We start from the raw sequence: 54321 nt of genomic DNA, 5'->3' as shown, positions 1-54321 counted from the left end.
AGAACCGCTACGGCGACGCCGCGCAGCAGTTCGCCGCGGCACTGGCCGTGCCCAGCTATGCCGACCGTGCCAAGACGCTCATGACCCAGGGGGTCTGCGAGCTCAAGGCCGGCCAGCGGCCGCAGGCCGAGCGCAGCCTCCTGCAGGCCTACGAGCTCGACGCCGGCAATCCGGTGGTCGGCTTCAACCTGGCCTCGGTGCTGGCGCAGCGCGAAGAATGGTCGCGCGCGCAGTTCTACGTCCGCCGTGTCAACAACAGCCCCTCGGCCAATGCCGAGACGCTCTGGCTCGGCATCAAGATCGAACGGAAGCTCAACAACCGCGAGGCTGTCGCGCAGCTGGGCGGTCAATTGCAACGACGTTTCCCTCAATCGCGGGAGGCAATGGCGTACGAGCGCGGGAATTTCAATGACTGAACGGGTTTCGGAGTTCGGGACGTCCGCGGCGCTGCCGCTGGCAGAAGGCGACGTCGCGCACAAGACGGCCGGCGACATGCTGCGCGAGGCGCGCGAAGCGCATGGCCTGCACATCGAGATGGTGGCCGCGGCGCTCAAGGTGCCGCCGCAAAAGCTGATTGCGCTCGAGGCCGACGACATCGCCTCACTGCCCGACCCGGTGTTCGCCCGGGCCCTGGCCAGCAGCGTGTGCCGCGCACTGCGCATCGATCCGGCACCCGTGCTTGCCAAGCTGCCGGGCGCGCAACGTGCACCGCTGGCCGAAACCAATCGCACGTTGAATGCCCGCGTCGTGTCCGACACGCCGCGCTGGAACGGTGGGCGCTCCGGCGGCCTGCCGTCGCGCGCGCTGCTGACGGTCGTGGTGCTGCTCTTGATCGGCGCCGGCGTGCTGTTCTGGATGCCGCAGTCGGCGTTCGACCAGATCGGTGCCTCCGTCGCGCGGCTGACCGCAAAGAACGAGGGCGAGACCATGCCGCCGCCCGCCGATCCGGCCGATGTCTCGGAGCCCGTGCCGACGCAGGCCGTGGCGCCGACCGGCCCCGTGGGCGCCGCACCGGCCGCCGGCGTGGCGGCTGCCGCGCCAGCCGCGCCGGCCTCAGCGCCCCTCGCGGCCGTCGCCAACACCAGCACCGCCAGCAGCCAGCAGCTCGTCTTCGTGGCGCGCGAGGAATGCTGGATCACCGTCACCGAAGCTGGCGGCAAACAGTTGCTGCGCCGCAGCCTGCAGGTCGGCGAGACCGTCGGGCTGTCCGGCACGCTGCCGCTGTCCGTGGTGGTGGGGCGCGCATCGGCCGTTGATGTGCAGGTGAACGGAAAGCCCTACGATCTGAAGCCTGTCACCCGCGGCGGCGGCGTGGCGCGTTTCGAGGTGAAATCGTGACAACCGACTGCACTCCCCAACCCATCGAATCGGCGGCGCCCAAGGCGCGCCGCTCGCGCCAGGCCAGCGTGGTCTGGGGCCCGCGCATCGTCACGGTGGGGGGCGACGCGCCCACGCGCGTGCAGTCGATGACCAACACCGACACGGTCGATGCCATCGGCACCGCGATCCAGGTCAAGGAACTCGCCATTGCGGGCTCCGAGATGGTCCGCATCACCGTCAACACGCCCGAAGCCGCCGCTCAGGTGCCCTACATCCGCGAGCAGCTCGATCGCATGGGCATCGACGTGCCGCTGATCGGCGACTTCCACTACAACGGCCACCGCCTGCTCACCGACTATCCGGCCTGTGCCGAGGCGCTGAGCAAGTACCGCATCAACCCCGGCAACGTGGGCAAGGGCGACAAGAAGGACAAGCAGTTCGGCCAGATGATCGACGCGGCCATGCGCTGGAACAAGCCGGTGCGCATCGGCGTGAACTGGGGCAGCCTCGACCAGGAGCTGCTTGCCAGCCTGATGGACACCAACAGCCAGCGCGCCGAGCCCTGGGATGCCAAGCAGGTGATGTACGAGGCGCTAATCACCTCGGCCATCGAATCCGCCAAGCTGGCCGAATCGATGGGCATGGCCGGCAACCAGGTCATCCTGTCGTGCAAGGTGAGCGGCGTGCAGGACCTGATCTCGGTCTACCGCGAACTCGCGAAGCGCTGCGACAACCCGCTGCACCTCGGCCTGACCGAAGCCGGCATGGGCACCAAGGGCACGGTGGCCTCGGCCACGGCGCTGTCGATCCTTCTGCAAGAGGGCATCGGCGACACGATCCGCGTGTCGCTCACGCCGCAGCCGGGCGAGTCGCGCACGCAGGAAGTGCTGATCGCCAATGAAATCCTCCAGGCCCTGGGCCTGCGCGTGTTCGTGCCGAGCGTCACGGCCTGCCCGGGCTGCGGCCGCACCACGAGCACCACCTTCCAGGAACTGGCCAAGCAGATCGACGACTACCTGCGCCTGCAGATGCCGGTCTGGCGCAAGAAGTACCCCGGTGTCGAGACGCTGAAGGTGGCCGTCATGGGCTGCATCGTCAACGGCCCCGGCGAGAGCAAGCACGCCGACATCGGCATCAGCCTGCCCGGCACGGGCGAAGCACCGGCTGCGCCGGTCTTCATCGACGGCGAAAAGGCCCTCACGCTGCGCGGCGACAATATCGCCAACGAGTTCCACCAGCTCGTCGAAACCTACATCGAAAAGCGCTTCGGCAGCGAACACGCTGTCCTGGCCTGACACCTCCGCAGACTCATGGCTGAAAAACTGAATGCCGTCAAAGGCATGAACGACATATTGCCGCCCGAATCGGCGCGCTGGGAGTGGCTCGAAGCCACCGTGCGCGACCTGATGGGGCGCTATGCGTACCGCAACGTCCGCACCCCGATCCTGGAGCACACGGCGCTGTTCGTGCGCGGCATCGGCGAGGTGACGGACATCGTCGAGAAGGAGATGTACGCCTTCGAAGACCGTTCGGACAAGCATGGGCAGTCGGAGCACCTGGCGATGCGCCCGGAGAACACGGCCGGCCTCGTGCGCGCCGTGATCGAGCACAACATGCTCTACGAAGGCCCCAAGCGCCTCTGGTACACGGGCCCGATGTTCCGCCGCGAAAAGCCGCAGCGCGGGCGCTTCCGCCAGTTCCACCAGATCGGCGCCGAGGCGCTCGGCTTCGCCGGACCCGATGTCGACGCCGAACTGATCCTGCTGGCCACCGCGCTGTGGAAGGCCATCGGCCTGACCGACGTGCGCCTGGAACTCAACAGCCTGGGCCAGCCGGCCGAGCGCGCGCTGCACCGTGCCCAGCTCATCGCCCACTTCGAGCAGCACGCCGACAAGCTCGACGAGGACGGCAAGCGCCGCCTGCACAGCAACCCGCTGCGCATCCTCGACACGAAGAATCCGGCGATGAAAGAGGTGGTCGAGTCGGCGCCGAAGCTGATCGACTTTCTCGGTGCCGAATCGCTGGCGCACTTCGAGGGGCTGCAGGCCATCCTCAAGGCCAACGACATCGCCTTCACGATCAATCCACGCCTCGTGCGCGGGCTCGACTACTACAACCTCACGGTGTTCGAGTTCGTGACCGACCGCCTCGGCGCGCAGGGCACGGTGTGCGCCGGCGGCCGCTACGACGATCTCATCGCGCAGATCGGCGGCAAGCCGGCGCCCGCCGTGGGTTGGGCCATCGGCGTCGAGCGCGTGCTCGACCTGCTGAAAGAGCAGGGCGCCGAAGTGCCGGCACCGGTGCCCGATGTCTATGCCATCGTGCCCGACGCCGCTTCGATGCCCGTCGTGCTGCGCGCCTTGCAGCAGCTGCGCGAAACCGGCGTGCGCGTGCAGATGCACGCCAGCACCGCCGAGGGCCTTGCGAGCTTCAAGGCGCAGATGCGCAAGGCGGACGCCAGCGGTGCCACCTACGCGCTGATCTTCGGCGCCGATGAACTTGCACGCGGTGAAGTGACTCTCAAGGCCTTGCGCGACGCCAGCGTTGCGCAGTCCGCCCGTTCACTTGCTGAAGTGACCACCTGGGCCGCCACCCTACAATCGCCGGCTCCCAACCTCTGACAGCGCATGGCCACCCATCTCGACCTCGAAGAACAGGAACAGCTCGACCAGCTCAAGCATTTCTGGAACACCTACGGCACCCTGATCACCTGGGTCGTGCTGCTCGTCGCCGGCGCCTTCGTGGCCTGGAACGGCTGGCAGTATTTCCAGCGCACCAAGGCTGCCCAGGCCGCGGCCCTTTATGACGAGGTCGAACGCAGCACGCAGTCCGGCGACGTCGAGCGCATCCAGCGCGTGATGACAGACATGAAGGAGCGCTTCGCAGGCACCGCCTACGCACAGCAAGCCGGCCTGCTGGTCGCCAAGACGCTGTTCGACAAGGGCAATGCCGACGGCTCGCGCGCAGCGCTGGGCTGGGTCGCGCAGAACGCCGTCGACCCGGGCTACCAGGCCATCGCCAAGCTGCGGCTCGCGGCCGAACTGCTCGATGCCAAGTCCTACGACGACGCGCTCAAGCAACTCGACGGCAAGGTGCCGACCGAATTCGAACCGCTGGTGGCCGACCGCAAGGGCGACATCTTCATGGCACAGGGCAAGCGCGACGAGGCGCAGGCCGAGTACCGCAAGGCCTGGACCGGCCTGGGCGCTGGCTCGGACTACCGCCGGCTGGTCGAGATCAAGCTCAACGCGGTCGGTGTCGACCCGAAGACCCTAGCGCCGACCGTCACCGTGACGCCCGCCGTCCCCAAGAACTCCTGATCGCACACCCTCATGAATTTCAAGCGTTTCAAGCCTGAATCGACCGCCCTGCGCGCGGGTTCTGCTCTTGTTCTGGTAGCGCTCCTGGCCGCCTGCTCGGGCTCCGGCAAGCCCAAGCCCGCCGAGCTGCCGGCCAATCCGTCCCTGATGGGTGTGCGCCAGGCCTGGAATGTGCGGATTCCGGGCGTCGAATTCCCGCTCACCGCCGATGTCAGCGGTGACATCGTGACCGTGGCCGGCAGCGACGGCACGGTCGTCGCCATCGATGCCCGCGCCGGTCGCGAGACCTGGCGCGCCAGCGCCGGTGCGCCGCTGGCGGCCGGCGTCGGCAGCGACGGTTCGCTGACGGCCGTGGTCACCACCAACAACGAAGTGGTCGCCATCGAGAACGGCAAGGTGCTGTGGAAGCAGCGCCTGTCGGCCCAGGCCTTCACCGCGCCCCTGGTGGCCGGCCGCCGCGTCTTCGTGCAGACCGCCGACCGCAGCGTCAGCGCCTGGGACGGCCAGAGCGGCCGTCGCCTGTGGCAGCAGCAGCGCCCGGGCGAAAACCTCGTGCTGCGCAAGTCTGGCGTGCTGATCGCGGTCGGCGACACGCTGGTCGCCGGTCTGGGCGGCCGACTCGTCGGCATGAACCCCGGCAACGGCAGCTCGCGCTGGGAAGCGCCCATCGCCGCGCCGCGCGGCACGAACGACGTGGAACGCCTGGTCGACCTGACCGGCAGCGTGAGCCGCTACGGCGACACGGTCTGCGCACGCGCCTACTACGCCAGCGTCGGCTGCGTCGACACGCTGCGTGGCCAGCTGCTCTGGAGCAAACCGGCCTCGGGCGCCGACGGCGTGAGCGGCGACGAGCGCTTTCTCTATGGCACCGAATCGGATGGCAGCGTCACCGCCTGGCGTCGCGCCGACGGCGAGCGCGCCTGGCAGATGAGCCGCCTGAAGAACCGCGAACTGACCGCGCCGCTGGCCGTGGGCCGCTCGCTGATCATCGGCGAGAGCACCGGCACGCTGCACTTCGTGTCGCGCGAGGACGGTGCACTGCTCAACCGCGTCACGCCCGACGGCTCGGCCATCACCGTGACGCCGGTCCTGGCCGGCAACACGGTGGTCGTCGTGACCGCCAAGGGTGGCGTGTTCGGCTACCGTCCTGAATAATCATTTTTTGTCTTTCTCTTACTTCCAAGGCCCGACCATGAAAACCGCGCCATCGAAAGGCCGGCCATGAAGCCGGTCGTGGCCCTGGTCGGCCGTCCCAACGTCGGCAAGTCGACGCTCTTCAACCGCCTGACCCAGACGCGCGACGCCATCGTCGCCGACTTCGCCGGCCTCACGCGCGACCGCCACTACGGCAACGGCCGCCTGGGCAAGCACGAGTTCATCGTGATCGACACCGGCGGCTTCGAGCCCGATGCCGGTAGCGGCATCTACAAGGAAATGGCCAAGCAGACGCGGCAGGCCGTGGCCGAGGCCGACGTCGTGATCTTCGTGGTCGATGCCCGCGAAGGCCTCTCGGCGCAAGACCACGACATCGCCAACGAGCTGCGCCGGCTGGGCAAGCCCTGCGTGCTGGCGGCCAACAAGGCCGAAGGCATGCACGACGGCACCAAGCTGGTCGACTTCTATGAGCTGGGCTTCGGCGACGTGCACGGCGTGTCCGCGGCGCACGGGCAGGGCATGCGCGACCTGGTCGAGCTGGCGCTCGCGCCGCTGAACCTGGCCGACCCGGACGACGAAGAAGACGAAGACGACGTCAACAAGCCGATCAAGCTGGCCGTGGCCGGCCGGCCCAACGTCGGCAAGTCGACGCTGATCAACACCTGGCTGGGCGAAGAGCGCCTGGTGGCCTTCGACATGCCCGGCACGACGCGCGACGCCATCTCGGTGCCGTTCGAGCGCAACGGCCAGCGTTTCGAGCTGATCGACACCGCCGGCCTGCGCCGCAAGGGCCGGGTGTTCGAGGCGATCGAGAAGTTCTCGGTGGTCAAGACGCTGCAGGCCATCGAGTCGGCCAACGTCGTGCTGCTGCTGCTCGACGCCACACAGGGCGTGACCGACCAGGACGCGCACATCGCCGGCTACATCCTCGAAAGCGGACGTGCCGTGGTGATCGCCATCAACAAGTGGGATGCGGTCGACAGCTACCAGCGCGAGCAGATCCAGCGGCAGATCGAAACCCGCCTGCCGTTCCTGAAGTTCGCGTCATTGCATTTCATCTCGGCCATCAAGCGCCAGGGCCTGGGCCCGGTGTGGCAGGCCATTGCACAGGCCCACAAGTCGGCCACGCGCAAGATGTCGACGCCGGTGCTGACGCGCCTGCTGCTGGAGGCGGTGCAATTCCAGGCGCCCCAGCGCGGTGGCATGTTCCGGCCCAAGCTGCGCTATGCGCACCAGGGCGGCATGAATCCGCCCGTGATCATCATTCACGGCAATTCGCTGGAGCATGTGACCGACGCCTACAAGCGTTTCCTGGAAGGGCGTTTCCGCAAGGAATTCGACCTCGTGGGCACGCCCTTGCGGATCCAGTTCAAAAGCTCGCAGAATCCGTTCGTGGACAAAGACAACTGAGGGCGCTTGGCTGCCGATGGCAGCCGTTGAGCCGCAGCAGGAGCGGAAGTTCCGTCTTTTGAGAACCGTTATTTTCTCAAGGCTTTTGACCCCGATTGCTGCGGCGCAGAAACCCTGTGTTAAGGTCATCTCTCCAACAACTACTCTTGAACACGGAGAATATCGTGAGCAATAAAGGGCAACTTCTGCAAGACCCGTTTCTGAACACCTTGCGTCGCGAGCATGTGCCGGTTTCCATTTATTTGGTGAACGGCATCAAGCTGCAAGGCCAGATCGAGTCCTTCGATCAATACGTCGTGTTGCTTCGCAATACAGTGACGCAAATGGTCTACAAGCACGCCATTTCCACCATCGTGCCGGGTCGTGCCGTCAACTTCTCGGCCAACGAGAACGACGACGCCGCCGCCTGATCGCGCGGAGCGCGGCGGCAACCCCGCCGCGCTTTTTCCATATCTGATTCCGCTTGTCTGATTCGATCCCCCGCCAGGAAGGCGCCGCCGTTCTCGTCGGTGTCGATTTCGGGCTGCCCCATTTCGACAGCGAGCTCGAAGAACTCGGCCTGCTCGCACAAACCGCGGGCCTGACGCCCGTTGCCCGCCTGGCCTGCAAGCGCAGGGCGCCCGATGCGGCGCTGTTCGTCGGCAGCGGCAAGGCCGAAGAGATCAAGGAGCTCGCCGCCATGCACCGGGCGAGCGAGGTCATCTTCGACCAGTCCTTGAGCCCTGCGCAGCAGCGCAACCTCGAACGCCAGCTCGATGTCGCGGTCTATGACCGCACCTTCCTCATCCTCGAGATCTTTGCCCAGCGCGCCCGTTCGCACGAAGGCAAGCTGCAGGTCGAGCTGGCTCGGCTGCAGTACCTGAGCACGCGGCTGGTCCGTCGTTGGTCCCACCTGGAGCGCCAGACCGGCGGTGCAGGTGTGCGCGGCGGCCCGGGTGAGAAGCAGATCGAGCTCGACCGCCGCATGATCAACGAGTCGATCAAGCGCACGCGCGAGCGCCTGGCCAAGGTGCAGAAGCAGCGCAGCACGCAGCGCCGCCAGCGCGAGCGCCGCGAGACCTTCAACATCTCGCTCGTCGGCTACACCAACGCGGGCAAGTCGTCGATCTTCAATGCGATGGTCAAGGCGCGCGCCTATGCGGCCGACCAGCTGTTCGCCACGCTCGACACCACCACGCGTAACCTCTACCTGGGCGATGCGCGCCGGCAGGTGTCGATCTCCGACACGGTGGGCTTCATCCGCGACCTGCCGCACGGCCTGGTCGATGCGTTCAAGGCCACCTTGCAGGAAGCGGTCGATGCCGACCTGCTGCTGCATGTGATCGACGCCTCCAACCCGCACTATCCGGAGCAGATGGCCGAGGTCCAGTCGGTGCTGCAGGACATCGGCGCAGGCGACGTGCCGCAGCTGCTGGTGTTCAACAAGCTCGACGCTCTTGAAAGCGCGCAGCATCCGCTGCATCTGCAGGACGAGATGGAAATCGACGGCGTGCAGGTTCCCCGGATCTTCCTCAGCGCCAGGACCGGTGAAGGCCTGCCGCTGCTGCGGGCCGAGCTGGCCCGGCAGTCGGGTTCCGTCGCCGATACGATGACCCCTGAGGCGGACGCTGAATTGCACGATGCGGCCCCTTGATTGGGCACAATCCCGCCACTGACACGAGAACGAAGCGAATGAATGCAAAGCCAGCGCGGAGAGGGTTTCTGGGCATGTTCAACCTGAACGATGGCCGATGGGGTCGCGGCGACGAGCCGTCCTCCAACGGCGACCGCCCGGCCGGCAACCGGCCGCCCGATGCCGATCCCCCCGGCGCCCCGATCCCGCCGCCTTCGAGCGGCAACCAGAACAACAACGGCAACGGCAATCGCCCGCGTGGCCAGGGCCCGAACCAGGGTCCGCCCGACCTCGACGAACTCTGGCGCGACCTCAATCGCAAGCTCGGTGGTTTCTTCGGCGGCGGCAAGGGTGGCGGCAACCGCCCCAACGGCACCGGCGGCGGTGGCGGCAACGGCTACAAGCCCGACATGAAGAACGCCGGCTTCGGCATCGGCCTCGTGGCCGCCGTGGCGGTCCTGATCTGGCTCGGCACCGGCTTCTTCATCGTGAACGAAGGCCAGCAGGCCGTGGTGACGCAATTCGGTCGCTACAAGTCGACGGTGAACGCCGGCTTCAACTGGCGCCTGCCGTACCCCATTCAACGCCACGAAGTGGTGGTGACCACGCAGATCCGCTCCACCGACGTGGGCCGCGACGCCATCGTGCGTTCCACCGGCCTGCGCGAATCGGCCATGCTGACCGAAGACGAGAACATCGTCGAAATCAAGTTCGCCGTGCAGTACCGCCTGAGCGACGCGCGCGCCTGGCTCTACGAGAGCAAGTCGCCCGCTGAAACCATCGTGCAGGTGGCTGAAAGCTCCGTGCGCGAAGTGGTCGGCAAGATGAAGATGGACGCGGCGCTCGCCGAAGAGCGCGACCAGATCGCCCCCCGCGTGCGCGCACTGATGCAGACCATCCTCGACCGCTACAAGGTCGGTGTCGAAGTCGTCGGCATCAACCTGCAGCAGGGCGGCGTGCGTCCGCCCGAGCAGGTGCAGGCCGCCTTCGACGATGTGCTCAAGGCCGGCCAGGAACGCGAACGCGCCAAGAACGACGCCGAGGCCTATGCCAACAACGTCGTGCCACTGGCCACCGGTACCTCGTCGCGCCTGAAGGAAGAGTCCGAGGCCTACAAGGCCCGCATCGTGGCGCAGGCACAGGGTGACGCAGGTCGCTTCAGCTCGGTGCTGACCGAGTACCAGAAGGCGCCGCAGGTGACGCGCGACCGCATGTACACCGACGCCATGCAGCAGATCTACGCCAGCACGACCAAGGTGCTGGTCGACAGCAAGCAGGGCTCCAACCTGCTGTACCTGCCGCTCGACAAGCTGATGCAGCAAGGCGGCGGCAACACAGCCACGCCCGTGGACGCCGCCAGCCCCAGCGTGGCCGGCACCGCACCGACCCAGTCGTCGGTGATCCCGGTGGCGCCCGCCACCACCGACGTGCGCGCCCGTGACGGCCGCTCGCGTGACCGCGACGTGCGCTGAGAAAGGCCCGGAACAACATGAACAGAATCGGTTTCATCGCCACCTCGGTCCTCGTCCTGCTCGTGCTGCTGAGCTCGACCCTCTTCGTGGTCGACCAGCGCCAGTTCGGCGTGGTCTATGCCCTCGGCCAGATCAAGCAGGTCATCACCGAGCCCGGTCTCAACTTCAAGTTGCCGCCGCCATTCCAGAACGTGTCGTACATCGACAAGCGCCTGCTGACGCTCTCGAGCCTCGACACTGAACCGATGCTCACCGCTGAAAAGCAGCGCGTGGTGATCGACTGGTACGTGCGCTGGCGCATCTCCGACCCGCAGGCCTACATCCGCAACGTCGGCCTCGACGAGAACGCGGGCGCCATGCAGCTGAACCGCGTGGTGCGCAACGCCTTCCAGGAAAACATCAACAAGCGCACCGTGCGCGACCTGATCTCGGTGCGCCGCGAGGCCCTGATGGCCGACGTGCAGCGCGAAGTGCTGGCCGTGGTGAAGGGTGCCAAGCCCTGGGGCGTCGACGTGGTCGACGTGCGCATCACCCGCGTGGACTACGTGGAAGCCATCACCGAATCGGTCTACCGCCGCATGGAAGCCGAGCGCAAGCGCGTGGCCAACGAGCTGCGCTCCACCGGCACGGCCGAAGGCGAGAAGATCCGCGCCGACGCGGACCGCCAGCGCGAAGTGATCGTGGCCAACGCCTACCGCGACGCCCAGAAGATCAAGGGCGAGGGCGATGCCCAGGCTGCAGCGACCTACAGCGAGGCCTTCGGCCGCGATCCGCAGTTCGCCCAGTTCTATCGCAGCCTCGAGGCCTACAAGCAGAGCTTCAACAAGAAGAGCGACGTGATGGTGCTCGACCCGTCCTCGGACTTCTTCCGCGCCATGCAGAGCTCCGGCTCGGCGCGCAAGTAACAACAGGCCGTCCGTTTCCGCTGTCCTGCCTGGAGCCGTGAGCGCCGACACCTTCTGGAGCGCGTTGGCGCTGGTCCTGGTGATCGAAGGCATCCTGCCTTTCGTCTCGCCGGGCGGGTGGCGGCGCGGCTTCAGCCAACTGCTGCAGCTGCGCGACGGCCAGCTGCGTTTCTTCGGTCTTTGCAGCATCCTGCTGGGTTTGGTACTGCTCTGGGTTCTGGGGTAGCTCGGGCCCGGTAGAATCCCGGTTTAACCACGCCCCCGATCCCCATGTCCGCCTGGGTCCTCCCGGATCACATTGCCGATGTGCTGCCCTCCGAGGCGCGCCACATCGAAGAACTTCGACGCCAGCTGCTCGATACCGCCCGTGGCTATGGCTACGAGCTGGTGATGCCGCCGCTGCTCGAGCACCTGGAGTCGCTGCTTTCGGGCACCGGCGAGGCGCTCGACCTCCAAACCTTCAAGCTCGTCGACCAGCTCTCCGGTCGCAGCATGGGCCTGCGCGCCGACACCACCCCCCAGGTGGCGCGCATCGATGCCCATCTGCTGAACCGCGACGGCGTGGCGCGCCTGTGCTACTGCGGCCCGGTGGTCCACACCCGGCCCGACCGCCCGCACGCCACCCGCGAGCCGCTGCAGTTCGGCGCCGAGATCTACGGCCACGCCGGCCTGGAAGCCGACACCGAAACCCTGCTGCTGGCGCTCGACTGCCTCGACGCCGCCGGCCTGCGCGACGGTGTGATCGTCGACCTGGCCGACGCCCGCATCGTGCGCGCGCTGTTCGCCGGCGTGCCGGTCGATGCTGCCGCGATCGCCCGCGTGCATGCCGCACTGGCCGCCAAGGACGCGAGCGAGCTGCAGGCGCTCACCAAGGATTTCCCCGCTGCGTCACGCGACGGCCTGCGCGCCCTCGTGGGCCTGTATGGCGATGTGGCCGTGCTCGACGAGGCCGCCAAGGCCCTGAAGGGCACGCCCGCCGTGGCAGCGGCGCTGGCCGACCTGAAGCAACTTGCGGCCGGCCTGAACGGCACGGCAGGGCGCCAGATCAGCTTCGACCTGGCCGATCTGCGCGGCTATGCCTACTACAGCGGCATGCGTTTCGGCATCTACGTGCCCGGCGCGGCCGATTCGCTGGTGCGCGGTGGCCGTTACGACGAGGTGGGCGCCGTGTTCGGCCGCAACCGTCCGGCCGTCGGCTTCAGCCTCGATGTGCGCGAACTCGTCGGCGTGCTGCCGGCGCGTCCGCTGCGCGCCGCCATCCGTGCGCCCTGGAGCGACGCGGTCGGCCTGCGCGAGGCCATCGCCCAACTGCGCAAGGCCGGCGAAACGGTTGTCTGCGTGCTGCCCGGACATGGCAGCGAAATCGATGAATTCCATTGCGACCGCGAGCTCGTCGAGCAGGCCGGCCAATGGAGTGTCCGAGCGATCTGAATTTTTAAGCAATGGAACGAGCATGAGCGTAACCACCGGAAGAAACGTGGTCGTCGTCGGGACCCAGTGGGGCGACGAAGGCAAGGGCAAGCTGGTTGACTGGCTGACGGAAAGCGCCCAGGGCGTGGTCCGTTTCCAGGGCGGCCACAACGCGGGCCACACGCTGGTCATCAACGGCGTGAAGACCGCGCTGCACCTGATCCCGAGCGGCATCATGCGGCCCGGCGTCAAGTGCTACATCGGCAACGGCGTGGTGCTGTCGGCGGCCAAGCTCTTCGAGGAAATCGAAGGCCTGGAGAAAGCCGGCGTCGAAGTGCGTTCGCGCCTGCGCATCAGCGAGGCCTGCCCGCTGATCCTGCCGTTCCACGCCGCGCTGGACATCGCGCGCGAGGCCTACCGTGAAAAGGGTGGCATCGAGAAGATCGGTACCACCGGCCGCGGCATCGGCCCGGCCTACGAAGACAAGATCGCCCGCCGCGCGCTGCGCGTGCAAGATTTGAAGCACCCCGAGCGCTTCGCGGCCAAGCTGCGCGTGCTGCTCGAGCTGCACAACCACGTGCTGACCCAGGTGCTGGGCGCGCCCGCCATCGACTACGACACCGTGTTCGACGAGGCCATGCGCCACGCCGCGCTGCTCAAGCCCATGATGGCCGACGTGTCGCGCGAGCTGAACGACGCCCACAAGGCTGGTGCCAACCTGCTGTTCGAAGGCGCGCAGGGCACGCTGCTCGACGTCGACCACGGCACCTACCCGTACGTCACCTCGAGCAACTGCGTGGCCGGCAACGCCGCCGCCGGTTCGGGCGTGGGCCCGGGCATGCTGCACTACGTGCTGGGCATCACCAAGGCCTACTGCACCCGCGTGGGCGGCGGTCCGTTCCCCACCGAGCTCGACTGGGCCACGCCGGGCACCCCCGGCTACCACATGAGCACCGTGGGCGCAGAAAAGGGCGTGACCACCGGCCGCAGCCGCCGTTGCGGCTGGTTCGATGCCGCGCTGCTCAAGCGCTCGGCGCAGGTCAACGGCCTGTCGGGCCTGTGCATCACCAAGCTGGACGTGCTCGACGGCCTCGAGAAGCTCGAGCTGTGCACCGGCTACGAACTCGACGGCGAAACCACCGACATCCTGCCGATGGGCGCGGACGAGATCGAGCGCTGCACGCCGATCTACGAAACGCTCGAAGGCTGGACCGAAAGCACCGTGGGCGTCACGCAGTACGACAAGCTGCCGGTCAATGCGCGGCTGTACCTGCAGCGCATCGAGCAGGTCACCGGCGTGCCGATCCACATGGTGTCCACGAGCCCTGATCGCGACCACACGATCATGATGCGCCACCCCTACCTCGCAGACTGAACAGGAACGAACCAGACCATGTTGACCGAAGACGGCAAACATCTCTACGTCAGCTACGACGAGTACCACAACCTGATCGAGAAGCTCGCGATCAAGGTGCACCAGTCGGGCTGGGAGTTCGACACCATCCTGTGCCTGGCGCGTGGCGGCATGCGCCCGGGCGATGTGCTCTCGCGCATCTTCGACAAGCCGCTGGCGATCATGTCGACCAGCTCCTACCGCGCCGACGCCGGCACGATCCAGGGCCATCTCGACATCGCCCGCTACATCACGACCCCCAAGGGCGAGATCGCCGGCAAGGTGCTGCTGGTGGACGACCTGGCCGATTCGGGCCACACGCTGCACGCCGTGATGGACATGCTGCGCAACAACTACCAGCCGATCACCGAGCTGCGCAGCGCGGTCATCTGGACCAAGGCACTGTCGACCTTCACGCCCGACTACTCGGTCGAGTTCCTGGCCACCAACCCGTGGATCCACCAGCCCTTCGAGGGCTACGACTCGCTCGGCGCCGAGAAGCTGATCGAGAAGTGGTCGGTCTGACGACCGGCCCTGGCACCACCGGCCGGCGCGCTCAGCTGCAGCTGCCGCCGCCGGGGGTGTCGAACATCGCGGTGTAGCGCCGCTGCATTTCCTCCGGCGTCACCTTCTCGATGCTGTGACCCACGTTCCACCGGTGACCGAAGGGGTCGCGGAAGACGCCGGAACGCTCCCCATAGAACTGATCCTGCGGTGCCATGTCCAGCGTGGCGCCGGCGGCGACCGCGCGCGCGACCAGCGCATCTGCGTCGTCCACGTGCAAGTGCAGCGAGACCGCGCTGCCGCCGAGCGCCTTGGGCGAGCGGATGTTGAACTCGGCGAACTCGTCCGAGATCATCAGGATCGCGCCGTTGTGAAAGTCCAGCTCGACGTGCCCGATGCGGCCGCTGGGCTCGGTCAGTCGAAAGATTTCCTTCACCTCGAACACGTGGCAATAGAAGTCGACGGCGGCGGCGGCGTTGTCGACGCAGAGGTACGGAAACAGCTCGTGGATGGCCATGGCGGGACCTGCCTTTCTTTCTTGAATAGCGTGTTGAAACGGGGACCGTGGCGCCGATTCTGCGCAGCCCCGGCGCTAGCGTCTTGAAGGAATTTGACCTGCCGCGCCGACAGCCGGCACATGACGCGGCGACGCTGCCCCCGTCTGCCGCCAGGCCTGTGGCGACAGGCCGGCCAGCACCGAGAACTCGCGGCTCAGGTGCGCCTGGTCGCTGTAGCCCGCGGCGAGCGCGATGTCGGCCCAGGCGCGCGCAGGATCGTCGGCGGCCAGCGCCAGCACGCGGTCGAAGCGCATCACGCGGGCGTATTCCTTGGGCGCGAGCCCGACCGCCGCGCGGAACAGCGCGATGAAGCGGCGGTGGCTGTAGCCGCTGTGCGCCACCAACGTGGCGATCGAGGCGGGCGTGTCGCGCGTCATCTGCCCCAGCGAGGCGGCCACGGCCGGGTGCAGGCCGCGCGGGCTGGTGCGGGGCAGGGCGGCGGCGGTCAGGCGTCGGGTCAGCAGGGCCTCGAACACGTCCAGTTGCCGGGCCGGGCCGTCGGACGATGCATGCAGCTGTTCGAGCGCGTCGGCGGTCTGGCGCTCGCCCCACAGCGCGTCGAGCGGCGTGTGGCGCCCGCCCAAGGCGTCTTCAGGTGCGCCGAGCAGCAGCCGGGCGGCACCGGGGTGCAATTGCGCGCCGACCGAGCGTGTCGCCACCGACACGTCGCGCAGATAGAACGCGGCGCGCGCACCGCCGACGATGGCATGGCCGACCGTGTGGCCGCGCAGGTCGCGTGTGTCGTCGAAGAGTCGCAGCGGCGGCCCCGAAAGCCGGAACACCAGGTGCATGCCGCCCGTGGGCAGCACGTGCTCGCGGGCGCCGGTGCGTGTGTCGGGTGTGCCCTCGGGCGCCGAGGCCCACAGCAGCCGCAGGAAGGGCCGCAGATGAGGGGACGGGGGCCGCGTCAGCTGCATGGCGCGACGGGCCCCGGCAAGGGCGGGCGGGTGAGCATCGGCGCATTGTGCGCCGAGGAACCGCCCGGGCCCAGGCTGCTTACTTGCTCGTTGCGAGGCGCTTCTGGATGTTGGCCGCGCGGTCGCCGGAAGCGGGGTGCGAGCTGAGCATCGAGCTCTTGCCGCCGTCGAGCTTGGCCAGCTTCTGGAACGCGGTGACGAGGCCTTCGCGCTTGAGCTTCTGCGCGGTCAGCAGGTCGAAGGCGTAGTTGTCCGAGTCGGTTTCCTGCGATTGCGAGAACTGCGCGTTGACCAGCTTCTCGGCGAAGTCGCCGATCTGCGAGGACGACAGCTGCGTGATCGCCGCATTGCCGGTGGCGCCGGCGAGGCCGCGCGCGGCCGACACGGCGTAGGCGGTCTGCATGGCCTTCTTGCTGTGGCCCAGGGCGACGTGGCCGATCTCGTGGCCGATGATGCCGCGCAGCTCGTCGTCGTTCATGAGGTCCATGAGGCCGCTGTAGACGCGGATGCAGCCGTTGCCCATGGCCCAGGCGTTCACGTCCTTCGTGAGGTAGACCTTGTAGCTGGCGGGCTGGCCGCCGATGGTGGTGGGCAGGCCCTGTCGCACACGCTCCAGGCGCTTGCTGTAGGCATCGGCGGGGCCCGCGACCTTGGAGCTCTTGTCGAGCTCGGCGCAGGACTGGTTGGCCAGGGCCTGCACGTCGCCGTCGGTGAGTGACATGGCCTTGAAGGCGCTGCCGCCGGCGCCCGCGAGCGCGTTGGAGTCCAGGTTCTTCATGCCGCCGCAGGCGGACAGGGCCGCAGCGGCCGTGATGGTGATGAGCAGATGACGCATCGAGAAAATCCTCCCTTTATTTTCGGAGGGGCAACTCTATCCGCAATGCGCGTGCGATCCGGCCAAGGCCGTCGACATCGCACGGAGAATGTCACGGCCGTCGAGGGTTCCTCGCGGGGCGCTAGCATCGGCACATGAGCAAGCCTTCCACGACCCTGATCCACCATCCCTACACGCCGCCGGCCACCTTCGCTGCGCCGCAGCCCGGCGTGTTCAAGGCCTCGACCGTGTTCTTCGCCGACGTTGCCGCCATGCGCGCGCGCGACTGGAAGACCAAGGCCGGCTACACCTACGGCCTGCACGGCACGCCCACCACCTTCACGCTCGAGGAGCGCCTGGCCACGCTCGAAGGCGGCACCGAGTGCCTGCTGGTGCCCAGCGGGCTGGCCGCGATCTCGCTGGTCTCGTTCGCGTTCCTCAAGACCGGCGACGAGGTGCTGATTCCCGACAACGCCTACGGCCCCACCAAGGCGCTGGCCACCGGCGAGCTCGCCAACTTCGGCATCACGCACCGCCTGTACGACGCCATGAATCCGTCCGACCTGGAAGCCAAGCTCTCGCACCGCACGCGGCTGGTGTGGCTCGAAGCGGCCGGCTCGGTGACGATGGAATTCCCCAACCTGCCGGCGCTGGCCGAGGTCTGCCGCGAACGCGGCGTGATGACCGCGCTGGACAACACCTGGGGCGCGGGCCTGGCCTTCGCGCCCTTCGATTTCAACGGCACGGGGCAGGGCGTCGACGTGTCGGTGCACGCGCTCACCAAGTACCCCAGCGGCGGCGGCGACGTGCTCATGGGCAGCGTGGTCACGCGCGACGAGCGCTTGCATCGCGCGCTCAAGCTCACCCACATGCGCACCGGCTTCGGCATCGGCGTGGGCGACGTCGAAACCCTGCTGCGCTCGCTGCCGAGCATGGCGCTGCGCTACGCCGCGCACGACCGCGCGGCGCGCGAACTGGCCGGCTGGCTCAACGGCTGCGAAGAGATCGCGCAGGTGCTGCATCCCGCGCTCGAGGATTCGCCGGGCCACGCCAACTGGCGCGCGCTGTGCGGCGCCACCGACCTGGCCGCGGGCCTGTTCTCGGTGGTGTTCGACGAGCGCTTCAGCACCGAGCAGGTCGATCGCTTCTGCGACAGCCTGAAGCTCTTCCGCCTCGGCTATTCGTGGGGCGGCCCGATCAGCCTGGTCGTGCCCTACGACATCGGCCTGATGCGCGACGCCAGCGTGGCCCGCTGGCCCTACAAGGGCACGCTAGTGCGTTTCTCGGTCGGCCTGGAGGACGTGGACGACCTGCGTGCCGACCTGCAGCAGGCCTTGCTGCAGATGTAGGCGCTGTTGCGCGCAGTGGGCAGGAAACATCGCAAGAGCCAGCGCGTCGCGCCGCTGGCGGCGCGCGATGCGGTGCCACCCGCGTCACGGGCCGTCGCGTCGCGGGTGCTGGCTGTGCCCGCGCAGGTGCTGGAGGCGCTCGCGCAGTCCGGCCCGCTGGAAGGCGTGCCCGACCTGCGCGGCACGCGGCTCTTCATCGGTGGCTTGGTGGCGTTTTTCGCGTTGATCGCGGCAGGGCTCGTCGCCGCCGTCATGTTGGAGGAGGACTGGTCCAACGCGCGCGGCAATGAAGCGATCCTCCTGCTGCTCGGACTGTTGCTCTTCGGGGTGCTGGGCGGCGGTATCTGGTACTTGCTGCGCCAGTTTCCGCGCGTGGGCGAGGGGATGCTGCGGATCGACGCGAACGGCATGTGCTGGGGCGATCCAGCATCGTCCCAGGTGGTGCATTGGCGCGAGGTGTGCCGTGCGCGCGCGGGTTTCCATGACGTGAAGACCGAGTTCGTATCGAGCGAAGCCATCGTCAAGCGGCTGGTGTTCCAGCAGGTGGCGCGGGGTGGCGAACCCAGGGAGATCCGGCTGCCTCTGGCGCTGACCGTCGACACCGGCCGTGTCCTTCGCTTTCGCAACCGGGCCGTGCTGCTGCGTGCGTTGCTGCTGCACCTGGCCACCCAGCCGAGCCCACGCCTGCGCTTCGACGCCGAGGTGTTCATCGATGCCGGCATCGACCCCCAAACCTGGGCGCCCATGCCCGCCCCGAGGCGCTGGATGTGGCTGTCATCGCTCGCCGGGCTGTTGCCGGTGCTGGCCGTGATCGTTCTCTGGCCGATGGGCGAACACATCGGATGGATGGTGGCCACGACGGTCCTGGCCCTGGTGGCCGGCGCGGGGGCCATGGGCTGGTTCATGCACCAGCGTTACCCGGGTTTGCAAGGTGTGTTCGAGTTCGAAACGGCCGCCGGCGCCGCGTCTTGAGACTGCACCGTTATCGCTTACAGTAGGCTGAAGCGCAGTCACCCTGACTGCCTCGCCTGAAGGAGAAGCAGTGGCAACACCCAATTACGGCTACGAGAAGCGCCAGAAAGAGCTGGCCAAGAAGAAAAAGAAGGAAGAAAAGCTCCGGGAGAAGGCGAACCGCAAGCTCAATCCGAGCAGCGACGGGCTGGCCCCCGGAGACCCGGAGACCGACGTGGCATCGCTCGAACGCGATCCCCCCACGGCGCCCGAGTTGCCGACCAAGAACGGATGACCCCTCGTTCCTGGCACCCCTGAAAATAGAAAAGCCGCTGCAGGCGCAGGTCTGCGGCGGCTTTTTCGTTGGGGCGCGCGCAAGGGGCAGAGGCTACTTGGGCAGCAGCTTGCGCAACTCCGGCCAGACGTTGTCCAGGATCTGCGGCTGCGCCGCGGCGGTCGGGTGGATGCGGTCGGACTGGAACAGCGTCATGGCGTCGGGCGCATCGGCCACGCCCTTGAGCAGGAACGGCACCAGCGCCGACTTGGTCGTGCCCGCCACCTTCGCAAACACCGCCTCGAAGCGCCGCGTGTAGTCGCCGCCGTAGTTGGGCGGCACCTGGATGCCGACGATCAGCACCCGCGCGCCCGCGGCCTGCGCGGCCTTGGTGATCTGCAGCAGGTTGTCTTCGGTGTTGGACAGAGGCAGGCCGCGCAGGGCGTCGTTGGCGCCCAGCTCCAGCACCACGTGGCTGGGCTTGTGCTGCGCCAGCAGGGCGGGGAAGCGGGCGCGACCGCCGGAGCTGGTGTCGCCGCTGATGCTGGCGTTGACCACCGAGGCTGCGATCTTCTGCTGCGCAAGCCTTTTTTCCAGCAAGGGTACCCAGCCTTCGCCGCGCTTGAGGCCGTACTCTGCGCTCAGCGAATCACCGAGCACCAGGATCACCGGCTTGCCGGCCGGGGCTGCTTGGGCCTGGGCCGCCGCAGCCGTCCATGCCCCCGCGCTGCCGAGCGCGGCGGTGGTCAAGATAAAGTCACGTCGATTCAAAACGAAAAGCCTTTCATGTCCCAACCCCCGTCTGATGCCATTGTCGCCGTCGAGCATGTCTTCAAGTCCGTCACCGACTCGGCCGGCACGCTGGACATTCTGCAGGACATCCATTTCACCCTGGGCGCGCGGGAAACCGCCGCCATCGTCGGCGCCTCGGGCTCCGGCAAGAGCACCTTGCTGTCGATCATTGCCGGGCTGGACACGCCCACGCGCGGCACTGTGAAGCTGGCGGGCGACGACATCTTCGCCATCGACGAGGACGAGCGCGCCGCGCTGCGCGCCCAGCGCGTGGGCTTCGTGTTCCAGAGCTTCCAGCTGCTGGGCAACCTGAGCGCGCTCGAGAACGTGATGCTGCCGCTGGAGCTGGCCAACCGCAAGGACGCGCGCAAGGCCGCCACCGAGATGCTGGGCCGTGTCGGCCTGGGTCAGCGCCTGGGCCACTACCCCAAGGTGCTGTCGGGCGGCGAGCAGCAGCGCGTGGCGCTGGCGCGGGCCTTCGTGGTGCAGCCGGCCCTGCTGCTGGCCGACGAGCCCACCGGCAGCCTCGACTTCGCCACCGGTGAGCAGGTCATGAAACTCATGTTCGACCTGAACCGCGAGCTGGGAACCACGCTGGTGCTGGTCACGCACGACCGCGGCATCGCCTCGCAGTGCGAGCGGCGCATCACCATCGAGGCCGGGCGTGTGGCGCTCAACGAAAAAACGCCAGAATCGACCGTCGCCCAGGCCGCCTGAGCCAGTAAAAAGACAGCGCCCGGCTCCCGCGGCGCTCCCCTGAACACAGAGGAGAGTTCATGACCCAGCTTCCCCCCGAGGCCATCGCCGCCCTCGAGCGCGGCAACCTGATCGAGGCCATCAAGATCGTGCGCGAGCGCACTGGCATGGACCTCAAGTCGTCCAAGGAGGCCGTCGAGCGCTATGCCAACAGCGGCGCGGTCGCTTCGGGCGCGCCGGCTGACTGGCAGGAAGGCGACTGGGGCCGGGGCGACGCCGGGGCCGAGACGGGCGGCATGCAGGGCAACGGCCCCGCCGCGGTGCCGGCCGCCGCACTCGCGGCGCTGGCGCGGGGCCAGAAGGTCGAGGCCGTGCGCCTCACGCGCGAGGCCACCGGCCTGGGCCTGGCCGAGGCCAAGCAGCTGGTCGAGGCGCACCAGAACCCGGCCGCCGGCGACTTCGGGCACCTGCCGTCGAGCGCGGCGGTGAATCCGATGGCCGAGCCAGGCCGGGTGTCGGGCGGCGGCTTCAAGTGGCTGCCCGTGATCGTCGTGCTGCTGATCGCGGCCGCGGCGTGGTCGTATTTCAAAGGCGCCTGAGGCCGTGATCGTTCCCCAGTTCTGGGCCGAAGGCCGCATCCAGGAGCGGGTGGCCGGCCGGCAGGTCACGGTGCGCCGTTTCGGCTGGTCCGACGACAGCCCGCTGGCCGCGCAGGCCCATGCCGACCAGCGCACGCGCGAGGCCTATGACCGCATCGTGGTCGACGGCGAAAAGCTGGAGCGCCGCGAACGCAAGCTGGCCTACAACGGCGCCAATGGCGTGCCGATCCGCGAGGAGATCGTCGAACGCCAGGGCGACAGCGTCGTCACCCGCAACGGCTACGGCGCGCGCTGCCTCAACACGCCCGACGTGCTGTTCGTCGATGTCGACTTCGAGGTCCAGGACTTGCGCGACAGTGCGCGCGGATTGACGGTGATCGGCATGGCGTTCATTGGGGCGCTGGTTGCGGGTTACGGCACGCGCTCGGCGATGGCGGGCGTGGCTGCCTTCATGCTGGTGGCAGCCTTCGGCTTCTGGCGCGCCCGTTACGAGGGGCTGCGCCTCACCGAGGACAAGAGCGATCCGCTGGAGGGCGCACGGGCGCGTGTCGAGCGCTTCATTCACCAGCATCCCGACTGGCACCTGCGGCTGTACCGCACGCCGGCCGGGCTGCGCGTGCTGGCCATGCACGATGTCTTCGCGCCGTCCGACGCCGCCGTGACCGACGTGTTCCAGACGCTGGGCGCCGACAAGGTCTACGCGCGCATGTGCCGCAACCAGAACTGCTTTCGCGCCCGCCTGAGCGCCAAGCCCTGGCGCGTGGGCATCGCCGAACACCTGCGCCCGCGCCCGGGCGTCTGGCCCGTGTCGCCCGACCGGCTGCCCGCGCGCGACGCCTGGGTGGCGCGCTACGAAAAGGCGGCCGAGGGGTACGCCGCCTGCCAGTACCTGGGGAGCGTGGGCAACACGCTGAAGGTGCACATGAACGCCCTGGTGGTGCAGGAACTGCACGACGAACGCACCCGCGCGAACAGCGGCTTGCCCTTGGCCTGACTGACGAGGGATTTATTCGAGAAACACCGCGGAACCGGCTTTGCCGGGCCGCTGGTGTTGCCCCCTTCCAGGGGGGAGGAGGCCACACGAAGTGGGCAAGCCTGGGGGTAGGGATAATCAGGGCATGTCTTCCCCCAAAGTGATCTTCGGCTTCCATGCCGTGGGCGTGCGCATCAAGACCGCGCCGAAATCGGTGCTCGAAGTGATGTTCGACGCCAGCCGGCGCGATGCGCGCATGAAACAGTTCATTGCGCGAGCGCAAGAAGCCGGCGTGCGGCTGGTCGAGGCCGACGGCCTGCGGCTGTCCAAGCTCAGCGGCAGCCACGGCCACCAGGGCGTGGTCGCGCGGGTCGAACCCGTGGCCCAGGTCCGCTCGCTCGACGAGCTGCTCGAGGGCCTCGAGGAGGCCGGCACCGTGCCGCTGCTGCTGGTGCTCGACGGCGTGACCGACCCGCACAACCTCGGCGCCTGCCTGCGCGTGGCCGACGGCGCCGGCGCCCATGCGGTGATCGCGCCCAAGGACCATGCGGCCGGCATCAACGCCACCGTCGCCAAGGTGGCGAGCGGCGCGGCCGAGACGGTGCCGTACTTCATGGTGACCAACCTCGCGCGCACGCTCAACGAGCTCAAGGAGCGCAGCATCTGGTGCGTGGGCACCAGCGACGACGCACCGGGCACCATCTACCAGAGCGACTTCAAGCGCCCGCTGGCGCTGGTGCTGGGCGCCGAGGGCGAGGGCATGCGCCAGCTCACGCGCAAGACCTGCGACGAGCTGGTGAGCATCCCCATGGCCGGCGCGGTCGAGAGCCTGAACGTGTCGGTGGCCAGCGGCGTGTGCCTCTACGAGGCCATGCGCCAGCGCGGCGGTTGACTTCAGGCTAGCGGGCCACCGGCCCGCTGCCCTTGCGGTGGAAGTACACCAGTTCCGCCGCACGCCGCATCGGCGCCGTGCCGAGCAGGCGGTTGAACATCCAGTCGCTCTGGAAGTGGTCGAAGGCCCAGCGCAGCGTGCGCTTCATCAGAAAGCGCGGGTAGCCGCGCACGAACCACGTCGCGGGGTCGTCCGCCTCGCCGCGCACGAAGCGCGCCACGGCCTCGCCGGCGCGCTCGCCGTGCTGCAGCGCCGTGTGGATGCCGCCGGCCGTCACGGGCGACACCATGCCCGCCGCATCGCCCACCAGCAGCGCCCGTTCGCGGGCCACCACCGGCAGCACGCCGCCGCAGGGGATCATCCCGGCGCGCACGGCGACCGGCGGCGCCTCGCCGGGCGACACCACGGCGGCGATCTTGCGCAAGAGCGGATCGAGGCGCAGCGCGCCCGTGTCGTGGCGGCCCATGCGGCGCGCCAGGCCGATCTGGCTCACGCCGACGCCGTCGAGCGCCCAGCCGATGTAGCCCGGCGCGAGTTGGCGGTCGATGAAGCAATGCAGCAGGTCGGGCGCCATGCGCGCGCCCTGGTACTCGTGCTCCACGCCGTAGAGAAAGCGCGTGTTGCGCGACAGGCCCAGCGCCTTGGCGACGCGCGAATGCGGACCGTCGGCGCCCACGAGGTAGGTCGCGCGGATGCACGGGCCCTGCGCCACCGGCACCTCCCAGCGGCCGTTCGCCCACAGCGCCTGCTCGAACAGCGTGCCCAGGCGCACCTCGACGCCGCAGGCGCGGGTGGACTCCACCATCCAGTCGAGCAGCGCGGGCGCGTCGGTGGCCCAGAACCAGTAGCCGGGCGCGTGCAGGTCGACGTGGTGCATGTCGGGCGCGTACAGCCGCACGCCCTCGATGCGGCGCACCAGCGCGGGCGGCACTTCGGCCAGCCACGGCACGCTGTCGACCGCGTCCTTGACGATGATCCCGGTGGTGTGCAGCTTGGCGCCGGCGGCAGCCTTCTTCTCGAGCACCATCACGCGCAGGCCGGCCTTGGCGGCGGCTCGGGCGCAAGCCAGCCCGGCAAAGCTCGCGCCAATGACGAGCAGGTCGACCTGGGTGCAGGCCGTTCCGGGGTCGCTCACGAAGGCCGGCGCGGGGCAGGGCGCGGCCGACGAGGAAGGCGCGTGGGGAGAAAAGAGACAGGAAGAAGAGGCGTGCATGGGAGGCTGACTTGCAAAGCGCACCACGGGGTGTGGTGCGCCTGCGAAGTTAGCGACGCCATGTGCGCCGGGCGTGAAGCCTGTGTGAACTGATCTGTGAAGCGATCAGGCCCGTTCAGGACGGGTCTTTGCTGCGCGTGCGGCCCACCGCGCTGAAGATGCCGATGCCCAGCAGGATCAGCGCACCGATGCCGATGTAGAGCGTGGGCACGCCGGCCACCGAGGCGCCCCAGGCGACCCCGGCCAGGAAGATCAGAAAGCCGATCATGTAAAGCGCAAAGGACATCGTGCGGCTCCGGTAGCTGAGATGCCTTGCAGTATCCCGACGCACCCCCGGGCTCGAACCGGCCTGAGTCGTCTCTGCGTGTGGGAGCTTGCCTACCGCATCGGTCAGGCAATCGTTCAATTAATCAATCGGGAACGGCGACCAGCAGGTAGCGGCAGGCGGTGGGCCCCAGCGCCTTGAAGACCAGCGGCCGGTCGACGCCGAAGTCGAGGCAGTCGCCCGGGGCGAGCTCGAAGCGCTCGTCGCCGTAGTCGACCTGCAGCGCGCCTTCGAGCATCCACAGGCTCTGCCGGTACGGCGTGCCGCTCCATCGCGGATAGCCGACCTGCGCGGCGCGCGGCAGCTCGACCTCCACCAGTTCCACGCCGCTGCCCGCGCCGCGCTCGGCGACCTGGCGGCGCAGGTAACCGGCTTCGGGGTCGCGCCAGACCTCCTGCGCGGCCCGCTTGCGCAGCCGTTGCGGCTGCGCCTTGTCCTCGGTGAGAAGCTGCGCCAGCGAGACCCCGAGGCCGGCGGCCAGCTTGCCCAGCAGCACGGCGGTGGGGCTGCTCTGCGCGCGCTCGACCTTGGAGATCATCGCCTTGCTCACGCCCGACAACCCGGCCAGGTCGGCGAGGCTGAGCCCTTGGGCCTGACGCAGCGCCAGCAACCGGGTGGCGATGAGCGCGTCGATGTGGCCATCGGCCGGCGCCGGGGTGGAAGGTGAAGTGTTTCCCATATGAGATTATTATTCTCTTATATTGAACGACAGAGAAACACCATGCGTCTCATCGCCTGCACCGAAGAAGCCCATTCAGGCGCCATCCTGGCGATCCTGAACGAGGCCATCGTCAACTCCACCGCGCTGTACGACTACAAGCCGCGCACGCCCGAGAACATGGTGACGTGGTTCGCCGCCAAGCGCGCCGGCGGCTTTCCCGTGATCGGTGCGGTGGATGACAACGGCAAGCTGCTCGGCTTCGCAAGCTACGGCACCTTCCGTGCCTTTCCGGCCTACAAGTACACGGTCGAGCACTCGGTGTACGTCGATGCCGCGCACCGCGGCGAGGGCCTGGGTCGCACGCTGATGGAGGCGATCATGGCCGAGGCGATCGCGCGCGAGGTGCATGTGATGGTCGGCGCCATCGACGCCTCGAACGCCGGCAGCATCGCGCTGCACGAGCGCCTGGGCTTCACGCATTCAGGCACCGTGCGGCAGGCCGGCTTCAAGTTCGGCCGCTGGCTCGACGTGGCGTTCTACCAGCGCATCCTGGCGACGCCGCTGAACCCGGTCGACGGCTAGCCGAGGCTCAGGCCGGCGTCTCGGCGCTGGCCCGGTCGAGCATGTCGATGGTGCCCGCGTCCAGCTTGAGTTGCGTGGCCACCACCAGTTCTTCGAGCTGCGCGAGCGAGGTGGCGCTGGCGATCGGCGCCGTCACGCCGGGCCGTGCGATCTGCCAGGCGATGGCGACCTGGCCGGGCTTGGCGTTGTACTGCTGGGCCACCTTGTCCAGCGCATCGAGGATGCGCAGGCCGCGCGGGTTCAGGTACTTCTTCGTGGTGGTGCCGCGTGCGCTCTTGGCCACATCGGCCTCGGTGCGGTACTTGCCGGTGAGAAAGCCCGCCGCCAGCGCGTAGAAGTTGATCACGCCCACTTCGCGCTTGAGGCACAGCGGCTCCAGGGCGTCTTCGAACACTGCGCGGTCGTACAGGTTGTACAGCGGCTGCAGGCTCTCGTAGCGCGCGATGCCCAGGCGCTCCGACACGTCGAGCGCCTCGGCCAGCCGCGGCGCCGTGTAGTTCGAGGCGCCGATGGCGCGCACCTTGCCCTCCTTGATGAGCGCGTCGAAGGTGCCCAGCGTGTCTTCGAGCGGCGTGTTGGCGTCGTCGTCGTGCGACTGGTACAGGTCGATGTAGTCGGTCTGCAGGCGCTTGAGCGACGCCTCGACGGCCTCGCGGATGTAGGTGGGCGACAGGCCCACCTTGCCTTCGCCCATCGGCTTGCCGACCTTGGTGGCCAGCACCACGCGGTTGCGCTTGCCGCTGTGCTTGAGCCACTTGCCGATGATCGTTTCCGATTCGCCGCCCACATGGCCCGGCACCCAGGCCGAGTAGACGTCGGCGGTGTCGACGAAGTTGAAGCCGGCGTCGAGCCAGGCGTCGAGCAGCTTGAACGAGGTCGCCTCGTCGGCGGTCCAGCCGAACACGTTGCCGCCGAAGGCGAGGGGAGACACCCGGAGGGTGGAACGGCCGAGCGGACGAAGTTGCGACATGGCAGAGGGCTCCTGAAAGAAAAAGTATGCAGAAAGGAAAAGGGATCAAACGAAGCCTACCGCGCCCAGCGCCGCGCCGCAGCCCAGCAGCCACAGCAGGTGGATGCGCGTGCGCCAGACCACCAGCGCGGCCACGCCGCTGAGCAGCCACAGGTGCCAGGCCGGCACGCCGCTCGACTGGTTGCCGCCTGCCAGCACCCAGCCCGTGGCGATGAGCAGCCCGACCACCACCGGCGCCATGCCCTGCTTGAAGGCGCGCACCTCGCGGCGCGTGCGGTTGCGGTGGCCCCAGCGCGTGGCGACGTAGGTGAGGGTGGTGCTCGGCAGCATGATGCCGACCATGGTGACCATCAGGCCGAAGAAGCCCAGCAGCCAGGCCATGGGCCCGGCGCCGATGCCGCCGCCCGCGTTGAGCCCGACGTTCCAGCCCATCAGCGCGACGAAGAGCACGTTGGGCCCGGGCGCGGCCTGGGCGATGGCGACCGAGGAGGTGAACTGCGCCTCGGTGAGCCAGCCGTGCTGCGCCACGAGGTAGCGGTGCATGTCGGGCACCGTGGTGATCGCGCCGCTGATCGACAGCAGCGACAGCAGCAGGTACTGGCCGAAGAGGGCCAGCCAGTCGTGCCATTGCATCGCGATGGTCATGGCGCGATCTTCTTCCAGGTCCACACGCAGGCCACGCCGCCCACCGCGAGCAGTACCCACCCCAGCGGAATCTTCAGGAGCGCGATGGCCGCGAACACCAGCGCCACGAACGCCAGGCAGGTCGCAAAGCCCAGCGGGTGCTTGCGCAGTTGCGGGATCAGCTTGATGCCCGTGGCCGCGATGAGTCCGCCCGACACCGCGCCCATGCCGCGCAATGCGGCGGCCACCTGCGGGTTGGCGGCGTAGTGCGCGTAGAGCACGGCCAGCGCGAGGATCACGAACAGCGGCACGGTGAGCATGCCCGCCACCGCGGCTACGGCGCCGCGCAGGCCGAAGTAGCGGTCGCCGATCATCAGCGCGAGGTTGATCACGTTCGGCCCCGGCATCACCTGGGCCACGGCCCAGTCCTCGAGGAACTGGTCGGGCGTGAGCCATTTCTTCTTCTCGACCATCTCGCGCTGGACGATGGCGAGAACGCCGCCGAAGCCCTGCAGCGCGAGCCAGGTGAACGAAACAAAAAGGTCGCGTGGCGACGCGGGCTGCGGGTGGTCGGGCGGCGATGCCGCGGCGGGGGCGGACGGATGCATGTGGAACGATTATCGTAGGCGCACTGCTTCACCGGGACCCGACGCCATGCTCATTCGACTTCGCGCACTCTTCGATCTCTGCCGGCGCGCCTTCGCATCCTGGTCCAACGACTACGCCCCGAGCATGGGCGCGGCGCTGGCCTACTACACGGTGTTCTCCATTGCGCCGCTGCTGCTGATCGTGATCGCGGTGGCTGGCCTGGTGTTCGGGCAGGAGGCCGCGCGCGGCGAGATCTTCGCGCAGCTCTCGGGCCTCATGGGCGAGCAGGGCGCGGCGGCGGTGCAGGGCATGCTGCAGGCGGTCAACAAGCCGACCGAGGGCATCGTGGCCACGGTGGTCGGCATCGCGCTGCTGATCGTGGGCGCGACCACCGTCTTCGGCGAGCTGCAGGACGCGCTCGACCGCATCTGGCGCGCCCCCGCGCGCACCCGCAACAAGGGCGTCTTCAACATGCTGCGCGTGCGACTGCTGTCGTTCAGCATGATCATGGGCATCGGCTTCCTGCTGATGGTGTCGCTGGTGGCGAGCGCGGCGCTGGCCGCGCTGGGCAAGTGGTGGTCGCCGATGTTCGGTGCCTGGGCCACGCTGGCGCAGGTGGTGAACTTCGTCTTCAGCTTCGCGATGGTCACGGTGATCTTCGCGATGATCTACAAGATCATGCCGCGCGCCAAGGTGCAGTGGCGCGACGTGTGGGTGGGCGCGGCGGTGACGGCGCTGCTGTTCACCGTGGGCAAGCACCTCATCGGCCTGTACATCGGCAAGAGCAGCGTGGCCTCGGGCTACGGCGCGGCCGGCTCGCTGGTGGTGGTGCTGGTGTGGGTGTACTACTCGGCGCAGATCTTCCTGCTGGGCGCCGAGTTCACCTGGGTCTATGCGCGCACCTACGGCTCGATGAAGGACGCCATCGGCGAGCCGGCGGGGCAGGCGTCGCCGACGCGCGACGTGCCGCTGCCCGCGCACGTCGACGTTGCTTAGCCTGCGAAGCCGCCTTCGTCGAGAAACTTCTGCTCTTCCGGGGTGGACGTGCGTCCGAGCATTCGGTTGCGGTGCGGAAAGCGCCCGAAGCGCGCCACGATGTCGCGGTGCAGTACGGCGAAGTGCTGCGTGTTGGCGTCCTGCGTGGCGTTGAGTTCGACCGAACGCTCCTGCTCGGCCAGCACCTCCGAGTGCATGAAGGGCAGGTAGAAGAAGCGCTGCATCAGAGCGTCGGCCTGCCGGTCGAAGCCGGCCTCGACGGCGCGGCGCGCCACGGCCAGCGCGAGGCCGTCGGTGGCGAGCATGTGCGGGTTCTGGCGCCAGGCGTTGCGCGGGAACTGGTCGAGCAGCACGAGCAGGGCCAGGGCGCCTTCGCCGGTGTCGGCCCAGTGGTCGAGCCGGCCGCTGGCCGCGGCCTGGTGGGCGGCGGCCAACTGGTCGATGCATGCGGCATCGAAGACATCGCTTTTCGCGAACCAGCGCTCGGGGCCGGCATCGCGCCAGAAGGCGACCACGTCGTGTGCGGAAGGGAGTGTGTCGTCGGAAATCATCGTTGCATTCTCTTGCACAGGCGTGCGAAGAAGGGGCGCTGGCCGACAAGGCCGCAGGCGTCGTCTGCCTATGCTGAATGCTTTCATCCACAGGAGACCCCGACCATGAACAACACTCGCACACTCTGGCGCAGCACCCTCGTCGCGGGCCTGGCCGCCGTCGCACTGGCCGGCTGCGGAATGATGTCGAAGTCGAACGTCGCGAGCTTCAGCGGCGCGATGAACGCGGCCAGCCAGGTGCCGCCCAACATGACGCGCGGCAGCGGCATGGCCGAGGCCTGGCTCAACCGCGACACCAACGTGCTCAAGTACAAGATCACTTACGAAGGCCTGAGCGGCCCGGCCACGGCGGCCCACTTCCACGGGCCCGCCGCCGCGGGCGCGAATGCCGGCGTGGTGCTGCCCTTCGCGAGTCCGGCAAGCCCGATCGAGGGCCAGGCCACGCTCACGCCGGCGCAGGCGGCCGACCTCGTGGCGGGCAAGTGGTACGCCAACATCCACACGGCCGCCAACCCGGGCGGCGAGATCCGCGGGCAGATGCTGCCGAAGATGTGAGATTCGTCCGGGCTGAAGCCGCGAAAAGGCCCCTGGTCAGGTGGCTGTCGCGGGGCTGGTGTCCAATGACCGCATGACGACGACACCCAAGAAAAAGCCTCGCGCCGCCACCGCTGCTTCCTCTTCTTCGCACGCACCACCCCATCCCTTCATCGCCCGCCGCGAAGGCATGCGCACCGCCCGCAAGGCGCTGGTGCTGCAGGGCGGCGGTGCGCTCGGCGCCTACCAGGCGGGCGTGTACGCCGCGCTCAGCGAGACCGACCTGCAGCCGCACTGGATCGCGGGCGTGTCGATCGGCGCCATCAACGCCGCGCTCATCGCCGGCAACGCGCCCGCGCAGCGGGTCGACCGGCTGCGCGAGTTCTGGCACCTGGTGTCTTCGGGGCCGGCGCAGCGCCTGCCGTCGTGGCTCGGCGACCGCGCCACGCAGAACCAGTGGAGCGCCACCATGGCTTCGCTGGTCGGCATCCCGGGTTTCTTCGAGCCGCGCTACTCGCCGGCCCTGCTGCTGGGCGGTGCCGCGCCGCTCCTGAGCTACTACGACACCTCGCCGCTGAAGGCCACGCTGGAGCGGCTCATCGACTTCGACCGCATCAACGCCTGCGAGGCGCGCTTCAGCGTGGGTGCCGTCAATGTGCGCACCGGCAACTCGGTGTACTTCGACAACACGCGCCAGCGCATCGGCCCCGAGCACATCATGGCCAGCGGCGCGCTGCCGCCGGGCTTTGCGCCGGTGCACATCGACGGCGACGACTACTGGGACGGCGGCATCGTCTCGAACACGCCGCTGCAGTACGTGCTCGACACGCATCCGCGCGCCGAGGCACTGGTGGTGCTGCAGGTCGACCTGTTCAACGCGCGCGGCGAGATGCCGCACACGCTGTCGGGCGTGATGGAGCGCCAGAAGGACATCACCTATTCGAGCCGCACGCGCCTGAACACCGACGCGCTGGCGGCCAACATGAACCTGCAGCAGGCCATTGCCGACCTGATCGCCAAGCTGCCGCCCGGCCTGCGCAACGACCCGAGCGTGGTCGAGGTGCAGGCGCAGCTCACGCACGAGCCGATCGACATCTTTCACCTGATCTACCGCGACAAGTCGTACGAGCTGGAGTCGAAGGACTACGAGTTCTCGCGCGCCGCGGTCGAAGAGCACTGGGAGTCGGGCGTGCGCGACATGGGCAAGACGCTCGCCCACCCCGAGACGCTGCGCGCCGACGCCACGGTGAACGGCGTGACCACCTTCGACCTCGGCGAGCCGGGCACCGGGCGCATCAAGCGGCCGGGGCTGTCGCGCTGAGGGAAGTCAGCCGGGCGCGTGCCCGGTTCTTGCTCGCTCTTTTCCTATCCACCACTTCCAAGGACGCTTCACCATGCAACTCAAGGACAAGGTCGCCTACATCACCGGCTCGGCCAGCGGCATCGGCAAGGAAATCGCCATCCTGTTCGCGCAGGAAGGCGCGAAGATCATCATTGCCGACCTCAACAAGGAAGCGGCCGATGCCACCGCCGCCGAGCTGAAGGCCACGGGTGCGCAGGCCATCGGCGTGGCGGTCGACGTGACGAACGAAGACCAGGTCAATGCCTCGGTGGAAGAGGGCGCGAAGGCCTTCGGCGGCATCGACATCCTCATCAGTAACGCCGGCATCCAGATCGTGCATCCGGTCGACGAGTTCAGCTTTGCCGACTGGAAGACGATGCTTGCGATTCACCTGGACGGTGCGTTCCTCACCACGAAGGCGTGCCTGAAGCACATGTACGCGCAAGGCCGCGGCGGCAGCGTGATCTACATGGGCTCGGTGCACTCCAAGGAAGCGTCGCTGCTGAAGGCGCCGTACGTGACGGCCAAGCATGGCCTCATCGGGCTGGCCAAGACGGTCGCCAAGGAAGGCGCCAAGCACGGCGTGCGCGCCAACGTGATCTGCCCGGGCTTCGTGCGCACGCCGCTGGTCGAGAAGCAGATTCCCGAGCAGGCGAAGACGCTGGGCATCACCGAGGAGCAGGTCGTCAAGAACGTGATGCTCAAGGAGACGGTGGATGGCGAGTTCACCACCACCGACGATGTGGCGCGCGTGGCGCTGCTGTTCGCGGCCTTTCCGACCAACGCGTTGACCGGCCAGTCGCTCGTCGTGAGCCACGGCTGGTACATGCAGTAAGCGCTACAGCTTCAGCTCCCACGTCTCGCCCACCTGCGGCTGGCCGTAGCCCTCGTGCGGCTCCGAGTGCACGAGCTGGAAGCCGCGCTTGGCGTAGATGCTGCGCGCGGCCGTGAGGCAGCTGTTGGTCCACAGCGTCATCTTCTTGTAGCCCTTGCGGCGCGCGAAGGCGATGCACTCGTCCACGAGGCGCCCGCCCAGGCCCAGCCCGCGCGCGGCCGGCGTGAGGATCAGCATGCGCAGCTGCGCCACGGTGGCCGACTTGCGCACCACGAAGATCGCGCCGACGCGCTCGCTGTTGAGCTCGGCGATCCAGCAACGCTCCCATTCGGGCTGGAACTTGAGCAGGAACTCGCCTGCGATGCCCGCCACGAGCGCTTCGAAGCGGTGGTCCCAGCCGTATTCGCGCGCGTACAGCTCGCCGTGCTGCTGCACCACCCAGCCGATGTCGCCGGGCGCCGGGTCGCGCAGCACGGCGGCCTGGGGCCGGGCCGGCGGCGCGGCCGGTTCGAGCAGCGCCTGCACCGTGTCCATGGCCTGCACCAGCTGGTTTTGTTGCGCCGGCGGCAGCGCGGCGAGCAGGGCGGCGGCCTCGTCGCGCGATTTCTGTTGCAGCGGCGCAAACGCGGCATGGCCGGCGTCGGTCAGGCGCAGCACGCTCTGGCGGGCGTCGCGCGGGTGCGGCTCGCGCGTGAGCCAGCCGTGGGTTTCGAAGCGGCGCAGGATACGGCTGAGGTAGCCGGCGTCGAAGCCCAGGTCGCGTCCGATCTCGCTGGCGACCGGGGTTTCGCGGTGCGCCAGCTCGTAGAGCACGCGCACGTCGGTCAGCGACAGGTCGCTGCCCAGGTAGGGGTCGAGGGCGCCGATGCGGCGCGTGTAGAAGCGGTTGAACCGGCGGATGGCCTTGACGGCGGACGGGTCGACGGGGGGCGTTGGCGTGGGCATGGTTGCCATTGTCATTTAAATTGATTGACTTTGGCAATCAAATAAGAGCCCTCTCGTTCCGGGGCAAGGGATCTTCAGGGCGACAGAAATGCTGGAAAACCCTAAAATCGAGGGTTGCCCACACAGGCGGCGCCCCGGCGCTGTCCGCTCCCACCGATGAACGCCCCCGTCGACGTCTCCTTTTTTGCGCGTGCCGCCAAGCCGCTGACCAGCTACCGCAAGTACTGGGCGGCCCGTTTCGGCACGGCCAAGTTCCTGCCGACCTCGCGCAAGGAGATGGACGCGCTCGGCTGGGACAGCTGCGACATCATCGTGGTCACGGGCGACGCCTACGTCGACCACCCCAGCTTCGGCATGTCGGTGATCGGCCGCATGCTCGAGGCGCAGGGCTTTCGCGTGGGCATCATCGCGCAGCCCGACTGGCAAAGCGCCGAGCCCTTCAAGGTGCTGGGCAAGCCGAACCTGTTCTTCGGCGTCACGGCCGGCAACATGGATTCGATGATCAACCGCTACACGGCCGACCGGAAGATCCGCAGCGACGACGCCTACACCCCCGGCGACGTCGGCGGCTCGCGCCCCGACCGTGCGGCCATCGTGTATTCGCAGCGCTGCAAGGAAGCCTGGAACGACGTGCCGATCATCCTCGGCGGCATCGAAGGCAGCCTGCGCCGCATCGCGCACTACGACTACTGGTCGGACAAGGTGCGCCGCTCCATCGTCGTCGACGCCAAGTGCGACCTGCTGCTGTACGGCAACGCCGAGCGCGCCATCGTCGAGATCGCGCACCGCCTGGCCGCCAAGGAGCCGGTGCAGCAGATCACCGACGTGCGCGGCACCGCCTATGTGCGGCGCGAAACGCCCGAGGCCTGGTTCGAGATCAACTCCACCAGCGTCGACGAACCCGGCCGCGTCGAGGCGCACGTCAACCCGTACCTGATGGTGTCCGACCAGGCCAAGGCCAACGGCGCCACCTGCGCGAAGGAAGACGAGGCCGAAGCTGTCGCCAAGGCCGCCGAAGCCGCGGGCTCCGCCGCCGGTTCGGTCGTCAACCCCGCCATCAAGCCGCTGAACTTCGTGCCCAACCCGGCGCTGCAAGGCCGCGGCAAGATCGCCGTGCCGCCGCGCGACCGCTCGGTGATCCGCCTGCCTTCGTACGAGCAGGTGCGCAGCGACCCGGTGCTCTACGCCCACGCCAACCGCGTGCTGCACCTCGAGACGAATCCCGGCAACGCCCGCGCGCTCGTGCAGGCGCACGGCGAGGGCGCCACGGCGCGCGACGTGTGGATCAACCCGCCGCCCATTCCGCTCACCACGGCCGAGATGGACCACGTGTTCGACCTGCCGTACGCGCGCAGCCCGCACCCGCGCTACGCCGACGAGAACGGCAGCCACGACGGCGCGACCAAGATCCCCGCGTGGGAAATGATCCGCTTCAGCGTGAACATCATGCGCGGCTGCTTCGGCGGCTGCACCTTCTGCTCGATCACCGAGCACGAGGGCCGCATCATCCAGAGCCGATCGGAAGACTCGATCATCAAGGAGGTCGAGGCCATCCGCGATTCGGTCAGCGGCTTCACCGGCACCATCTCCGACCTCGGCGGCCCCACGGCCAACATGTACCGCCTGGGCTGCAAGAGCCCCGCCATCGAGGCGGCATGCCGCAAGCCCAGCTGCGTGTACCCGGGCATCTGCCCGAACCTGGGCACCAACCACGACCCGCTCATCAAGATCTACCGCCGCGCGCGGGCGCTCAAGGGCATCAAGAAGATCCTCATCGGTTCCGGCCTGCGCTACGACCTGGCCGTGCAGTCGCCCGAGTACGTGAAGGAGCTGGTGCAGCACCACGTCGGCGGCTACCTGAAGATCGCGCCCGAGCACACCGAGCAGGGCCCGCTCACGAAGATGATGAAGCCCGGCATCGGCAGCTACGACAAGTTCAAGCAGATGTTCGAGAAATACTCGGCCGAGGCGGGCAAGAAGCAGTACCTCATTCCGTACTTCATCGCCGCGCACCCGGGCACCAGCGACGAGGACATGATGAACCTCGCGATCTGGCTCAAGAGGAACGGCTTCCGCGCCGACCAGGTGCAAACGTTCTACCCGAGCCCGATGGCCACGGCGACGACGATGTACCACACCAACAAGAACCCGCTGCGCAAGATCACGCGCGAGAGCGAGACGGTGGACATCGTGCGCGGCGACAAGCGCCGCCGCCTGCACAAGGCCTTCCTGCGCTACCACGATGCCAACAACTGGCCGCTGCTGCGCGAAGCCCTCAAGAGCATGGGCCGCGCCGACCTCATCGGCAACGGCAAGCACCATCTGATCCCGACGTGGCAGCCGCTGACCGATGGCGGCTACACGAGCGCGCGCCGCAAGAACTCGACCTCCGCGCCGGTGGCCGCCAAGGCCGCGGCACCGGTCCGGCTGGCGCCGGTGAAGCCCTCCAAGGGCCGCATCCTCACGCAGCACACGGGCCTGCCGCCGCGCGACAACGGCAGTGGCGGCAAGCCGCTCAACAAGCCTTCACGCAAGGTGCGTTGAGGCCTGGTCGAAGGCGCGGTCAGCCGAAGGCCGCGTGCTTCGACAGCCAGAACACCCACGCCCCCAGCGCCGCGCAATGCAGCGCGACCGTGACGTAGAACCTCCACAGGAAACTCGCCTTGCTCGACTTGTGCCGCAGCAGTTGCTGCGCGCACCACGCGCCCGGCCAGCCGCCCGCGAGCGCGAGCAGGTGCAGCGTGCTTTCCTGCGTGCGCCAGCGCCCGGCCTGCGCTGCGCTCTTGTCGAAGGCGTAGGCCGCGAAGGTGAGCAGGCTCAGCCCCGCGACGACCGCCAACACGAGCAGCGGCAGGCGACCGAGCCAGACGGCGGCGCCCAAGCCCGCGGCGTAGATCACGATCAGCCACGCGCCCCACGGCGTGCCAGCCGTGCTGCGACCCGAAGGCCGGCGCGGCTGCGCGCGTGAGGCTGCGCGGGGCATGGCACCCGCCGAGGCTGCGGCCTCCACGGCCATCGCCCGCGGCCCCTTGCCGCCGACATGGATCTCTTCGAAGTGCACCGCCATGCCGACCTGCGGCTTCAGCTGGCGGTCGCGAAAGTCGCGCAGGTGCACGAAGACGTCGGCCGACACCTCCGGGCTGCGGATGAAACCGAAGCCGCGCTCGGCCTCCCAACGAACGAGTCGACCTTGGCGCTTCATGGCATGCGAGGGAAAAGGGCAGGGCACATGCGGGCGATTCTCTCTTGTGGGCACGGGGCGCCGCTCCTATCATCGGCCGCTCATGCACCTGCATCACTCTCCCCCTTCGTCGACCTGCCGCTGACGTTCGCGCGCGCTTCGCGCCGCGCCCGTCAGGCCTGCAAGTGGTCGCTGCCGTCCGCCTTCTTCCGCTGAGCGAAGACAGGCCGGGCGGTGGCCGGATGGTCATGCCCGCCCCTGGCAATGCGTCGACGCGACGCCGAGGCGACGGGCCTCACGGAGAGTTTCAACATGAATGCAAGAACAACGGCCGCCCTGGCCTGGGGCGGCGTGCTGCTGGCCGGCGTGCTCTGGGGCGGCGGCGCCCTGGTGGCGCAATTCCTGATCGACGGCGGCATCGCGCCGCACAGCCTGTCGCTGGCGCGCTTCGCGCTGGGCATGCCGCTGCTGTGGTGGCTGCACTGGCAGGCGACACGGCGCGCGCCGGTCGCCGATGCGGGGTGGCGCCACCTGACGCGCCGCGAGCAGGGCCACGTCATCGGCACCGGTGCCGCGATGGCGCTGAACGTGAGCTGCTGGTTCGCCGGCATCGCGCACCTGGGTGCCGCGCTGCCGACGGTGATCTCGATCTGCTGCGCGCCGCTGATCGTGGCCTGCGTGTCGGTGCTGCGCGGCTACGAGCCCTTCGGCGCGCGCCTGCTCGGTGGCCTCGTGCTGGCGCTGGCGGGCGTGCTGCTGCTGGTGATGCCGGCCGCTGGCTGGGGCGCCTTGCCGGCGGGCTACGGTGCCGGGCTCGCGTGGTCCTTCGGCTCGGCCGTCTGCTATGCGCTGGTGGTGCTGGGCAACGCGCGCATGCCGGCGCGGGTGCCGGCCGTGACCGCGTCCGCCTGGGGCATGAGCGCCGCGGCGCTGTGCATGCTCGGTGTCGCGGTGGCGAACGGCATCACCTGGCCCGAGGGCACGGCGCAATGGACGGGCGCGGCCTACACCGGCGTGGCCACCACCTCGGTCGCCTACCTGGCCTTCGCCTGGGGTGCGCGTCGGCTCTCGCCGACGGCGGCGGTGGTCGGCACGCTGATCGAGCCGCTGGTGGCGGCCTGGCTCGCGGCGCTGTGGCTGGCGCAGCCGATGGCGCCGCGCCAATGGCTGGGGGCGGCGCTGCTGGCGGGGGCAATGCTGCTGCTGGTGCGGCGGAACCGGGGTATCGTGTAGCCCCATGATGAGCCGTTCGCCCCCCTTGCCGGTTTCGTGGAAACGCACCCTGGCGGTGGCCGCCTGCTGCGGCGTGTCGCTGCTGGCGCAGGCGGCGGCCCCCGAGGCCTCCGCGCCCGCGGGGGCCCAGGCCCTGCGCGCCGAGCACCAGAAGCTCAGCGACAAGCTCGACCAGAGCCGCTTCGGGCGTCCCGTGCAACTCGACTCCACCGAAACGCCCGGCGGCCTCGAGGGCGACATCTATGCCGTGGTCGAGCACCCGCTGTCCAAGGTCAGCGCGGCGCTCAAGGGCTCGGACCACTGGTGCGAGCTGCTCACGCTGCACATCAACAACCGGCGCTGCCGCATCAGCACCTCGCCGCAAGGCAAGGAGACGCTCACGCTGTTCGTGGTGCGCCGCTACGACAAGCCGGTCGACCAGGCCTTCGAGCTGCCTTTTGCCTACCGCGTGGCCAGTGCCACGCCCGAGCACCTGCAGGTCGAGATGTCGGCCGACACCGGCCCGTTCGGCACCAGCAACTACCGCGTGCGGCTCGAAGCGGTGGCGCTCGACGAGCGCAAGACCTTCCTGCACTTCAGCTACGGCTACAACCACAACACGATGGTGCGGTTGGCCACGCAGGCCTACCTCGCCACCTTCGGCAGTTCCAAGGTTGGCTTCACCGTGGTGGGCAAGGGCGCCGACGGCCAGCCCGAGTACATCCGCGGCCTGCGCGGGCTGGTGGAGCGCAATGCGATGCGCTACTTCCTCACGCTCGACGCCTACCTGGCCACCGGCGCCAACGACCCGGCCGAGCGCCGGCAGCGCTACTGGTTCGCGGCGGCCGAGCGCTACCCGCGCCAGCTGCACGAGGTCGACCTGGACACCTACCTCGCGGTGAAGCGCGAAGACCGCCAGCGCGACGGCAGCGGCCGCTGAAAAGGCGCCGACCACCGCAACCTTTCGGTTGCAGTTTCACGGGCTTGTCATCTGCCTCGGCATTAATCGCCGGGGCTTGCGCCTTTGCGCGGGCGCATCACAAGGACAACAAGCAATGCGCAAGACAACAAGAGGATCGAGGATGGGATGGCTGGCGCTCGTGGGCGCTGGCGCGGTGCTGACCGCCTGCGGCGGCGGCAACGGCGGCGGGGGCGGCTGGTCGTTCCCGGTGGGCGGTGGCACGACCAATCCGCCCGCTGCGCAGTCGAAAACCGGCACCTTCCTGGATGCCGCCGTGGAGGGCCTCGACTACGTGGCCGGCAGCGCCGCCAAGGCCGCCACCAACGCCAAGGGTGAATTCATCTGCAAGGACGGCGAGACCGTCACCTTCAGCGCCGGCGCGCTGGCCCTGGGCAGCGCCGCATGCGGCGACGCGATCACGCCGCTCACCCTGGCCGGCGGCAGCGACGTGAAGGCCGATGCCGTGGTCAACCGCCTGCTCGCGCTGCAGAGCTTCGACGAGGACCGTGACCCCGCCAACGGCATCCGCCTGACGCCCGCGCTCAAGGCCGCCCTGACGGCCGGCGCGCTCGATTTCAACGCCGCGCCCGACGCCTTCCACACCGCGCTCAACGCGGTGCTGGCCGCGTTGCCCGCTCCCTACAATGCCCGCATGGTCGACTCGAACCGCCGCATGCTGGCCCGCGAACACTTCGAGGACACGCTGGCCTCGCGGCTGGGTGCACCGGTCACCGAAGCGTCGACGCAGACGAACCAGCTCGGCGCCATCGGCATCGCCGTTACGCGCTACCAGCTGCAGGCCGATGCCCGCTTCCACGTGCCCTACGAGGGCGACAACCCGGACATCAAGGCCGACTTCCCCCAGGGCTTCCTGCCGGCCTACGGCTCGGGCCTGGCGTTCAAGGGCAAGGCCGACGACGGCGTGCTCGAGTTCTACGCCATCACCGACCGCGGCCCGAACGGCGACGGCCCGACCGCACCCGTGCCCGGCGGCGGCGACGGTGTCACCAGCATCAGCAAGGTGTTCCCGGCGCCGTCGTTCGCGCCGAGCTTCGGCATCGTGCGCGTGGGCAAGACTGGCGCGGTGCTCAGCACCAGCGTGCCGCTCAAGCGCGACGCCAACACCAAGATCACCGGCCTGCCGCCGCGCTCGGGCGTGGGTTCGACCGGCGAGACCCCGCTGACCGACCAGTACAAGTTCGACGAAGCCAAGGCCGGCTACGACGCCAACGGCCTCGACCCCGAGACCCTGGTGCTCGACAAGGCGCGCAACGTGCTGTGGACCAGCGACGAGTACGGCCCCTTCATCGCGCGCCTGAACATCGCCACCGGCGTGGTCGAGAAGAAGTACGCACCCGGCCCCGGCGCCACCGACCTGCCGGCGGTGCTGGCGCAGCGCCGCCCCAACCGCGGCATGGAAGGCCTGACGCTCGATGTGGCCAGCGGCGTGCTGCACGGCTTCCTGCAGAGCCCGATCGATCCGCGCGACGCCAACGGCAAGTCGATCAAGGCCAAGCCGCCGGGCGGCAGCAACACCGACGTGCGCCACATCGCGAAGTTCACGCGCTGGCTCGCATTCGATCCGGCCACCGAGACCTCCAAGCTCTATGCCTACCCGATCGACGGCAGCCAGTACGACAAGGACCGCACCGGCAACGCCAAGCTCGGCGACATGGTGAGCCTGGGCAACGGCCGCTTCATCGTCATCGAGCAGGGCGCGCGCAAGAGCGACGGCAAGGTGTTCAACAAGCTGATGCTGGTGGAGCTGCCGGCCAACGCGACCGACATCAAGGCCCTCGACCACAACCTGGAGATCAGCAGCATCACGCAGGTCGCGTCGAACGGTGCCGACTATTCGACCGTGGTGACGATGCGCAAGACCGAGCTGCTCGACCTCAACGTGCTGGGTTGGCTGGCCGAGAAGGCCGAGGGCCTGACGGTCGTCGACGACCAGACGCTGGCGCTGGTGAACGACAACGACTTCGGCCTGGGCACCGTGCTGCTCGGCGCCGACGGCACCCGCCTGGCTGGCAGCGTGGAAGAGTGCAAGGTCGATGTCGACGGCAAGCTCCGCGATTGCCCGGCGGGCGCGACCGAAGCACGCATCACGCGCGGCTCCGATCTGGAGCGCCCGACGCGCATCTGGCTCATCAAGCTCGACCGCAAGCTGAGCGACCTGCGCCTGCCGGCGTCCTGAGCGCCGTCAGTCGGCCAGCGTGAGCAGCGGCACGTCGCGCTCACGGCCCATGGCTTCCAGCTCGGCGCGCGTGCGCGTCGCGAGCCAGGCGGCCAGCGCCGCGTGCGTGGCGGGCGCCATCATGTCCGGCGGCGCCACGCCGGCCACGTCGCGCAGGCGCGCGGCGAAGTGCGGCTCCAGCGCCGCCACCGCCACGCGGCCGTCGGCGCAGGGGTAGACGCGGTAGCCCGCGTGCGCGCCGCCCACCGCGCCGTCGGGCTTTGTCAGCCCCCAGGTGCGGGGCAGGGCCAGCCAGTCGGCCGAGGCGTTCAGCGCCACCTCGAGGTACACGCCGCCGCGCTGGCGGGTCTGTTGCAGCACGGCCTTCAGCACCGCCTCGCTCGCCAGCAGCGCACCGCCCATGTCGGCGTACAGCGTGGGCGGCAGCGCGGTGCCGGTGACGAGGCCGCTCTCGGCGAGGTAGGTCAGGTCGTGGCCCGGCTCCTCGGCGCGTTCGCCCGGTGCGCCGACGATGGCGACCTGCGACAGCGCCGGATGCCGCGCCTGCAGCGAGGCCCAGTCGAGCTTCAGCTTCTGCAGCGCCGACGGGCGAAACGAGGTCAGCAGCACGTCGGTGCGGGCCAGCTCGGCGTGCAGCTGCGCTTGGCCAGCCTCGGTCTTCAGGTCGACCGTGCGGACCTCGACGCCCTCGTGCAGCGCCGTGTACGCGGGCCGGTTGTACAGCCCCATCGGATCGCCGCCGGGCGGCTCCAGCTTGAGGCAGGCCGCGCCCATCGTGCGGCAGCGCAGCAGCGCGGCGGGGCCCGGCAGGTTGAGCGCCAGGCTCAGCACGCGCACGCCGTCGAGCGGCAGGAAGGAAGCATCGGAGGAACGGGGCATGGGTCGTGTGTCCGGAAGGTCCAGGGGTGAGAGGGAAGGGGGCGCGGCCATTTTCACCCGCCGGCAGAGCCAGATTCCGCAAGCCATGGCGCCCTGGCAGTCGTAGCATGCGGCCGATGGCAGCACGCGCTCCTGCCGCTGCCGCAACGCCAAGGAGACCCCTCATGTTCGAAGCATCCCTGATGCGCGGCCAGCGCATCCTCGTCACCGGCGGCGGCACCGGCCTCGGCCGTGCCATGGCCGAGCGTTTCCTGAGCCTGGGCGCCGACGTCGCCATCTGTGGCCGGGGCCAGGCGGTCTGCGAAGAAACCGCCGCCGCCTGGCGCCAGCAGTTTCCCGATCGGCGCATCGATGCCTTCGGCGTCGACATCCGCATCGCGCAGCAGGTCGACGACATGGTCGAGAGCCTGTTCCAGAGCGGCGGGCTCACGGGCCTCGTGAACAACGCGGCGGGCAACTTCGTCTCGCCGACCGAGAGCCTGTCGCCGCGCGCCTTCGACGCCGTGGCCAACATCGTGTTCCACGGCAGCTTCTACGTGACGCAGGCGGTGGGCAAGCGCTGGGTGGCGCAGGCCAAGTCGGGCGCGTGGAAGCCGGGCGATGCGTTCCGCAGCGTGATGAGCATCATCGTCACCTGGGTCGACAACGGCAGCCCGTACGTCGTGCCCTCGGCGATGAGCAAGGCGGGCATCGAGGTCATGACCAAGTCGCTCGCGGTGGAGTGGGCGCGCCACGGCATCCGCCTGAACGCCGTGGGCCCCGGCGAGATCCCGACCGAAGGCATGAGCAAGCGCCTGAACCCCGGCGAGGAACCCGGCGCACGCAGCATCAAGACCAACCCGATGGCGCGCGTGGGCCGCATGAGCGAGCTGCAGAACCTTGCGTCCTTCCTGATGGCGCCGGGCCAGTGCGACTGGCTCACGGGCCAGAGCATCATGATGGACGGCGGCAACGCGCTGGCCACCGGCGGCAACTTCTACGAGCTGCGCGAGTGGAGCGACGCCGACTGGCTGGCCGCGCGCGAACGCATCGAGGCGCAGAACCAGAAGGACAAGGCGCAGCGCTGAAAGTTACTTGCGCGGCGGCTTCGCGGCGCCCACCGTGACCTGCTTGCGCACGGGGCTCGACAGCACGAGCGAGGTGGTCACCGAACCATCGACCGCCAGCGCGTCCACCACGCGCTCCAGGTCGGTCGGCTCGGCGATGGCGCAGCGCACGAAGAAGCAGTCGGCGCCGGTCACGCGGTCCACCGCGAGCACCTCGGGCATGGCCTCGAAGAGCGCGAGGTAGCGCGCAATGGCCGCGTGCGTGGTGTCGATGCGGATGATGGCCTCCAGCCCCACGCCCAGCGCACGCAGGTTCACGCGCGCGCCATAGCCCTCGATCACGCCCGCATGCTCCAGCTTGCGCACGCGCTCGCTCATCGCCGGCTGCGACAGGCCGATGCGCTTGCCGATCGCGGCCAGGCTCTGGCGCGCGTCGGTCTGCAGGGCTTCGAGGATGAGGCGGTCTTTCTTGTCGAGGGTCATGGCGTGTGGCGAAAGAAGAGGGGACCGATGATCGATCGGTAAGGTGCGCTGATTTTCGATGGGTTGCCCTTCTGCGCGCGCGGCGCGGGCGCTATGGTGGCGGTCATCTTTTTCCAGGAGACCCCATGCAACTCGTCGGCATGCTCGACTCGCCCTTCGTTCGCCGCGCCGCGATCTCGCTGCGCCTGCTCGGCCTTGCTTTCGAGCACCGCTCGATCTCGGTCTTCAGCACCTTCGAGCAGTTCCGCGCGATCAACCCGGTGGTGAAGGCCCCGACGCTGGTGTGCGATGACGGCACGGTGCTGATGGACTCGACGCTCATCATCGACCACGCGCAAGCGGTCACCGGCCGCAGCCTGTGGCCTGCCGGCCCGGCGGGTCGGCTGCGCGACCTGCGCCTCACGGGGCTCGCGCTCGCGGCCTGCGAGAAGACGGTACAGATCGTCTACGAGCGCAACTTGCGGCCCAGCGAGAAGCAGCACCAGCCGTGGGTCGACCGCGTGCAGGGCCAGCTGAACACGGCGTATGCGGAGCTGGAGCGCGAACTGGCCGCCGCACCGCTGGCGGTGCCCGACGAGCGCACGATCACGCAGGGCGGCATTTCGACGGCGGTGGCCTGGACCTTCACGCAGTTCATCCTGCCCGACGCGGTGCGCCCGTCGGACTTTCCGCTGCTCGCCGCGTACACGGCGCAGGCCGAGCAACTGCCGGTGTTCGTCGGCGCGCCGCTGGTCTGAGCGACCGCGCTCAGGCCGCGATGTCCGCTCCGCGCTCGGCCAGCAGGCCGCGCAGCAGCGAGCGGTGGCAGCGCGATTCATCCTCGCAGTAGCAGCCGACCGCGAGCGCGGCGGTGTGCGAGAGCGCCGAGAGCAGGTCGAGGCTGCGGCTGGCGTCGGCCTCGGCCATCTCGGCCTTGTACTTGCGCATGAAGGCGTTCCATTGCGCCGGCGTCTCGGCTTCCTGCCCCAGCTTCATCGTCTCGGCCGACGGCGCGAGGTTGGGGTACCACACGTCGTACCAGTTCTGCGAGGCGAACTCGGTCTTCGGCACGCCGCGCGGCGGGCGGCGCACGGTGCCGATGCGCAGGCCCTCGCCGGGTGCGCGCGGGGTGCCGAGGCGGACGATGCGGATGCTCATGACGGGGATCTCCTGGGGCTGTTGTTGTGATGTGTTCGACTGTCAGGTGCCGACGATACCGCCGTCGCGTCGGCGGATCGCCAGCGTGGCCGAGCGCGGGCGCGCGCTGCCGGGCGCCGCGGCGTCGGGCCAGGCGCTGTTGTGCTTCGCGTCGCCGTCGTCGCGCGACTCGCCCGGGTGCTGGATGTTGACGAACAGCGTGCGCCGGTCGGGCGTGACCACGCAGCCCGTGATCTCGCAGCCGTTGGGCCCCGTGAGGAAGCGCTGGATGCGGCCCGTGGCCGGGTCGGCGCACAGCATCTGGTTGTTGCCGAGCGCGGCATAGGGCGGCTTGCCCATGGACTGCCCGCTCATGTCGGTCTGGATCCACAGCAGCCCGCCGCTGTCGAAGTGCAGCCCGTCGGGGCAGCCGAACGCGTCGGCGTGGTCGCCGGGGTAGCGGGTGCCGGCGCCGGGCTGCGCGGGGTCGCCTGCGAGCGCGTAGTGGTCCCAGGCGAAGGTGGTGCTGGCCGCGTCGCCGCCGTCCTCGCGCCAGCGCAGGATGCCGCCGAAGAAGTTGGGCGCGCGCGGGTTGGCGGCGTCGGCGCCGGGCTTGCCGAGGTCGCCGCGCTGCGAGTTGTTGGTGAGCGTGACGTACACCTCGCCGCTGCGCGGATGCACGGCGATCCATTCAGGGCGGTCCATCTTCGTGCCGCCGACGATGTCACCCGCCAGCCGCGCGTGGATCAGCACTTCGGCTTGGTTGGCGAAGCCGCTGGCGGCGTCGATGCCGTGGCGCCCGTGCACGAGTTCAAGCCAGCGCCCGCGCCCATCGGCGTCGAAGCGCGCAACGTGCAGCGTGCCTTCGTCGAGCAGGTGCCGGTTGGCCGCGCGCGCGGCGGCATCGGTGCCGGGGCGCACGGGGTCGCGGCTCACGAACTTGTAGATGTATTCGAAGCGCGCGTCGTCGCCCATGTAGACCACCACGCGGCCGTCTTTCGCAACGGTGCAGGTCGCGCTTTCCTGCCGCTTGCGGCCGAGCGCGGTGCGCTTGACGGGCACCGACTCGGGGTCGAAGGGGTCGATCTCGACCACCCAGCCGAAGCGGTGCGGCTCGTTCGGATGGCGGCTCAGGTCGAAGCGTTCGTCGAAGCGCCAGTACTCCACCCACTGCGCGCCCGGCACCGTGCCGTAGCGGCGCTGCGCGGGGGGCGCATTTTTCGCTGCTTCTTTCGGGCCGCCGAAGTAGCCGTGGAAGTTCTCCTCGCAGGTCAGGTAGGTGCCCCAGGGCGTGACGCCCATCGCGCAGTTGGCGAAGGTGCCGAAGACGCCGGTGCCTGCCGGGTCGGCGGCAGTGCGCATCAGCGGCGTGCCCGCGGCGGGGCCGGCGATGCGCATCGGCGTGCGGCCATGCACGCGGCGCGCGTAGGGCGAGGGCAGCACCTGGCGCCAGCCTTCTTGTGTGCGGCGGACCTCGATCACCGACACGCCCATCGCATGCAGCGACTTGCGGACCTTGTCGGCGTTCCAGGCCTTCACGCCGTCGGTGTGCAGCAGTTGCTCGTCGGTGTACTCGTGGTTCATCACGAGCAGGCCGCGTTCGCCGCGCGCGTCGAGCGCGAAGAAGTGCATGCCGTCGTGGTGCATGCCCGCCTGCAGGGCCTGCTCGTCGGCGCTGTTGCCGGCGTCGGGCGCGAAGGCCGGCATGCGGCCCGCAACGCCCGTGGGCGCGCCCCAGGGGTAGAGCATCTGCCACTCGTACTCCGGCGGCACCACCACCGCGTCGCGTTGCGAAATGGGCACGCTGGTGAAGAAGCCCGCCGGGCTCGTCGCGCCCGTGGAAGGCGGCAGCTGCGAGCGCGCGCAGCCCTGGCCGAACAGCGCGACGACGGCGGCGGTGGCGCCCGATTGCAGGAGAAAGTGACGGCGGTCCAGGGGCATGGCGAGGCGGCGGAGGTGTTGGGTCGGCGACAGTGCGCATCATCGCCCAGCGGCCCGGTCGCGCGATACTGAGCCGATACCCGGACACCGACAGGAGACATGCAATGAGCGACCGTATCGTATGGACCCGCCACGCCGACGGCGTGGTGGAACTGCAGCTGGCGCGCGCCGACAAGATGAACGCGCTCGACCCCGCGATGTTCGACGCGCTGGTCCAGGCGGGCGAGGCGCTGCGGGGCGACAAGAACGTGCGCGCCGTGGTCATCGCGGGCCGCGGCAAGGCCTTCTGCGCGGGGCTGGACATGGCGTCGTTCGAACGCATGGGGCAGGGCGCCGCCAGCGACGTGCTGGGCGCGGCGGCTGGCGGCACCGACCTGGTCGCGCGCACGCACGGCCTCTCGAATGCCGCGCAGCAGGTGGCGATGGTGTGGCGCGAAGTGCCGGTGCCGGTCATCGCGGCCGTGCACGGCGTGGCCTTCGGCGGCGGGCTGCAGGTGGCGCTGGGCGCCGACATCCGGCTCGTGGCGGCCGACACGAAGCTGTCGGTGATGGAGATCAAGTGGGGCCTCGTGCCCGATATGGCCGGCATGGTGCTGATGCGCGAACTGGCGCGCACCGACGTCGTGCGCGAACTCACCTTCACCGGCCGCATCTTCTCGGGCGAGGAGGCCGTGCGCCTGGGCCTGGCCACGCGCGTGGCCGCCGACCCGCTGGCCGAGGCGCTGCAGATGGCGCACGAGATCGCCGGCAAGAGCCCCGATGCGATCCGCGCCGGCAAGCGGCTGCTGAACGCGTCGCTCGCGCACAGCGCCGCCGAGCTGCTGATCGCCGAGTCGGTCGAGCAGCAGGCGCTGATCGGCAGCCCCAACCAGCGCGAGGCCGTGAAGGCCAACATCGAACGGCGGGCGCCGCAGTTCAGCGCGCCGGCCTGAGTTTCTTCTTCACGTTTTTTCTAGCGTTCCTCGCGGTGCAGACACCGCGAGGCGCAGCTGTTTGCGCGCCCGTTTCGGCCGGCCGAAGCGGTGGTCGCAACATTTCGTATGCCAAAAATCGTACACAAAGCGCGCCATCCGTGTCTTTGTGTAAGAATTAAGTAGTTGTTTTCCCGAGTAATTCGGCGGAATTGACCGCACTTTGTGTGCAGAAGGTCACGTCTTGCCGTATGCCCTCGGTCGGGAAAATGACTATCGGAGTCACACTCGAAAACAATTAATCAACTTTTGCTTTGGCTAGCGACGGCGTTCCGCATGTCGACGAATACGTTTTTTTGCAATCTCAGCGTGCCCATCCTCGTGGGCGAGGACCGCTACAAGTACGTCCCGATCGTGGGGGTGTTTCGCAGCATCCCCATCGAGCAGGTCGACGAGTGGGTGATGCACCCCGACGGCCGTCCGCGCAGCGATCGCGAACTCGCCGCCGAAGTGCTGGTCGAAATCCGCAAGCCGCTCGGCACCAGCGGCCACACGGCGCCGAACGCCTTCGACGTCGCCGACATCCTGCAGCTCGATCGCGCGGCTGCCATCGTGGTGTCGACCTTTCTCGCAGCGCTGCCGCGGGTCTGAACACCGCCTCGCGGCGTCTTCCTTTTTCTTTCCGTCTCAGCTCGCGATGGCGCCGACCGCCCAGTAGAAGGTCGGCCGCGCACCGTTGAGCAGGTGGTCGCCCACCACGCGTCCCTTGTAGATCGTCGGGTTGTGCGATGCCAGCGTGCGCGCATTGCGCCAGTGCCGGTCGAGCCGCCGGTCTTCCTGCAGCGCCGAGGCGCCGCCGATGTCGAACAGCCGCGTGCCCGCCTGCAGCACCGCATCGACGATGCCGGCCTGCGCCTTGGCGGTGTTCAGCTCCACCTCGAACAGCAACTGCTCGGGCACGGCCTCGCCGCGCTGCAGATGGCGGTCGACCTCGCCCAGGCCGCGCGCCACCGCCTGCACGGTCGACGCGGCCACGAAGGCCGTGCTCGCGAGCTGGCCGATCACCTGCTGCACCAGCGGGTCTTCGCGCGGCGTGGCACCGCTGCCGTGGCTGTAGACGCGCTTGCGCGGCTGCACGAAGGCCACCGCATCGCGCACGATGGCGCGTGCGATGCCCGCCAGCGTCGCCAGGTGCGTGAGCTGGAAATGCGCGGTGAGCGGCGTGGGCTGGTCGCGCACGTACAGCAGCACGTGCTCGGGCTTCACGCGCACCTGGCGAAAGCGCGTCGTGCCCGAGGCACTCAGGCGCTGGCCGAAGCCGCGCCAGTCGTCGACACGTTCGACACCCGCGGCTTCCGCGGGCACGAGGGCGATCACGCGGTCGCTGCTGCCGTCGTCGTTCAGGCGCTGCGCCGCGACCGAGATCCAGTCGGCGTAGAGCGTGCCGGTGCTGTAGAACTTGTCGCCGTCGAGGCGCCATGTGTCGGCGCCCTGCGCGTCGCGCGTGAGCGTGGTCTGCAGGGCGCCGAGTGCGCCTTCGCCGAGTTCGGTGGTGGCGTTGCCGAAGATCACGCCGTCGGCCGCCAGGCGCATCCAGGGGCCGTGCAGCGTGGGGTCGATCTCGGCGAACAGGCGCTCGATGAAACCGAAGTGCGCGCGAAGGATCTGCGGCAGGTTGGAGTCGGCCTCGCCGAGTTCGATCAGCAGGTCGTACAGCTGCTCGACCGATGCACCGAGACCGCCGTGCACGAGCGGTACGCGCAGTGCGCCGAAGCGCGCGGCCTTGAGCCAGGCCACCGGCGCGTAGGCCAGTTCGCGGTCGTTCTCGCGCTGCGCCGCGTGCTCGGCGATGCGTGCGAAGACGGGGCGGAAGCGCTCGGCGAGTTGCTGGGAAGAGGGTGCGAGCGTGGAAGGGCAGGCGGGGGCCGTGGGCGCGGCGGGGCGCGTCGGCGTGTCGTGGATGGATGCCATGGAGAGCCGGGCGGCCCCGAGGGCGCGCCGGAAAAAGAGCGATACAGGCGTGGGACTGTGCCCGCGCCATGCCGTCGCTGGGAAATACGCTTTTCGTGTTTTCTTATGCGCGGCGGGCGGGCTGCGCCGTCGCGTCAGAACTCGCCCTTGAGCCCCACGCGCACGCCCACCGATCCGTTCGACCCGCTGACCCCGGCGGAGAGCGCCAGCGGCATGTCCGTCGCGAGGCGGTGCACGACGCTGGCACCCATCGCGGAGTGGCCCTTGTAGTTCGCCAGCTGCGCGGCCCAGCTGGTCTTGCCCGGTGCGGACGGCATCGGCGCGTCGCCCATCGCCATCGCCGCGGCCACGCCCTTGGCCGCGAAGCTGCGCGCCTCCGACACCGCGGCCGCCGTCAGCTGCTGCGCCTGCTGCAGGTTGACCGCGTCGGTGGGCAGCACGCCGGGAGCCACGTTGGCGATGCTGCGCGTCTGGCCGGTGGCGGCGTTGCCCACCGACACCGAGTTGTCGCGCGTGGCCACCGAGCCCTGGCCGAGGGCGACCGAGTTCGATCCCGCGGCCAGCGTGTTGGCGCCCAGTGCCACCGTGTTGTTGCCCGTGGCGACGGCGTCGTTGCCGACGGCGGTCGTCGGATCGGCCAGCGCCTTCGCGCCCGCGCCGATCGCCACCGAGCCCGCGTAGCGCGCCTGCGCCCCGTTGCCGATCGCCGTGGTGTTGTCGCCGTTAGCGATGGCGTTGGTGCCCAGCGCCGTGGCGCCCGTGCCCGTGGCCTGCGTGCCGGTGCCGCAGGTCACATTGCCGCCGCTGAAGCTGCACAGGCCGTTGGACAGCGCCTGGTTCATGACGCCCTGCAAGGCGGCGATCTGCTGCATCGTGAAGGTGTTGGCCGTGGTCAGCGCGCCTTGCTGCACCTGCTGCAGCTGGCCGACGTTGGCGGCATCGGTGGCGGCGACGCCCGCGCGCACGTTGCTCAGCGTGGTGCCGGCGCCGCCGTTGGCATTCAGCGCGACCTGGGCGCCGCCCGCGCCGTACTGCACGGAGTTGTTCGCCACGCCCAGTGCGGTGTTGGCCGTGCCTTGCGCAGCGACGGCGGTGGCCTTGGCATCCGTGGCGCTGGCCTGCGCACCTTGCGCCGCGCCGAGGGCCGTGTTGGCGGTGGCCTGGGCCGTGGCTGCGGCCGTGGTTGCGGTGTTGGCCGTGCCCTGGGCGGCCGCCGCTGCGGCCTGCGCGGTGGCGACGCCCGCCTGCGCGGTTTGCGCGGCGTCCCTGGCGAGGACGGCCGTGCCATTGGCCGCGGAGGCCGCGGCCTGTGCGGTGTCCGCGGCCTGCCGCACGGTGTACAGCTGGCCGCCGTTGACGGCATCGGTGCTGGTGGCGTTCACCGCGCCGGCGCTCACGTTGACCAGGCCACGCGTCTGTCCCGCGCTGCCGAAAGACACGGTGTTGGCCGATGTGGCGACCGAGTTCGCGCCGATGGCCACGCCGCCGTTCGCACCGTTCGCGACCCGGCTGCCCGAGCCGATCGCCACGCCGCCCGCGGCCAGTGCTGCGGCGCCCGAGGCTGTGTCGCTCGCGCCGCCGATGGCCGTGCTGCCGTTGCCGGAGGCCTGGGCGCCTTGTTGGGTGCCCAAAGCGCTGCCGATAGCGACCGCGGCGTTGCCCGATGCCTGTGCGCCGCTGCCGCCCGATGGGCCGTTGTTGCCGCAACAACCGTTGCTGCCTGTGGCTCCCGCGCCGAGTGCGATGGCCCCGCCCGCCGATGCCACGGCGCCACGTCCTCCAGCGCCGCCTATGCCGCCTGCTTCGCTCGATCCGCCGGTCCCTCCGCCGCCGACGGCCGTTGCGCCGCCGGCGGTGGCGCTGGCACCGGTGCCACCCGAGCCACCGGTTCCGCCAGAGGTCGCGGCCCCGCCATTGCCCCCCGCACCCAGTGCTGTCGCGCCGTCGAAGGCGGCCGAGGCTGCGGCGCCGCCGAGGCCGCCTGTTCCTGCCGAACTGCTCGTGCCTGCGCTGCCCGCATCGCCGTGCGTCAAGCCGGCCGCATGGACGCTGCCTGCGGCTAGCAAGGCCACGGCAGCTAGGTGCCGAAGGGCGCGGACGCGCGACGGTTGTCCATGGACACCGTGGATGTGGACGTGGATCGGCATGGACTCTTCCCCTGTGAAAGCAAACAAGACAAACGCGACGGAGTGTGTCTTTTTGCCCTCGAGGGAGCCATCACCGAAAACTGGTACGAGCCCTCGCCAGGGTGCTAGATCGCCTTGACTTCGAAGTACGCCTCGTCCGTGTCGCCCAAGTCGCGAAAGCCCGCCGTGCGCGCAGCGTCGTAGGCCTTGACCCAGCGCGCGGCCAGCGCGATCTCGCGCTTGGTGAGGTCGGTGTCGCTCGACTCGCTGGCGTTCTGGAAGGCGCGCATTGCCGGCAGCACGTCGGCGCCCAGTTGCTTTTCGAGTTCGCGCCGGAAGCGTTGCTCCGCGACCCTGACCGCATCGGCCGACGAATGGGGGTAGTCGATCAGCTTGGCGGAAAAGGCGTCACGCGGTTCGTCTTCGTTCTTTTCGAGCGTGGCCGCAGCGGCGGGCTCGTGGAAGTTGAAGAGGGGCGAGGGCGGCGTTGCCGGCCGGGGGAAGAAGAGTTCAGCTTGGGTCATGGTTCACCCACGCGTTGGACTGGGATGCGTTCTTCGGCATGTGGATTCCTTGAGAATACTGTTTAAATGTACAGTATTGAGTCCAGAATTCAAATGACAGGCGGCGCGCATCTGGCGCATGTAGCCCTCTGCTTTAATGGCGCCTTGCCGGGGGAGGGCCCGGGCTTGTGTCACAGAGGAAGGCGACGTGCAGATGGATTGGATGACCGTCCTGGGGACCGTCGGAGTGATCGTCCTTCAAGGGCTGTCGTTCTGGTTCCTCTACTGGCTCTGGAAGAAGCTTCGCACGCCCAAGGCGCCCCGGGCGGGCGCTGCGCCCCTTGCGATCAAGGGCGGCGCGGTGCCCGTCGTGGCCACCTTCACCGGCCTGCGCGGCCTGCCGTGGGTGGCGCTGGCGACCAACAGCCTGAACCCTGTCTTCCGTATCGAAAGCGAGCAACTGGTGTACCGCGTGCTGCGCCAGCGCGAGCGGCCTTGGGCGGACATCCGCCAGGTCGATGTGCGCGAGGCCTATGGCACCTTCAACCTGATCTTCGAGTTCCACGACGCGCGCCGGACCTTCGTGGCCAATGTGGGCACCGCGGCGCGCGGGGCGCAGGCGTTGGCGCTGCTGTCCGAGCGCGTGCCGCTCTCCGCCCGTGCGCGAGAGGCGTTGCGTCCAGCGGGCGCCAAGGCCGGCGTGTGACGGGGTCGCGCGGTGCATCGGCGCGGCCGGCGTCGATGACCTGTGCACTGCGAGGCATCGCTACTACCATCGCGTCCATGCGCCTCACCTTCCTCGCCAGCCTTCTTCTGATCGCCAGCGGCATGGCCCATGCCCAGCAGGTCTACCGGTGCGGCAACCAGTACAGCGGTGAGCCCTGCGGCGGCAGCGGCGGCCGCGTGGTCGACGTGTCGCCGCCGGTGCGCAACCTCGAGGCGGCTGGTGCGTCCCAGGTGTTTCTCTGCGTGAGCAACAGCGGCGGGCGTTTCTGGTCGCCGAATCATTGCCGTGAGCGAGGCGCACTGGTCGAGCGCATCGAACCGGTCCCGGCAGGGCTGACGTGGGAACAGCAGGTGGACATTGCGGACCGGCAAACCAGGCAAGGCTATGCCGTCCAGCAACAGGCCGCGCAACAACGCGGTGCGACGTCGCCGGGCGTGACGGGGGGCAGTGGCGACACGTCGCGCTGTGCGCACTTCAATGAGCGGGTGGCGTACTACGACCGTTTGGCGCGGCAGCCGCAGAGTGGCGCGACGCAATCCTGGATCGCCGAGCAGCGCAAGGAGGCCCGGGATCAGCAGTTCAGGGCACGGTGCTGAGGCCCGCGAAAAGCGGCTGCGCGTGAGGCCGTGAGGCCTGCACTCGCAGGGCCTCAACGGCCGGGTCCGAAATGATTCTGCGCAACGCACCGGCGCCCGCCGGATTGCACGGCATTGCAGGCGTTCTCGGCGGCAGCGTATTGCTGCTGGCGCGTCTGGCGTTCCGCGGCGATCTGGGCGGGTGTCACGCCGGGTTCGGTGGGGCAGTTGGCGGCGATCATGTCCAGCACCGTCTTCGTCATGAACATCACCGTTTCCTGGCTGGCGGTGATCGAGGCATTGGGTGCGACCTTCGTCGCGATGACCGACTGCTTCATGGCTTCGCAGGTCTGGCTGGAAAGGCGCGTTCCGGCAGGGCGGCTGGCCGCGTTGGCCGTGCCCGCCGACGACGAACCTCCACCCGCCGCCGTGCTGCCGCCCGACTCACCCGTCATCTGCCGCGCCGTCGTGGCCGCCAGCGGATGGTCGGGGAAGCGGCTCATCAATGTGCGCTGCACTTCGCGCGCGCGGGCGCGGTCGCCCTGTGCGTTCAATTCGTCGGCGCGTGCGAACAACTGACCAGGGTTCATCGTCTGCAGGCTGGTTCGGAATTGCTGTTCGGCCTGGGCCGCCTGCTCGCGTTTGCGCTGCTGTTCGGCTTCGGCCGCGAGCCGGTTCTTTTCTGCTTCGGCGCGTGCGGCGGCCTCGCGGTCGCGCGGCAGGTTGACGTCGATCCGGTTGCCCTCGGTGTCGATGCGCGCGCCTACCGACAGCACGCCCTTGTCGTAGCGGCCTTCCTCGGATAGCGACCCGTCGGCGCGGTACTCGCGGCCCTGCGCGGGCTTGCCGTCCACGCGCAGGCCTTCGAAGCGGGAGCCGTCGGCGCGCGTGAAAGTGCCCTGCACGGCGCCTGTGTCGGTCCAGCGGCCGACCAGGTGTTGATTTCCATCTAGAAGTGACCCAGTTGGCGGTGTGATTTCCATCTAAATCTGACCCACGTGATAACCCTAA

General features: G+C 69.0%; 58 protein-coding genes (1 of these 58 only partly in view). 37 read left to right on the top strand and 21 right to left on the bottom strand.

Annotated features, from left to right (window positions below):
* The 15 genes from pilW to AC07Y4_RS20600 all read left to right on the top strand — a co-directional run.
* On the top strand, positions 1–416 hold the 3' portion of the coding sequence (pilW, locus tag AC07Y4_RS20670; RefSeq protein WP_495274990.1) for a type IV pilus biogenesis/stability protein PilW. It extends 436 nt beyond the left edge of the window; only the last 416 of its 852 coding nucleotides appear in the window; its start codon lies off the left edge, out of view; its stop codon occupies positions 414–416.
* Positions 409–1338 carry a helix-turn-helix domain-containing protein gene (locus AC07Y4_RS20665; RefSeq protein WP_390343413.1) on the top strand — a complete coding sequence of 310 codons (930 nt, stop codon included), beginning with the start codon at positions 409–411 and terminating at the stop codon, positions 1336–1338. The genes pilW and AC07Y4_RS20665 overlap by 8 nt, the downstream gene beginning before the upstream one ends.
* Complete coding sequence (gene ispG / locus AC07Y4_RS20660) at positions 1335–2615, top strand: flavodoxin-dependent (E)-4-hydroxy-3-methylbut-2-enyl-diphosphate synthase (RefSeq protein ID WP_070061008.1); 1281 nt, start codon at positions 1335–1337, stop codon at positions 2613–2615. Before AC07Y4_RS20665 ends, ispG begins: the two co-directional genes overlap by 4 nt.
* Positions 2616–2630: 15 nt before the next feature.
* Positions 2631–3941 carry a histidine--tRNA ligase gene (hisS, locus tag AC07Y4_RS20655; protein WP_070061007.1) on the top strand — a complete coding sequence of 437 codons (1311 nt, stop codon included), beginning with the start codon at positions 2631–2633 and terminating at the stop codon, positions 3939–3941.
* Positions 3942–3947: 6 nt separating this feature from the next.
* Entirely contained in the window at positions 3948–4640 is a 693-nt protein-coding gene (locus AC07Y4_RS20650) for a YfgM family protein (RefSeq protein ID WP_495274989.1), read from the top strand.
* A gap of 12 nt (positions 4641–4652) precedes the next feature.
* Positions 4653–5795 (top strand): outer membrane protein assembly factor BamB, encoded by a 1143-nt coding sequence (gene bamB, locus AC07Y4_RS20645; RefSeq protein WP_489058388.1) that lies wholly within the window; start codon positions 4653–4655, stop codon positions 5793–5795.
* Between the two features lie 66 nt (positions 5796–5861).
* Entirely contained in the window at positions 5862–7205 is a 1344-nt protein-coding gene (gene der, locus AC07Y4_RS20640) for a ribosome biogenesis GTPase Der (protein ID WP_062480763.1), read from the top strand.
* A 164-nt stretch (positions 7206–7369) separates the two neighbouring features.
* Positions 7370–7615, top strand: coding sequence for an RNA chaperone Hfq (gene hfq, locus AC07Y4_RS20635; RefSeq protein WP_056582504.1), 246 nt, complete (start codon positions 7370–7372; stop codon positions 7613–7615).
* Between the two features lie 53 nt (positions 7616–7668).
* Positions 7669–8838, top strand: a complete 1170-nt coding sequence (gene hflX, locus AC07Y4_RS20630; RefSeq protein ID WP_495270699.1) for a GTPase HflX — start codon at positions 7669–7671, stop codon at positions 8836–8838.
* A gap of 74 nt (positions 8839–8912) precedes the next feature.
* Positions 8913–10289: an FtsH protease activity modulator HflK gene (gene hflK, locus AC07Y4_RS20625; protein ID WP_070061003.1), complete on the top strand. Its 1377-nt coding sequence runs from the start codon at positions 8913–8915 to the stop codon at positions 10287–10289.
* 17 nt (positions 10290–10306) lie between these two features.
* Positions 10307–11194 (top strand): protease modulator HflC, encoded by an 888-nt coding sequence (gene hflC / locus AC07Y4_RS20620; protein ID WP_062480758.1) that lies wholly within the window; start codon positions 10307–10309, stop codon positions 11192–11194.
* 37 nt (positions 11195–11231) lie between these two features.
* Positions 11232–11420, top strand: a complete 189-nt coding sequence (locus AC07Y4_RS20615; protein ID WP_062480756.1) for a DUF2065 domain-containing protein — start codon at positions 11232–11234, stop codon at positions 11418–11420.
* A gap of 44 nt (positions 11421–11464) precedes the next feature.
* Positions 11465–12625 carry an ATP phosphoribosyltransferase regulatory subunit gene (locus AC07Y4_RS20610; RefSeq protein ID WP_495274988.1) on the top strand — a complete coding sequence of 387 codons (1161 nt, stop codon included), beginning with the start codon at positions 11465–11467 and terminating at the stop codon, positions 12623–12625.
* Between the two features lie 22 nt (positions 12626–12647).
* On the top strand, positions 12648–13979 hold the full coding sequence (locus AC07Y4_RS20605; protein WP_062480752.1) for an adenylosuccinate synthase: 1332 nt from the start codon (positions 12648–12650) through the stop codon (positions 13977–13979).
* Between the two features lie 18 nt (positions 13980–13997).
* Complete coding sequence (locus tag AC07Y4_RS20600) at positions 13998–14522, top strand: phosphoribosyltransferase (protein WP_062480750.1); 525 nt, start codon at positions 13998–14000, stop codon at positions 14520–14522.
* A gap of 31 nt (positions 14523–14553) precedes the next feature.
* Here the strand turns inward: AC07Y4_RS20600 and AC07Y4_RS20595 are convergent, their stop codons facing one another.
* The 3 genes from AC07Y4_RS20595 to AC07Y4_RS20585 form a co-directional block, all read right to left on the bottom strand.
* Positions 14554–15018: a VOC family protein gene (locus AC07Y4_RS20595; RefSeq protein WP_495274987.1), complete on the bottom strand. Its 465-nt coding sequence runs from the start codon at positions 15016–15018 to the stop codon at positions 14554–14556.
* Positions 15019–15093: 75 nt separating this feature from the next.
* Positions 15094–15975, bottom strand: coding sequence for a helix-turn-helix domain-containing protein (locus AC07Y4_RS20590; RefSeq protein WP_495274986.1), 882 nt, complete (start codon positions 15973–15975; stop codon positions 15094–15096).
* A 79-nt stretch (positions 15976–16054) separates the two neighbouring features.
* Complete coding sequence (locus tag AC07Y4_RS20585) at positions 16055–16810, bottom strand: M48 family metallopeptidase (protein WP_495259805.1); 756 nt, start codon at positions 16808–16810, stop codon at positions 16055–16057.
* A gap of 134 nt (positions 16811–16944) precedes the next feature.
* Here AC07Y4_RS20585 and AC07Y4_RS20580 point away from each other — a divergent pair, with 134 nt between their 5' ends.
* The 3 genes from AC07Y4_RS20580 to AC07Y4_RS20570 all read left to right on the top strand — a co-directional run bounded on the left by AC07Y4_RS20580 (position 16945) and on the right by AC07Y4_RS20570 (position 19384).
* Complete coding sequence (locus tag AC07Y4_RS20580) at positions 16945–18138, top strand: PLP-dependent transferase (RefSeq protein WP_070060997.1); 1194 nt, start codon at positions 16945–16947, stop codon at positions 18136–18138.
* Between the two features lie 6 nt (positions 18139–18144).
* Positions 18145–19110, top strand: a complete 966-nt coding sequence (locus tag AC07Y4_RS20575; RefSeq protein ID WP_495274985.1) for a hypothetical protein — start codon at positions 18145–18147, stop codon at positions 19108–19110.
* A gap of 70 nt (positions 19111–19180) precedes the next feature.
* The gene (locus AC07Y4_RS20570; RefSeq protein WP_062480739.1) at positions 19181–19384 is read left to right on the top strand and encodes a hypothetical protein; all 204 of its coding nucleotides are present in this window, start codon (positions 19181–19183) and stop codon (positions 19382–19384) included.
* A gap of 93 nt (positions 19385–19477) precedes the next feature.
* Here the strand turns inward: AC07Y4_RS20570 and AC07Y4_RS20565 are convergent, their stop codons facing one another.
* Positions 19478–20113, bottom strand: coding sequence for an arylesterase (locus tag AC07Y4_RS20565; protein WP_487849472.1), 636 nt, complete (start codon positions 20111–20113; stop codon positions 19478–19480).
* Positions 20114–20149: 36 nt separating this feature from the next.
* Between AC07Y4_RS20565 and AC07Y4_RS20560 the strand changes: the two genes are divergently transcribed.
* The 4 genes from AC07Y4_RS20560 to rlmB all read left to right on the top strand — a co-directional run bounded on the left by AC07Y4_RS20560 (position 20150) and on the right by rlmB (position 23315).
* The gene (locus AC07Y4_RS20560; protein WP_095947226.1) at positions 20150–20872 is read left to right on the top strand and encodes an ABC transporter ATP-binding protein; all 723 of its coding nucleotides are present in this window, start codon (positions 20150–20152) and stop codon (positions 20870–20872) included.
* A 59-nt stretch (positions 20873–20931) separates the two neighbouring features.
* Positions 20932–21450 carry a ribosomal protein L7/L12 gene (locus AC07Y4_RS20555; protein ID WP_495274984.1) on the top strand — a complete coding sequence of 173 codons (519 nt, stop codon included), beginning with the start codon at positions 20932–20934 and terminating at the stop codon, positions 21448–21450.
* A gap of 4 nt (positions 21451–21454) precedes the next feature.
* Positions 21455–22444, top strand: a complete 990-nt coding sequence (locus AC07Y4_RS20550; RefSeq protein WP_495274983.1) for a hypothetical protein — start codon at positions 21455–21457, stop codon at positions 22442–22444.
* 124 nt (positions 22445–22568) lie between these two features.
* Positions 22569–23315 (top strand): 23S rRNA (guanosine(2251)-2'-O)-methyltransferase RlmB, encoded by a 747-nt coding sequence (gene rlmB / locus AC07Y4_RS20545; protein ID WP_070060993.1) that lies wholly within the window; start codon positions 22569–22571, stop codon positions 23313–23315.
* 7 nt (positions 23316–23322) lie between these two features.
* On the opposite strand, the gene AC07Y4_RS20540 is transcribed toward rlmB, so the two are convergent.
* The 3 genes from AC07Y4_RS20540 to AC07Y4_RS20530 form a co-directional block, all read right to left on the bottom strand.
* Positions 23323–24528 (bottom strand): NAD(P)/FAD-dependent oxidoreductase, encoded by a 1206-nt coding sequence (locus AC07Y4_RS20540; RefSeq protein WP_495274982.1) that lies wholly within the window; start codon positions 24526–24528, stop codon positions 23323–23325.
* A 115-nt stretch (positions 24529–24643) separates the two neighbouring features.
* Positions 24644–24814, bottom strand: coding sequence for a SoxR reducing system RseC family protein (locus AC07Y4_RS20535; RefSeq protein ID WP_143605928.1), 171 nt, complete (start codon positions 24812–24814; stop codon positions 24644–24646).
* A gap of 124 nt (positions 24815–24938) precedes the next feature.
* Entirely contained in the window at positions 24939–25532 is a 594-nt protein-coding gene (locus tag AC07Y4_RS20530) for a helix-turn-helix domain-containing protein (protein ID WP_495274981.1), read from the bottom strand.
* Between the two features lie 42 nt (positions 25533–25574).
* Here AC07Y4_RS20530 and AC07Y4_RS20525 point away from each other — a divergent pair, with 42 nt between their 5' ends.
* Positions 25575–26096, top strand: a complete 522-nt coding sequence (locus AC07Y4_RS20525; RefSeq protein WP_495274980.1) for a GNAT family N-acetyltransferase — start codon at positions 25575–25577, stop codon at positions 26094–26096.
* Between the two features lie 7 nt (positions 26097–26103).
* Here AC07Y4_RS20525 and AC07Y4_RS20520 read toward each other — a convergent pair whose 3' ends face one another.
* The 3 genes from AC07Y4_RS20520 to AC07Y4_RS20510 are packed head-to-tail and all read right to left on the bottom strand — an operon-like array spanning position 26104 to position 28298.
* Positions 26104–27066: an aldo/keto reductase gene (locus AC07Y4_RS20520; RefSeq protein ID WP_495274979.1), complete on the bottom strand. Its 963-nt coding sequence runs from the start codon at positions 27064–27066 to the stop codon at positions 26104–26106.
* Between the two features lie 45 nt (positions 27067–27111).
* The gene (locus AC07Y4_RS20515) at positions 27112–27711 is read right to left on the bottom strand and encodes a chromate transporter (RefSeq protein WP_070060988.1); all 600 of its coding nucleotides are present in this window, start codon (positions 27709–27711) and stop codon (positions 27112–27114) included.
* Entirely contained in the window at positions 27708–28298 is a 591-nt protein-coding gene (locus tag AC07Y4_RS20510) for a chromate transporter (RefSeq protein WP_062481071.1), read from the bottom strand. Before AC07Y4_RS20510 ends, AC07Y4_RS20515 begins: the two co-directional genes overlap by 4 nt.
* Positions 28299–28344: 46 nt before the next feature.
* On the opposite strand from AC07Y4_RS20510, the gene AC07Y4_RS20505 reads away from it, so the two are divergent.
* Positions 28345–29274 (top strand): YihY/virulence factor BrkB family protein, encoded by a 930-nt coding sequence (locus AC07Y4_RS20505; protein WP_495274978.1) that lies wholly within the window; start codon positions 28345–28347, stop codon positions 29272–29274.
* Here AC07Y4_RS20505 and AC07Y4_RS20500 read toward each other — a convergent pair.
* A complete protein-coding gene (locus AC07Y4_RS20500; protein ID WP_495274977.1) occupies positions 29271–29825 on the bottom strand; it encodes a DUF924 family protein in 555 nt (184 codons plus the stop codon). The genes AC07Y4_RS20505 and AC07Y4_RS20500 overlap by 4 nt on opposite strands.
* A 105-nt stretch (positions 29826–29930) precedes the next feature.
* Between AC07Y4_RS20500 and AC07Y4_RS20495 the strand changes: the two genes are divergently transcribed.
* From AC07Y4_RS20495 to AC07Y4_RS20485, 3 genes are all read left to right on the top strand, one after another.
* Positions 29931–30380 carry a CHRD domain-containing protein gene (locus tag AC07Y4_RS20495; protein ID WP_070060984.1) on the top strand — a complete coding sequence of 150 codons (450 nt, stop codon included), beginning with the start codon at positions 29931–29933 and terminating at the stop codon, positions 30378–30380.
* Between the two features lie 73 nt (positions 30381–30453).
* Positions 30454–31680: a patatin-like phospholipase family protein gene (locus AC07Y4_RS20490; RefSeq protein WP_495274976.1), complete on the top strand. Its 1227-nt coding sequence runs from the start codon at positions 30454–30456 to the stop codon at positions 31678–31680.
* A gap of 73 nt (positions 31681–31753) precedes the next feature.
* The gene (locus tag AC07Y4_RS20485) at positions 31754–32536 is read left to right on the top strand and encodes a 3-hydroxybutyrate dehydrogenase (RefSeq protein WP_495274975.1); all 783 of its coding nucleotides are present in this window, start codon (positions 31754–31756) and stop codon (positions 32534–32536) included.
* A gap of 3 nt (positions 32537–32539) precedes the next feature.
* Here AC07Y4_RS20485 and AC07Y4_RS20480 read toward each other — a convergent pair whose 3' ends face one another.
* Positions 32540–33496 (bottom strand): bifunctional helix-turn-helix transcriptional regulator/GNAT family N-acetyltransferase, encoded by a 957-nt coding sequence (locus AC07Y4_RS20480; RefSeq protein WP_495274974.1) that lies wholly within the window; start codon positions 33494–33496, stop codon positions 32540–32542.
* A gap of 141 nt (positions 33497–33637) precedes the next feature.
* Between AC07Y4_RS20480 and AC07Y4_RS20475 the strand changes: the two genes are divergently transcribed.
* Positions 33638–36025 carry a YgiQ family radical SAM protein gene (locus AC07Y4_RS20475; protein WP_495274973.1) on the top strand — a complete coding sequence of 796 codons (2388 nt, stop codon included), beginning with the start codon at positions 33638–33640 and terminating at the stop codon, positions 36023–36025.
* A gap of 19 nt (positions 36026–36044) precedes the next feature.
* Here AC07Y4_RS20475 and AC07Y4_RS20470 read toward each other — a convergent pair whose 3' ends face one another.
* Positions 36045–36683 (bottom strand): DUF1294 domain-containing protein, encoded by a 639-nt coding sequence (locus AC07Y4_RS20470; RefSeq protein ID WP_495274972.1) that lies wholly within the window; start codon positions 36681–36683, stop codon positions 36045–36047.
* Between the two features lie 291 nt (positions 36684–36974).
* Between AC07Y4_RS20470 and AC07Y4_RS20465 the strand changes: the two genes are divergently transcribed.
* The 3 genes from AC07Y4_RS20465 to AC07Y4_RS20455 all read left to right on the top strand — a co-directional run bounded on the left by AC07Y4_RS20465 (position 36975) and on the right by AC07Y4_RS20455 (position 41032).
* A complete protein-coding gene (locus AC07Y4_RS20465) occupies positions 36975–37895 on the top strand; it encodes a DMT family transporter (RefSeq protein WP_495274971.1) in 921 nt (306 codons plus the stop codon).
* Positions 37896–37902: 7 nt separating this feature from the next.
* Entirely contained in the window at positions 37903–38814 is a 912-nt protein-coding gene (locus AC07Y4_RS20460) for a hypothetical protein (protein WP_495274970.1), read from the top strand.
* Between the two features lie 142 nt (positions 38815–38956).
* Positions 38957–41032 (top strand): esterase-like activity of phytase family protein, encoded by a 2076-nt coding sequence (locus tag AC07Y4_RS20455; protein ID WP_495274969.1) that lies wholly within the window; start codon positions 38957–38959, stop codon positions 41030–41032.
* 6 nt (positions 41033–41038) lie between these two features.
* On the opposite strand, the gene AC07Y4_RS20450 is transcribed toward AC07Y4_RS20455, so the two are convergent.
* Positions 41039–41911: a CoA transferase gene (locus AC07Y4_RS20450; RefSeq protein ID WP_495274968.1), complete on the bottom strand. Its 873-nt coding sequence runs from the start codon at positions 41909–41911 to the stop codon at positions 41039–41041.
* A 164-nt stretch (positions 41912–42075) separates the two neighbouring features.
* On the opposite strand from AC07Y4_RS20450, the gene AC07Y4_RS20445 reads away from it, so the two are divergent.
* The gene (locus tag AC07Y4_RS20445) at positions 42076–42978 is read left to right on the top strand and encodes an SDR family oxidoreductase (RefSeq protein ID WP_495274967.1); all 903 of its coding nucleotides are present in this window, start codon (positions 42076–42078) and stop codon (positions 42976–42978) included.
* 3 nt (positions 42979–42981) lie between these two features.
* Here AC07Y4_RS20445 and AC07Y4_RS20440 read toward each other — a convergent pair whose 3' ends face one another.
* The gene (locus AC07Y4_RS20440) at positions 42982–43440 is read right to left on the bottom strand and encodes an Lrp/AsnC family transcriptional regulator (protein ID WP_139704551.1); all 459 of its coding nucleotides are present in this window, start codon (positions 43438–43440) and stop codon (positions 42982–42984) included.
* 125 nt (positions 43441–43565) lie between these two features.
* Between AC07Y4_RS20440 and AC07Y4_RS20435 the strand changes: the two genes are divergently transcribed.
* A complete protein-coding gene (locus AC07Y4_RS20435) occupies positions 43566–44177 on the top strand; it encodes a glutathione S-transferase (RefSeq protein ID WP_495274966.1) in 612 nt (203 codons plus the stop codon).
* A gap of 10 nt (positions 44178–44187) precedes the next feature.
* Here AC07Y4_RS20435 and AC07Y4_RS20430 read toward each other — a convergent pair whose 3' ends face one another.
* Positions 44188–44577, bottom strand: coding sequence for a DUF488 domain-containing protein (locus AC07Y4_RS20430; RefSeq protein WP_369629105.1), 390 nt, complete (start codon positions 44575–44577; stop codon positions 44188–44190).
* 42 nt (positions 44578–44619) lie between these two features.
* Positions 44620–46497: a PhoX family protein gene (locus tag AC07Y4_RS20425; protein WP_495274965.1), complete on the bottom strand. Its 1878-nt coding sequence runs from the start codon at positions 46495–46497 to the stop codon at positions 44620–44622.
* Between the two features lie 104 nt (positions 46498–46601).
* On the opposite strand from AC07Y4_RS20425, the gene AC07Y4_RS20420 reads away from it, so the two are divergent.
* Positions 46602–47429: a crotonase/enoyl-CoA hydratase family protein gene (locus AC07Y4_RS20420; RefSeq protein ID WP_495274964.1), complete on the top strand. Its 828-nt coding sequence runs from the start codon at positions 46602–46604 to the stop codon at positions 47427–47429.
* A 348-nt stretch (positions 47430–47777) separates the two neighbouring features.
* Positions 47778–48059, top strand: coding sequence for a hypothetical protein (locus AC07Y4_RS20415; protein ID WP_223301334.1), 282 nt, complete (start codon positions 47778–47780; stop codon positions 48057–48059).
* A 36-nt stretch (positions 48060–48095) separates the two neighbouring features.
* On the opposite strand, the gene AC07Y4_RS20410 is transcribed toward AC07Y4_RS20415, so the two are convergent.
* From AC07Y4_RS20410 to AC07Y4_RS20400, 3 genes are all read right to left on the bottom strand, one after another.
* The gene (locus AC07Y4_RS20410; protein WP_495274963.1) at positions 48096–49379 is read right to left on the bottom strand and encodes an acyl-CoA dehydrogenase family protein; all 1284 of its coding nucleotides are present in this window, start codon (positions 49377–49379) and stop codon (positions 48096–48098) included.
* A 134-nt stretch (positions 49380–49513) separates the two neighbouring features.
* Entirely contained in the window at positions 49514–51526 is a 2013-nt protein-coding gene (locus AC07Y4_RS20405; protein WP_495274962.1) for a YadA family autotransporter adhesin, read from the bottom strand.
* A gap of 104 nt (positions 51527–51630) precedes the next feature.
* Positions 51631–52029 carry a hypothetical protein gene (locus tag AC07Y4_RS20400; RefSeq protein WP_495274961.1) on the bottom strand — a complete coding sequence of 133 codons (399 nt, stop codon included), beginning with the start codon at positions 52027–52029 and terminating at the stop codon, positions 51631–51633.
* A 226-nt stretch (positions 52030–52255) separates the two neighbouring features.
* Here AC07Y4_RS20400 and AC07Y4_RS20395 point away from each other — a divergent pair, with 226 nt between their 5' ends.
* Both AC07Y4_RS20395 and AC07Y4_RS20390 read left to right on the top strand, forming a co-directional pair.
* Complete coding sequence (locus AC07Y4_RS20395) at positions 52256–52714, top strand: hypothetical protein (protein ID WP_495274960.1); 459 nt, start codon at positions 52256–52258, stop codon at positions 52712–52714.
* Positions 52715–52791: 77 nt separating this feature from the next.
* Positions 52792–53331, top strand: a complete 540-nt coding sequence (locus tag AC07Y4_RS20390; RefSeq protein ID WP_495274959.1) for a hypothetical protein — start codon at positions 52792–52794, stop codon at positions 53329–53331.
* A gap of 53 nt (positions 53332–53384) precedes the next feature.
* Here the strand turns inward: AC07Y4_RS20390 and AC07Y4_RS20385 are convergent, their stop codons facing one another.
* Positions 53385–54293: a hypothetical protein gene (locus tag AC07Y4_RS20385; protein WP_495274958.1), complete on the bottom strand. Its 909-nt coding sequence runs from the start codon at positions 54291–54293 to the stop codon at positions 53385–53387.
* Positions 54294–54321 lie beyond the last annotated feature (28 nt).

It is taken from the genome of Variovorax sp. GW460-12-1-14-LB1, from assembly GCF_059423605.1.
This window is presented reverse-complemented; position numbering and strand designations above follow the sequence as displayed.

Excerpts from the sequence above, each read along its gene's own strand:
- AC07Y4_RS20560 (WP_095947226.1), top strand. The coding sequence starts at position 20,150 with ATGTCCCAACCCCCGTCTGATGCCATTGTCGCCGTCGAGCATGTCTTC.
- hisS (WP_070061007.1), top strand. The coding sequence starts at position 2,631 with ATGGCTGAAAAACTGAATGCCGTCAAAGGCATGAACGACATATTGCCG.
- AC07Y4_RS20540 (WP_495274982.1), bottom strand. The coding sequence starts at position 24,528 with ATGCACGCCTCTTCTTCCTGTCTCTTTTCTCCCCACGCGCCTTCCTCG.
- AC07Y4_RS20400 (WP_495274961.1), bottom strand. The coding sequence starts at position 52,029 with ATGACCCAAGCTGAACTCTTCTTCCCCCGGCCGGCAACGCCGCCCTCG.
- AC07Y4_RS20600 (WP_062480750.1), top strand. The coding sequence starts at position 13,998 with ATGTTGACCGAAGACGGCAAACATCTCTACGTCAGCTACGACGAGTAC.
- AC07Y4_RS20435 (WP_495274966.1), top strand. The coding sequence starts at position 43,566 with ATGCAACTCGTCGGCATGCTCGACTCGCCCTTCGTTCGCCGCGCCGCG.
- AC07Y4_RS20440 (WP_139704551.1), bottom strand. The coding sequence starts at position 43,440 with ATGACCCTCGACAAGAAAGACCGCCTCATCCTCGAAGCCCTGCAGACC.
- AC07Y4_RS20520 (WP_495274979.1), bottom strand. The coding sequence starts at position 27,066 with ATGTCGCAACTTCGTCCGCTCGGCCGTTCCACCCTCCGGGTGTCTCCC.
- AC07Y4_RS20510 (WP_062481071.1), bottom strand. The coding sequence starts at position 28,298 with ATGCATCCGTCCGCCCCCGCCGCGGCATCGCCGCCCGACCACCCGCAG.
- AC07Y4_RS20480 (WP_495274974.1), bottom strand. The coding sequence starts at position 33,496 with ATGACAATGGCAACCATGCCCACGCCAACGCCCCCCGTCGACCCGTCC.
- der (WP_062480763.1), top strand. The coding sequence starts at position 5,862 with ATGAAGCCGGTCGTGGCCCTGGTCGGCCGTCCCAACGTCGGCAAGTCG.
- AC07Y4_RS20470 (WP_495274972.1), bottom strand. The coding sequence starts at position 36,683 with ATGAAGCGCCAAGGTCGACTCGTTCGTTGGGAGGCCGAGCGCGGCTTC.
- AC07Y4_RS20495 (WP_070060984.1), top strand. The coding sequence starts at position 29,931 with ATGAACAACACTCGCACACTCTGGCGCAGCACCCTCGTCGCGGGCCTG.
- AC07Y4_RS20405 (WP_495274962.1), bottom strand. The coding sequence starts at position 51,526 with ATGCCGATCCACGTCCACATCCACGGTGTCCATGGACAACCGTCGCGC.
- AC07Y4_RS20580 (WP_070060997.1), top strand. The coding sequence starts at position 16,945 with ATGAGCAAGCCTTCCACGACCCTGATCCACCATCCCTACACGCCGCCG.
- AC07Y4_RS20430 (WP_369629105.1), bottom strand. The coding sequence starts at position 44,577 with ATGAGCATCCGCATCGTCCGCCTCGGCACCCCGCGCGCACCCGGCGAG.
- AC07Y4_RS20390 (WP_495274959.1), top strand. The coding sequence starts at position 52,792 with ATGCGCCTCACCTTCCTCGCCAGCCTTCTTCTGATCGCCAGCGGCATG.
- AC07Y4_RS20500 (WP_495274977.1), bottom strand. The coding sequence starts at position 29,825 with ATGATTTCCGACGACACACTCCCTTCCGCACACGACGTGGTCGCCTTC.
- rlmB (WP_070060993.1), top strand. The coding sequence starts at position 22,569 with ATGTCTTCCCCCAAAGTGATCTTCGGCTTCCATGCCGTGGGCGTGCGC.
- AC07Y4_RS20610 (WP_495274988.1), top strand. The coding sequence starts at position 11,465 with ATGTCCGCCTGGGTCCTCCCGGATCACATTGCCGATGTGCTGCCCTCC.
- AC07Y4_RS20650 (WP_495274989.1), top strand. The coding sequence starts at position 3,948 with ATGGCCACCCATCTCGACCTCGAAGAACAGGAACAGCTCGACCAGCTC.
- AC07Y4_RS20595 (WP_495274987.1), bottom strand. The coding sequence starts at position 15,018 with ATGGCCATCCACGAGCTGTTTCCGTACCTCTGCGTCGACAACGCCGCC.
- AC07Y4_RS20535 (WP_143605928.1), bottom strand. The coding sequence starts at position 24,814 with ATGTCCTTTGCGCTTTACATGATCGGCTTTCTGATCTTCCTGGCCGGG.
- AC07Y4_RS20490 (WP_495274976.1), top strand. The coding sequence starts at position 30,454 with ATGACGACGACACCCAAGAAAAAGCCTCGCGCCGCCACCGCTGCTTCC.
- AC07Y4_RS20460 (WP_495274970.1), top strand. The coding sequence starts at position 37,903 with ATGAGCCGTTCGCCCCCCTTGCCGGTTTCGTGGAAACGCACCCTGGCG.
- AC07Y4_RS20555 (WP_495274984.1), top strand. The coding sequence starts at position 20,932 with ATGACCCAGCTTCCCCCCGAGGCCATCGCCGCCCTCGAGCGCGGCAAC.
- AC07Y4_RS20385 (WP_495274958.1), bottom strand. The coding sequence starts at position 54,293 with ATGGAAATCACACCGCCAACTGGGTCACTTCTAGATGGAAATCAACAC.
- AC07Y4_RS20590 (WP_495274986.1), bottom strand. The coding sequence starts at position 15,975 with ATGCAGCTGACGCGGCCCCCGTCCCCTCATCTGCGGCCCTTCCTGCGG.
- AC07Y4_RS20665 (WP_390343413.1), top strand. The coding sequence starts at position 409 with ATGACTGAACGGGTTTCGGAGTTCGGGACGTCCGCGGCGCTGCCGCTG.
- AC07Y4_RS20525 (WP_495274980.1), top strand. The coding sequence starts at position 25,575 with ATGCGTCTCATCGCCTGCACCGAAGAAGCCCATTCAGGCGCCATCCTG.
- AC07Y4_RS20455 (WP_495274969.1), top strand. The coding sequence starts at position 38,957 with ATGGGATGGCTGGCGCTCGTGGGCGCTGGCGCGGTGCTGACCGCCTGC.
- AC07Y4_RS20425 (WP_495274965.1), bottom strand. The coding sequence starts at position 46,497 with ATGCCCCTGGACCGCCGTCACTTTCTCCTGCAATCGGGCGCCACCGCC.
- AC07Y4_RS20505 (WP_495274978.1), top strand. The coding sequence starts at position 28,345 with ATGCTCATTCGACTTCGCGCACTCTTCGATCTCTGCCGGCGCGCCTTC.
- AC07Y4_RS20530 (WP_495274981.1), bottom strand. The coding sequence starts at position 25,532 with ATGGGAAACACTTCACCTTCCACCCCGGCGCCGGCCGATGGCCACATC.
- AC07Y4_RS20420 (WP_495274964.1), top strand. The coding sequence starts at position 46,602 with ATGAGCGACCGTATCGTATGGACCCGCCACGCCGACGGCGTGGTGGAA.
- bamB (WP_489058388.1), top strand. The coding sequence starts at position 4,653 with ATGAATTTCAAGCGTTTCAAGCCTGAATCGACCGCCCTGCGCGCGGGT.
- AC07Y4_RS20485 (WP_495274975.1), top strand. The coding sequence starts at position 31,754 with ATGCAACTCAAGGACAAGGTCGCCTACATCACCGGCTCGGCCAGCGGC.
- AC07Y4_RS20410 (WP_495274963.1), bottom strand. The coding sequence starts at position 49,379 with ATGGCATCCATCCACGACACGCCGACGCGCCCCGCCGCGCCCACGGCC.
- AC07Y4_RS20585 (WP_495259805.1), bottom strand. The coding sequence starts at position 16,810 with ATGCGTCATCTGCTCATCACCATCACGGCCGCTGCGGCCCTGTCCGCC.
- AC07Y4_RS20475 (WP_495274973.1), top strand. The coding sequence starts at position 33,638 with ATGAACGCCCCCGTCGACGTCTCCTTTTTTGCGCGTGCCGCCAAGCCG.
- AC07Y4_RS20465 (WP_495274971.1), top strand. The coding sequence starts at position 36,975 with ATGAATGCAAGAACAACGGCCGCCCTGGCCTGGGGCGGCGTGCTGCTG.
- hflK (WP_070061003.1), top strand. The coding sequence starts at position 8,913 with ATGTTCAACCTGAACGATGGCCGATGGGGTCGCGGCGACGAGCCGTCC.
- AC07Y4_RS20445 (WP_495274967.1), top strand. The coding sequence starts at position 42,076 with ATGTTCGAAGCATCCCTGATGCGCGGCCAGCGCATCCTCGTCACCGGC.
- AC07Y4_RS20605 (WP_062480752.1), top strand. The coding sequence starts at position 12,648 with ATGAGCGTAACCACCGGAAGAAACGTGGTCGTCGTCGGGACCCAGTGG.
- AC07Y4_RS20450 (WP_495274968.1), bottom strand. The coding sequence starts at position 41,911 with ATGCCCCGTTCCTCCGATGCTTCCTTCCTGCCGCTCGACGGCGTGCGC.
- AC07Y4_RS20515 (WP_070060988.1), bottom strand. The coding sequence starts at position 27,711 with ATGACCATCGCGATGCAATGGCACGACTGGCTGGCCCTCTTCGGCCAG.
- hflC (WP_062480758.1), top strand. The coding sequence starts at position 10,307 with ATGAACAGAATCGGTTTCATCGCCACCTCGGTCCTCGTCCTGCTCGTG.